This window comes from Streptoverticillium olivoreticuli subsp. olivoreticuli (assembly GCF_003391135.1).
GTDB lineage: Bacteria > Actinomycetota > Actinomycetes > Streptomycetales > Streptomycetaceae > Streptomyces > Streptomyces blastmyceticus.
This window is the reverse complement of the sequence record NZ_CP031455.1, coordinates 3171920-3229590: the sequence shown is the minus strand read 5'-3', so window position 1 is coordinate 3229590 and position 57671 is coordinate 3171920. Positions and strand designations below refer to the sequence as shown.

General features: G+C 72.7%; 49 protein-coding genes, 1 pseudogene and 1 riboswitch (2 of these 51 running past the window's edge). Of the genes and pseudogenes, 34 read left to right on the top strand and 16 right to left on the bottom strand.

Annotated elements, in window-relative coordinates:
* Positions 1 to 660, bottom strand: partial view of a glycine oxidase ThiO gene (thiO, locus tag DXZ73_RS13665; protein ID WP_116211268.1) — the 5' portion only. The gene continues 519 nt to the left of window position 1, outside the view; 660 of the gene's 1179 nt are visible here — the first part of the coding sequence; its start codon is at positions 658 to 660; its stop codon lies beyond the left edge, outside the window.
* A riboswitch (TPP riboswitch) is annotated at positions 658 to 770 on the bottom strand. It overlaps the preceding gene by 3 nt.
* Before the next feature lie 153 nt (positions 771 to 923).
* On the opposite strand from thiO, the gene DXZ73_RS13660 reads away from it, so the two are divergent.
* From DXZ73_RS13660 to DXZ73_RS13640, 5 genes are all read left to right on the top strand, one after another.
* The gene (locus tag DXZ73_RS13660; protein WP_425315832.1) at positions 924 to 2159 is read left to right on the top strand and encodes an NAD(P)/FAD-dependent oxidoreductase; all 1236 of its coding nucleotides are present in this window, start codon (positions 924 to 926) and stop codon (positions 2157 to 2159) included.
* A gap of 121 nt (positions 2160 to 2280) precedes the next feature.
* A complete protein-coding gene (locus DXZ73_RS13655; protein WP_116211267.1) occupies positions 2281 to 2646 on the top strand; it encodes an Rv2175c family DNA-binding protein in 366 nt (121 codons plus the stop codon).
* 96 nt (positions 2647 to 2742) lie between these two features.
* Positions 2743 to 3396, top strand: a complete 654-nt coding sequence (thiE, locus tag DXZ73_RS13650; protein ID WP_116211266.1) for a thiamine phosphate synthase — start codon at positions 2743 to 2745, stop codon at positions 3394 to 3396.
* 183 nt (positions 3397 to 3579) lie between these two features.
* The gene (metF, locus tag DXZ73_RS13645; protein ID WP_116211265.1) at positions 3580 to 4497 is read left to right on the top strand and encodes a methylenetetrahydrofolate reductase [NAD(P)H]; all 918 of its coding nucleotides are present in this window, start codon (positions 3580 to 3582) and stop codon (positions 4495 to 4497) included.
* Between the two features lie 40 nt (positions 4498 to 4537).
* Positions 4538 to 5395 (top strand): hypothetical protein, encoded by an 858-nt coding sequence (locus DXZ73_RS13640; RefSeq protein WP_116211264.1) that lies wholly within the window; start codon positions 4538 to 4540, stop codon positions 5393 to 5395.
* 258 nt (positions 5396 to 5653) lie between these two features.
* Here the strand turns inward: DXZ73_RS13640 and DXZ73_RS13635 are convergent, their stop codons facing one another.
* The 3 genes from DXZ73_RS13635 to DXZ73_RS13625 form a co-directional block, all read right to left on the bottom strand.
* Positions 5654 to 7186 carry a phytoene desaturase family protein gene (locus tag DXZ73_RS13635; protein ID WP_116211263.1) on the bottom strand — a complete coding sequence of 511 codons (1533 nt, stop codon included), beginning with the start codon at positions 7184 to 7186 and terminating at the stop codon, positions 5654 to 5656.
* A 31-nt stretch (positions 7187 to 7217) separates the two neighbouring features.
* On the bottom strand, positions 7218 to 7856 hold the full coding sequence (locus DXZ73_RS13630) for a DUF4126 domain-containing protein (protein WP_116211262.1): 639 nt from the start codon (positions 7854 to 7856) through the stop codon (positions 7218 to 7220).
* 335 nt (positions 7857 to 8191) lie between these two features.
* Positions 8192 to 8833, bottom strand: coding sequence for a TetR/AcrR family transcriptional regulator (locus DXZ73_RS13625; RefSeq protein WP_116211261.1), 642 nt, complete (start codon positions 8831 to 8833; stop codon positions 8192 to 8194).
* 284 nt (positions 8834 to 9117) lie between these two features.
* Here DXZ73_RS13625 and DXZ73_RS13620 point away from each other — a divergent pair, with 284 nt between their 5' ends.
* Positions 9118 to 9882, top strand: coding sequence for a methyltransferase (locus DXZ73_RS13620; protein WP_116211260.1), 765 nt, complete (start codon positions 9118 to 9120; stop codon positions 9880 to 9882).
* Between the two features lie 238 nt (positions 9883 to 10120).
* Positions 10121 to 10528 (top strand): DUF3040 domain-containing protein, encoded by a 408-nt coding sequence (locus DXZ73_RS13615; RefSeq protein WP_116211259.1) that lies wholly within the window; start codon positions 10121 to 10123, stop codon positions 10526 to 10528.
* A gap of 159 nt (positions 10529 to 10687) precedes the next feature.
* Here the strand turns inward: DXZ73_RS13615 and DXZ73_RS13610 are convergent, their stop codons facing one another.
* From DXZ73_RS13610 to DXZ73_RS13595, 4 genes and pseudogenes are all read right to left on the bottom strand, one after another.
* Positions 10688 to 13165, bottom strand: coding sequence for a transglutaminase TgpA family protein (locus DXZ73_RS13610; RefSeq protein WP_116215600.1), 2478 nt, complete (start codon positions 13163 to 13165; stop codon positions 10688 to 10690).
* A 353-nt stretch (positions 13166 to 13518) separates the two neighbouring features.
* Positions 13519 to 14856: pseudogene (locus DXZ73_RS13605) on the bottom strand (DUF58 domain-containing protein); the annotation flags it as partial.
* On the bottom strand, positions 14856 to 15878 hold the full coding sequence (locus DXZ73_RS13600) for an AAA family ATPase (RefSeq protein ID WP_116211257.1): 1023 nt from the start codon (positions 15876 to 15878) through the stop codon (positions 14856 to 14858). The gene DXZ73_RS13600 and the pseudogene DXZ73_RS13605, both read right to left, overlap by 1 nt.
* Before the next feature lie 151 nt (positions 15879 to 16029).
* Positions 16030 to 16590, bottom strand: coding sequence for a beta-class carbonic anhydrase (locus DXZ73_RS13595; RefSeq protein WP_116211256.1), 561 nt, complete (start codon positions 16588 to 16590; stop codon positions 16030 to 16032).
* Between the two features lie 432 nt (positions 16591 to 17022).
* Between DXZ73_RS13595 and rsmH the strand changes: the two genes are divergently transcribed.
* The 16 genes from rsmH to DXZ73_RS13515 all read left to right on the top strand — a co-directional run bounded on the left by rsmH (position 17023) and on the right by DXZ73_RS13515 (position 35056).
* Positions 17023 to 17982: a 16S rRNA (cytosine(1402)-N(4))-methyltransferase RsmH gene (gene rsmH, locus DXZ73_RS13590; RefSeq protein ID WP_116211255.1), complete on the top strand. Its 960-nt coding sequence runs from the start codon at positions 17023 to 17025 to the stop codon at positions 17980 to 17982.
* The gene (locus DXZ73_RS13585) at positions 17979 to 18557 is read left to right on the top strand and encodes a septum formation initiator family protein (protein ID WP_116211254.1); all 579 of its coding nucleotides are present in this window, start codon (positions 17979 to 17981) and stop codon (positions 18555 to 18557) included. Before rsmH ends, DXZ73_RS13585 begins: the two co-directional genes overlap by 4 nt.
* A gap of 78 nt (positions 18558 to 18635) precedes the next feature.
* On the top strand, positions 18636 to 20564 hold the full coding sequence (locus tag DXZ73_RS13580; RefSeq protein WP_116211253.1) for a peptidoglycan D,D-transpeptidase FtsI family protein: 1929 nt from the start codon (positions 18636 to 18638) through the stop codon (positions 20562 to 20564).
* Between the two features lie 13 nt (positions 20565 to 20577).
* A complete protein-coding gene (locus DXZ73_RS13575; protein ID WP_116211252.1) occupies positions 20578 to 22278 on the top strand; it encodes a UDP-N-acetylmuramoyl-L-alanyl-D-glutamate--2,6-diaminopimelate ligase in 1701 nt (566 codons plus the stop codon).
* 65 nt (positions 22279 to 22343) lie between these two features.
* Entirely contained in the window at positions 22344 to 23765 is a 1422-nt protein-coding gene (locus tag DXZ73_RS13570; protein ID WP_116211251.1) for a UDP-N-acetylmuramoyl-tripeptide--D-alanyl-D-alanine ligase, read from the top strand.
* Positions 23765 to 24829: a phospho-N-acetylmuramoyl-pentapeptide-transferase gene (gene mraY / locus DXZ73_RS13565; RefSeq protein ID WP_116211250.1), complete on the top strand. Its 1065-nt coding sequence runs from the start codon at positions 23765 to 23767 to the stop codon at positions 24827 to 24829. Before DXZ73_RS13570 ends, mraY begins: the two co-directional genes overlap by 1 nt.
* The gene (gene murD, locus DXZ73_RS13560) at positions 24829 to 26274 is read left to right on the top strand and encodes a UDP-N-acetylmuramoyl-L-alanine--D-glutamate ligase (RefSeq protein WP_240351730.1); all 1446 of its coding nucleotides are present in this window, start codon (positions 24829 to 24831) and stop codon (positions 26272 to 26274) included. Before mraY ends, murD begins: the two co-directional genes overlap by 1 nt.
* Before the next feature lie 99 nt (positions 26275 to 26373).
* Positions 26374 to 27768, top strand: a complete 1395-nt coding sequence (gene ftsW, locus DXZ73_RS13555) for a putative lipid II flippase FtsW (protein ID WP_116211248.1) — start codon at positions 26374 to 26376, stop codon at positions 27766 to 27768.
* A gap of 6 nt (positions 27769 to 27774) precedes the next feature.
* Positions 27775 to 28869, top strand: a complete 1095-nt coding sequence (gene murG / locus DXZ73_RS13550) for an undecaprenyldiphospho-muramoylpentapeptide beta-N-acetylglucosaminyltransferase (RefSeq protein WP_116211247.1) — start codon at positions 27775 to 27777, stop codon at positions 28867 to 28869.
* A gap of 29 nt (positions 28870 to 28898) precedes the next feature.
* Positions 28899 to 29723 (top strand): cell division protein FtsQ/DivIB, encoded by an 825-nt coding sequence (locus tag DXZ73_RS13545; RefSeq protein ID WP_116211246.1) that lies wholly within the window; start codon positions 28899 to 28901, stop codon positions 29721 to 29723.
* 240 nt (positions 29724 to 29963) lie between these two features.
* A complete protein-coding gene (gene ftsZ, locus DXZ73_RS13540) occupies positions 29964 to 31202 on the top strand; it encodes a cell division protein FtsZ (RefSeq protein ID WP_116211245.1) in 1239 nt (412 codons plus the stop codon).
* A gap of 23 nt (positions 31203 to 31225) precedes the next feature.
* A complete protein-coding gene (pgeF, locus tag DXZ73_RS13535) occupies positions 31226 to 31990 on the top strand; it encodes a peptidoglycan editing factor PgeF (RefSeq protein ID WP_425315831.1) in 765 nt (254 codons plus the stop codon).
* The gene (locus DXZ73_RS13530; RefSeq protein WP_116211243.1) at positions 31987 to 32706 is read left to right on the top strand and encodes a YggS family pyridoxal phosphate-dependent enzyme; all 720 of its coding nucleotides are present in this window, start codon (positions 31987 to 31989) and stop codon (positions 32704 to 32706) included. Before pgeF ends, DXZ73_RS13530 begins: the two co-directional genes overlap by 4 nt.
* Before the next feature lie 122 nt (positions 32707 to 32828).
* Entirely contained in the window at positions 32829 to 33431 is a 603-nt protein-coding gene (locus DXZ73_RS13525) for a cell division protein SepF (protein WP_087928499.1), read from the top strand.
* Positions 33432 to 33507: 76 nt separating this feature from the next.
* Positions 33508 to 33792 (top strand): YggT family protein, encoded by a 285-nt coding sequence (locus DXZ73_RS13520; protein WP_116211242.1) that lies wholly within the window; start codon positions 33508 to 33510, stop codon positions 33790 to 33792.
* A gap of 61 nt (positions 33793 to 33853) precedes the next feature.
* On the top strand, positions 33854 to 35056 hold the full coding sequence (locus DXZ73_RS13515; RefSeq protein ID WP_116211241.1) for a DivIVA domain-containing protein: 1203 nt from the start codon (positions 33854 to 33856) through the stop codon (positions 35054 to 35056).
* 157 nt (positions 35057 to 35213) lie between these two features.
* Here DXZ73_RS13515 and ileS read toward each other — a convergent pair whose 3' ends face one another.
* Positions 35214 to 38372 carry an isoleucine--tRNA ligase gene (gene ileS, locus DXZ73_RS13510; RefSeq protein WP_116211240.1) on the bottom strand — a complete coding sequence of 1053 codons (3159 nt, stop codon included), beginning with the start codon at positions 38370 to 38372 and terminating at the stop codon, positions 35214 to 35216.
* 473 nt (positions 38373 to 38845) lie between these two features.
* On the opposite strand from ileS, the gene DXZ73_RS13500 reads away from it, so the two are divergent.
* From DXZ73_RS13500 to DXZ73_RS13480, 5 genes are all read left to right on the top strand, one after another.
* On the top strand, positions 38846 to 39529 hold the full coding sequence (locus tag DXZ73_RS13500; protein ID WP_116211239.1) for a TraR/DksA family transcriptional regulator: 684 nt from the start codon (positions 38846 to 38848) through the stop codon (positions 39527 to 39529).
* A gap of 89 nt (positions 39530 to 39618) precedes the next feature.
* Complete coding sequence (gene lspA / locus DXZ73_RS13495) at positions 39619 to 40176, top strand: signal peptidase II (protein ID WP_116211238.1); 558 nt, start codon at positions 39619 to 39621, stop codon at positions 40174 to 40176.
* A 70-nt stretch (positions 40177 to 40246) separates the two neighbouring features.
* Complete coding sequence (locus DXZ73_RS13490; protein ID WP_116211237.1) at positions 40247 to 41188, top strand: RluA family pseudouridine synthase; 942 nt, start codon at positions 40247 to 40249, stop codon at positions 41186 to 41188.
* Positions 41185 to 41667, top strand: a complete 483-nt coding sequence (locus tag DXZ73_RS13485) for a GNAT family N-acetyltransferase (RefSeq protein ID WP_116211236.1) — start codon at positions 41185 to 41187, stop codon at positions 41665 to 41667. The genes DXZ73_RS13490 and DXZ73_RS13485 overlap by 4 nt, the downstream gene beginning before the upstream one ends.
* A 252-nt stretch (positions 41668 to 41919) precedes the next feature.
* Positions 41920 to 43512, top strand: a complete 1593-nt coding sequence (locus DXZ73_RS13480) for a Na+/H+ antiporter (RefSeq protein WP_116211235.1) — start codon at positions 41920 to 41922, stop codon at positions 43510 to 43512.
* A 3-nt stretch (positions 43513 to 43515) separates the two neighbouring features.
* Here the strand turns inward: DXZ73_RS13480 and DXZ73_RS13475 are convergent, their stop codons facing one another.
* Positions 43516 to 44580 carry a mechanosensitive ion channel family protein gene (locus tag DXZ73_RS13475; protein ID WP_116215599.1) on the bottom strand — a complete coding sequence of 355 codons (1065 nt, stop codon included), beginning with the start codon at positions 44578 to 44580 and terminating at the stop codon, positions 43516 to 43518.
* Positions 44581 to 44689: 109 nt separating this feature from the next.
* Here DXZ73_RS13475 and DXZ73_RS13470 point away from each other — a divergent pair, with 109 nt between their 5' ends.
* A complete protein-coding gene (locus tag DXZ73_RS13470; protein ID WP_116211234.1) occupies positions 44690 to 45280 on the top strand; it encodes a dienelactone hydrolase family protein in 591 nt (196 codons plus the stop codon).
* Positions 45281 to 45410: 130 nt separating this feature from the next.
* On the opposite strand, the gene DXZ73_RS13465 is transcribed toward DXZ73_RS13470, so the two are convergent.
* On the bottom strand, positions 45411 to 47045 hold the full coding sequence (locus DXZ73_RS13465; protein ID WP_116211233.1) for an alkaline phosphatase D family protein: 1635 nt from the start codon (positions 47043 to 47045) through the stop codon (positions 45411 to 45413).
* 137 nt (positions 47046 to 47182) lie between these two features.
* Between DXZ73_RS13465 and DXZ73_RS40585 the strand changes: the two genes are divergently transcribed.
* On the top strand, positions 47183 to 47257 hold the full coding sequence (locus DXZ73_RS40585; protein ID WP_374223834.1) for a 50S ribosomal protein bL37: 75 nt from the start codon (positions 47183 to 47185) through the stop codon (positions 47255 to 47257).
* A gap of 74 nt (positions 47258 to 47331) precedes the next feature.
* On the opposite strand, the gene DXZ73_RS13460 is transcribed toward DXZ73_RS40585, so the two are convergent.
* The 4 genes from DXZ73_RS13460 to DXZ73_RS13445 all read right to left on the bottom strand — a co-directional run bounded on the left by DXZ73_RS13460 (position 47332) and on the right by DXZ73_RS13445 (position 51367).
* Positions 47332 to 48036 carry an ABC transporter permease gene (locus DXZ73_RS13460; protein WP_162890159.1) on the bottom strand — a complete coding sequence of 235 codons (705 nt, stop codon included), beginning with the start codon at positions 48034 to 48036 and terminating at the stop codon, positions 47332 to 47334.
* Entirely contained in the window at positions 48033 to 48869 is an 837-nt protein-coding gene (locus DXZ73_RS13455) for an ABC transporter permease (protein WP_116211232.1), read from the bottom strand. The genes DXZ73_RS13460 and DXZ73_RS13455 overlap by 4 nt, the downstream gene beginning before the upstream one ends.
* A gap of 94 nt (positions 48870 to 48963) precedes the next feature.
* The gene (locus tag DXZ73_RS13450; protein ID WP_116211231.1) at positions 48964 to 49974 is read right to left on the bottom strand and encodes an ABC transporter ATP-binding protein; all 1011 of its coding nucleotides are present in this window, start codon (positions 49972 to 49974) and stop codon (positions 48964 to 48966) included.
* Positions 49975 to 50044: 70 nt separating this feature from the next.
* The gene (locus DXZ73_RS13445) at positions 50045 to 51367 is read right to left on the bottom strand and encodes an NYN domain-containing protein (protein WP_116211230.1); all 1323 of its coding nucleotides are present in this window, start codon (positions 51365 to 51367) and stop codon (positions 50045 to 50047) included.
* 253 nt (positions 51368 to 51620) lie between these two features.
* Between DXZ73_RS13445 and DXZ73_RS38080 the strand changes: the two genes are divergently transcribed.
* Positions 51621 to 51791, top strand: a complete 171-nt coding sequence (locus DXZ73_RS38080; protein ID WP_162890158.1) for a hypothetical protein — start codon at positions 51621 to 51623, stop codon at positions 51789 to 51791.
* A 143-nt stretch (positions 51792 to 51934) separates the two neighbouring features.
* On the opposite strand, the gene dnaE is transcribed toward DXZ73_RS38080, so the two are convergent.
* Entirely contained in the window at positions 51935 to 55477 is a 3543-nt protein-coding gene (gene dnaE / locus DXZ73_RS13440; protein WP_116211229.1) for a DNA polymerase III subunit alpha, read from the bottom strand.
* Between the two features lie 143 nt (positions 55478 to 55620).
* Here dnaE and DXZ73_RS13435 point away from each other — a divergent pair, with 143 nt between their 5' ends.
* The 3 genes from DXZ73_RS13435 to DXZ73_RS13425 form a co-directional block, all read left to right on the top strand.
* Positions 55621 to 56250: a hypothetical protein gene (locus tag DXZ73_RS13435; RefSeq protein ID WP_240351330.1), complete on the top strand. Its 630-nt coding sequence runs from the start codon at positions 55621 to 55623 to the stop codon at positions 56248 to 56250.
* 41 nt (positions 56251 to 56291) lie between these two features.
* Positions 56292 to 57116: a thioredoxin domain-containing protein gene (locus tag DXZ73_RS13430; RefSeq protein ID WP_116211227.1), complete on the top strand. Its 825-nt coding sequence runs from the start codon at positions 56292 to 56294 to the stop codon at positions 57114 to 57116.
* A 96-nt stretch (positions 57117 to 57212) separates the two neighbouring features.
* Positions 57213 to 57671: the 5' portion of a hypothetical protein gene (locus tag DXZ73_RS13425; protein ID WP_116215598.1), read on the top strand. The gene runs 219 nt beyond the window's last position; 459 of the gene's 678 nt are visible here — the first part of the coding sequence; the start codon lies at positions 57213 to 57215; the stop codon falls past the right edge of the window.

Below are 57671 nucleotides of genomic sequence, written 5' to 3'. Positions count from 1 at the left end.
GCCGCTGCGGCTGCCCGCGGCGAGCACGGTCCGGCCGGCGGACACGCGGGTGCCGTCGGCGAGCTCGGCGCCGGTGGCCCGGTCGCCGGAGACCAGCAGGCGTACGGCCTCCGAGCGGTGGAAGGCCACTCCCGCCCGCTCGCAGGCCGTGAGCAGGGCCAGGGCGAGCCGCCGGGGGTCGGTCTGGTGGTCGCCGTCCACCCGCACGCCCCCGCACACGCCCGGCGCGAGCATCGGCTCCAGCCGGCGGCACTCGCGCCCCGACAGCCACTGGGCGTCCAGCCCGCACCGCTGCTGCAGGGCGTGGAGCTCCCGCAGGTGGGCGCGGTCGTCGGCGTCGAGGGCGACGGCGAGGGTTCCGCAGGGGCGATAGCCGGTGTCCCGGCCGCTCGCCTCCTCCAGCTCCGCGGTGAACTGCGGATAGCGCCGCGCGGACGCCAGGTTGAGCGCGAGCAGCTCCTGCTCGCCGTAGTGCAGCTCGGTCACCGCGGCCAGCATCCCGGCCGCCACGTGGGCCGCGCCGCCGCCCGGCGCGGGATCCGCGACGACGGTGCGCAGGCCCCGCTGCGCGGCTCGCCACGCCGTGACCAGTCCGATGACACCGCCGCCGACCACGAGGACGTCGCACGTCCCCGGTGACACGGTGGAAGACGCATACATGGGCGTCCAGCCCCTCCCTTCGCCGGCATGACCCGGATCAGGTTCGTACGGTCGGAGGCCGGCCAGCCTCCCTCTCAGCCCGGTGCGTCCGGGCTCCCGCGAGTGCTTGTACAGCGGCCACCCTAGTACGCGCCGCGAACCGCCCGGAAGGCCGTACGGGGGGCGTGCGCGGCACCGGAGCGCGCCAAACACCGTGACGTTGTGTCAGAGGTCTCGCTACGCGGTGCTCCGGTCCCGACCGGCCGCCGTCCTACAGTGATCGGGTGAGCGAGCACCGGAACGAACCGCATACCGCCAGTGACCGGCGCGCCGTCATCGTCGGGGCCGGGATGGCCGGGGTGCAGACGGCAGTGGCCCTGCGCGAGCAGGGCTGGACCGGCACGATCACCCTGCTGGGCGCCGAGCCCCACCGGCCGTACGACAGGCCGCCGCTGTCCAAGGCCGTGCTGCTCGGCAAGGCCGAGGGTTCCGCCTTCGAGGTGGACTTCGCGTCGCTGGGCATAGACCTCGAACTCGGCAGGGAGGCCACCCGGCTGCGCCCCGCCGAGCACCTGCTGGACACCTCCGCGGGACCCGTCGCGTACGACGTGCTGGTCGTCGCCACCGGCGCGCAGCCCATCGAACTGCCCGGCAGCGAGGGCATGCCGGGCGTGCACCTGCTGCGCACCCTGGACGACGCGGAGCGGCTGCGCCCGGTGCTCGCCGGGCAACGCGAGGTCGTGGCCGTCGGCGCCGGGTGGATCGGCGCCGAGTTCGCGACCGCCGCGCGCGAGGCGGGCTGCCGGGTGACCGTCGTCGAGGCCGCGGACCGGCCGCTGGCGGGCGCCCTGCCCGCCGAGGTCGCCGCCCACATGGCCGACTGGTACGCCGACAGCGGCGCCCGGCTGCTCACCGGCGCGCGCGTGGCCGCCGTGGAACCCGGCGCCGTGGTGCTGGCCGACGGCACCCGGCTGCCCGCCGACGCCGTCCTCGTCGGCATCGGCGCCCGGCCCGCCACGGACTGGCTTCAGGGGTCGGGCGTCGCGCTCGCCGCGGACCGCTCCGTGGTCACCGACGACCGGCTGCGCACCTCCGTGCCCGACGTCTACGCGGTCGGCGACTGCGCGTCCTTCCCGTCCGCCCGCTACGGCGAGCGGCTCCTGGTCCACCACTGGGACAACGCCCTCCAGGGCCCGCGCACGGTCGCCGGGAACATCGTGCACGGCACGGCCGAGGGGCCGGTCTACGACCCGGTGCCGTATTTCTGGTCCGAGCAGTTCGGGAGGTTCGTGCAGTACGCGGGCCACCACGACGAGGGCGACGAGCTCATCTGGCGCGGCGACCCGACGGGCGCCGCCTGGACGGTGTGCTGGGTGCGCGGCGAGGTCCTGGTCGCCCTCCTGGCCGTCGGCCGCCCGCGCGACCTGGCCCAGGGCCGCAAGCTCATCGAGCGGGGCGCGGCCATCGACCGGGGGCGGGCGGCGAACGCGTCGGTGCAGCTGAAGGCGGCGGCGCTGTGAGAAACGGCTGACGGCGCGGGCCCTTTCCGGGCCCGCCCGGGGCCCCTCGCGACGCGCCCGCCGACATCAGGTCGGGTCAACCTGGCTACCGACTGTCAGTCCCAGATGGCAGGCTTGTCCCGTGACCGAGATTGACGCAAAGATCGATGCTCTCGTCCCCGCCTGGCTCAACCTCCCCGACATCGCCGAAATGCTCGGTGTCGAGGTGACGCGCGTCCGGCAGCTGGTCAAGGAGGGCCAGCTGATCGCGGTGCGCCGCGGCGAGAGGCGAGTGCTCCAGGTGCCCGCCGAGTTCCTCGGCGACGGCAAGGTGATCAAGGGCCTCGCAGGCACCTTGACGCTGCTGAGGGACGACGGCTTCAGCGACGAGGAAATGCTGGAGTGGCTCTTCACTCCGGACCCGACCCTGCCCGGCACCCCGGCGCAGGCCCTGCGCGAGAATCGTGGCACGGAGGTGAAGCGCCGCGCCCAGGCGCTCGCCGTCTGACCCGTCCGCAGGCGCTGTAGAAGCCGAGAGAAAACCGTCCGGTGTACGGGCCGGGGCCCCCGGCCCGTACACCGCCGACCCGGGGGGAACCACCCGATGTCCGTCACCGCGCGCGAGCGGCTCGCCGACGCCCGGCTGTATCTGTGCACCGACGCGCGCAAGCGCCAGGGCGACCTGCCGGAATTCCTGGACGCGGTCCTCGCCGCCGGGGTCGACATCGTGCAGCTGCGCGACAAGGGCATGGAGGCGGGGGAGGAGCTGGAACACCTCGCCGTTTTCGCCGACGCGGCCCGCCGCCACGGCAGGCTCCTCGCGGTCAACGACCGCGCCGACGTCGCCCACGCCATCGGCTCCCAGGTGCTGCACCTGGGCCAGGGCGACCTCCCCGTGCCCGCCGCCCGCGCCGTTCTCGGCGACGAGGTGCTGATCGGGCGCTCGACCCATGCCGAGGCGGAGGTGGACGCCGCGGTCGCCGAGCCCGGCGTGGACTACTTCTGCACCGGCCCCTGCTGGCCCACCCCGACCAAGCCGGGGCGGCACGCCCCTGGTCTGTCCCTGGTCCGCTACGCCGCCGCGCTGAATCCCGCGCGGCCCTGGTTCGCCATCGGCGGCATCGACGCGGCCAACCTGGACGAGGTGCTGGACGCCGGCGCCCGCCGGGTCGTGGTCGTCCGCGCGATCACCGAGGCGGACGACCCCGGCGACGCCGCGGCCCGGCTCGCGGAGCGCATCCGCGCGTACGGAGCGTAGTCGCCCGGCGACGCATGGACGGGGCCGGGTCCGGCCGGTCCGTCACGGATCGGTCAGGGAACGGTCGGTCAAATGTCAACGGGACATGAACGGACTGTCCAGAAAGTGGACGAGAGACCGGCGAATCGGTCATATCGCAAATGTGGGTTGGGGCTCCGCGGAACCGCTGGTTAACTTGCGGATATGGCCCTTGGCACAGCCTCCACCAGGACAGACCACGCACGCACAGTGCGTGACCTGCTCGCTTCCGGCGAGCAGTCCTATTCGTTCGAGTTCGCGGCCCCGAAGTCGGAGAAGGGCGAGCGGACCCTGTGGAACGCCATCCGGCGGATCGAGGCCGTCGGCCCCACCTTCGTCTCCGTGACCTACGGCGCGGGAGGCTCCTCCCGTGAGGGCACCGTGCGGGCGACCGAGCGCATCGCGACCGACACGACGCTGACACCTGTCGCGCACCTGACGGCCGTCAACCACTCGCTGGCGGAGCTGCGCAACGTCATCGGGCAGTACGCCGACGCGGGCATCCGCAACATGCTGGCCGTGCGCGGCGACCCGCCCGGCGACCCCATGGGCGAGTGGGTGCGCCACCCGGAGGGCGTCCGCTACGCCGCCGAACTCGTCAGGCTCATCAAGGAGTCCGGCGACTTCTGCGTCGGCGTCGCCGCCTTCCCCGAGATGCACCCGCGCTCCACCGACTGGGAAACCGACATCGGTCACTTCGTGGACAAATGCCGGGCGGGCGCCGACTTCGCGATCACCCAGATGTTCTTCTACCCGGAGGACTATCTGCGGCTGCGCGACCGGGTCGCGGCCGCGGGCTGCGCGACCCCGATCATCCCCGAGATCATGCCGGTCACCAACATCCGACAGATCGAGCGGTTCGCGCAGCTCAGCAACGCCGCGTTCCCGCCCGAACTGGCCGAGCGGATCCTCGCGGTGAAGGACGATCCGGCCGCTGTACGCTCGATCGGGATCGAGTACGCCACCGAGCTGTGCTCACGGCTGATGGCCGAGGGGATCCCGGGGCTGCACTTCATTACCCTGAACCACTCCACGGCGACGCTGGAAATCTACGAGAATCTGGGACTGCACCAGCGGTCCTGACGGCTGTTCCCCGGGCAACAGCCGCACGAGAGGGGCGTAAATGGGCTGGACGGTCCTCTACATCGCGTTCGGCGTCGTCGCGCTCTGGCTGCTGGGCGAGGTGCTGCTCCAGTACAAGGCGCGACTGCGCTGGCGGCTGCTGGCCTTCGTCGGCTTCCTCGGTGTCGTCGTGGGCGTGGTCCTCTCGTCCGTGCCGGTCATCGCGGTGGGCGCGATCGCCTTCGCGGTCGGCCAGACCTATGTGACGCTGTCGTTCCGGCGCGGGTTCTCCGCGGGCTGGGCGATCCGCCGCGACAAGGGCGGCGCCGACGCCGGCGGGAAGTCCGCGGGCGAGGAGAAGGGACGCTCCGGGCGGCGGCGCAGGACCGAGCGGTCGGCCGGGCGGAAGGCCGACCCGCTCCCCGAGCCGGCCCCCGAGACCGCCATGTTCCCGCAGATCACCGAGCACGACGCGCCGGACCTGCTCCCCAACGCGGCCCACCAGCCCGCCCCGTACGGCGACGGCTACGACGACACGGCGTATCTCCCGCCCGTGGCCGCCCCGTACGACGCCTACGGCAACCAGGCCGCCCCGCCGCAGGACGGCCAATTCGACTACGGGCAGGGGCAGTACGCCGCCTATTCCGACCCCTACATCGGCAGCCGGCCGCAGCCGCAGGAGCAGTACGACGCGTACGGGCAGCCGCAGTACGGGCCCTATCCCCAGCAGCAGTACGGGGTGGGCGCGTACTCCGCGGACGCGTACGCGCCGCAGCCGCCGCAGCCGCAGTACGACATGGACACCCCGCCGGGCGGAGTCTGGGTCCCCCAGCAGCGCGACACGGACGCGCCGCCGCCCCAGCAATACCCGAGCCAGGGCCAGGGCCCGGGCCACGACGAGCAGCACTACCGCTACTGACGCGGGGAGGGGGCTGGGCCCGGCGGGCTTTCCCCCACCCCGCCCCTTCCCGAAACCGGGGAGACCCCGGACCCCCAGCGCCCTGCGGGCGCGTCCTCAGGCGCCGGACGGGCTGGATACCCAGCCCGTCCGGCGCCTGAGGACAGCGCGCGAAGCGTGCTTCGGGGTCTGGGGGCTTGCCCCCACGCGGCGGAGCCGCAAATCGGATGCAGCCGGGAAGGGGCGGGGTGGGGAAGAAACGCCCGCCCCCACCTCCGCTCACTCCGAGCCGCGCCAGTCCGTCCCCGACACGATCAGCCCCGCCACCATCGCGCCCGACATCCCCGCGTGGGCCAGCCCCCCGCCCGGGTGGGCGAAGCCGCCGGCGAGATACAGGCCCGGCACCCGCGTCACATTCCCGGGCCGCAGGAAACGCCCGTCCGCGCCGGCCAGCACGGGCGCGGGCACGCCGCCGCCCTCGGCGCCGGTCGCCGCCTCGGCATCGGCCGGAGTACGGACCTCCCGCCACAGCACCCGCTCCCGCAGCCCCGGCAGCACCGCTTCCGCGGCGTCGGTCATCCGGTCCGCGAAGCTCGCGGCCGTCGCCTCGTCGCTCCAGTCGACCTGGCCGTGCGGGGCCACCGTGGCGGTCAGGGTGACCGCCTCGTGCCCGTCGTCGGGGCGCGTGGCCGGGTCGTCCGGCCGCAGCACGGTCACCGTCGGGCGGTAGCGCCACGGTCCGGGCCCGCGCACCCCGGCGCCCGCGCGGAAGATCTCGGCCAACTCGGCGTCGCGGTCCGGCCCGTGGACCACCGTGCGGTGGGCCGCGGCGGCGGGCCGGGCGCCCCGCAGGGCGAGGCAGACCGTGAACCTGCCGGGCGGCACCGGCCTCCCGGGGCCGTCGGCACCCCCGGCCGCGCCCGGCGCGATCGCGGCCAGCCGCCCCGGGGACACCCCGGCGACCACCATCTCCGCCTCGGCCACCGCGCCACCGGCCAGCTCCACACCGGCGGCACACCCGTCCTTCTCGAAGAGGCCCACGACCTCCTCGCCGAAGCGGAACTCGACCTTTCGGGCCACGCACCGCTCGTACAGCGCGTCGGCGAGCCCCCGTATCCCCCCGCGCACATACCAACTGCCGAAGGTCTGCTCCATGTACGGCAGCACCGTCGCGCTCGCGGGGGTGTGCCGGGGGTCCAGCCCGTACGCCAGGGCGTGGCTCTCCAGGAGCGCGACCAGCCGGGGGTCCCTCAACTCCCGCTCCGCGACGGAGGCGAGCGTGACCGGGGCGCTGCGCCGGAACAACCCGCGCCTGCGCACCGCCGGATAGGGGTCGCGCCCCAGCGGCTCACGGGCCGCGGGGTCCGCGCGCAGCGGCTCCTCCAGCAGCGGCCGCCGCGTGGCGTCCCAGACCTCGCGCGCCCGGTTGACCAGATCGCTCCAGCGCTCGCCCGCGCCCGGGCCGACCGCCTCGTCCAGCGCCCGGACCACACCGGCGCGCGAGGCGTTGGGCAGCGGGACCACCGTGCCGTCGGCGAAGACGTGGCTGCTCGCCGGGTCGACCTGCACGAGGTCGACGCACCGCTCCAGCGGCTCCTTGCCCGTCTTCACGAACAAGTCGCGGTAGACGGCGGGAAGATGCAGCAACCCCGGCCCCGTGTCGAAGGCGAAGCCGTCCCTCGTCAGCCGGCCGACGCCGCCGCCGTACGTCGCCGCCCGCTCGTACACCGCCACCCGGTGGCCCGCGACGGCCAGCCGGGCAGCAGCCGCCATCGCGCCCATCCCGGCGCCGATCACCGCAATCCGTGCCATGGGAGCGACTTTATCCGGCGGCACCGACAGCTCAGGCCGACGGCCGCCGCGCACCGTCGCGCCCGTCGGGTCCGGCAGGCCAGGCCGCGGTCTTCTCCGCGCGCCGCTGCCGCCTGCGCCGCCAGTAGCGGCGGATCCGCGTCCAGAAGAACGCCACCACGGCGATCCCCAGCCCCAGCAGCACCGCCGCGATGATCGCCGCGGCCAGCGGGTGGAACAGCGCGAAGACGACGATCCCGGCGACGCCCAGATCCTCGACCGTGCTCATCACGAAGTTGCTGGCGGGCTCGGGCGACGTATTGATCGCCGCCCTGGTGCCCGCCTTGACCAGATGGCTCACCAGAGCGGTCCCGCCGCCCACCGCGCCCGCCGCGAGGTCCGACAGCGAACCGCTCTGCCCGGCCAGCAGCGCCCCGACCACCGCGCCCGCGATCGGCCTGACGACCGTGTGCACCGCGTCCCAGGCCGAGTCCACATAAGGGATCTTGTCGGCGACCGCCTCGCAGAGGAAGAGCACACCGGCCGCGATCAGGACGTCCGGGCGCTGGAGCGCGTCCGGCACCTGGTCGGTGGCGCCGGTCGCGCCCAGCACGCCGAGCAGCAGGACCACGGCATAGGCGTTGACACCGCTCGCCCAGCCACTCGTGAAAACCAACGGAAGCACCGACACGCCCGTGATCGTATCCGGGGCGTCCGACTGCGTCCGAAAGCTCAAGGCTGAGTACGCGTACTCAGAAGAGGAGATGAGTAGCTGCGCGGATGGGGCATGCCCCGGGGGAAGGAAGAGTGGTGTCCACGGAAGGGGCGTCCGCGCCGGCACCGCCGACACGGGGCGGCGGAACGGCGCGGCGGCCCTGACGTGACCGGGGGCCGGGGGCTCCCGGACGGAGAACGGGGGCTCGGGGGAGCACGGGGGAACGCTGCTCCGGCGTCGGCCGAGGGGGATCGGCCGGCGCCGGAGCAGCGCCTTGCCCGTACGTTCCGGCGGTATGGGCCCCGCCCGGGTCAGGCGCCGCCCTGCGGCTGGCGGATGCCGCCGCCCACCCGCCCCTGCAACAGCTGCGACAGCGCCGCGTGCACCTCGTCGACCGACCGCTCCGGCTGGAACGACTGCCGGTCCAGCGCGGCCACCAGCACCATCCCGAACAACGCGGCCGCCGTCAGCGGGACATCGACCTCCGTGCTCAGTTCGCCTTCCTCCACCGCCTCCGCGAGGACGCGCTCGATCACGGCGAGCGCCCGCTGCCGCACCTGCGCCAGCGTCGGCTGCCAGGCCCGGTTGGTGCGCCACAGCTCGGCCGCGTACAGCTGGGCCAGCGCGGGATAGCGGGAGATGAAGTCCAGACCGGCGCGGACCATCGCGTCCAGCGCCTCGACCCTGCCGCCACCGCGCCCGGCCGTCGCGTCGGCGGCCTGTTGGAGAGCGTCGCTCAGCAGCTCCATGCCGTGGCGCAGCAGCTCTTCGAAGAGGACGGTCTTGCTCGCGAAGTTGTAGTAGACCGTGCCCTTCGCGACTCCGGCACGTTCGGCGATCTCGTCCACGGTGGTGGAGGAGAAGCCCTGTTCGGCGATGAGGGTGACCGCGGCTTCGAAGAGCTTTCGCCGGGTGTTCTGACGGCGCGTACTGCTGCTGTCGCTGCTGTCCATGAAGAGATTCTCCCTGCCGCCGACCTGCCGCCGTCAGGCGCCGCCGACCGCACGCCCGCCCACGGGCGTTCGCCCGGGCCGGAACCGGCCGGTCGGAGCGCCCTGTTCGGCGGTCCTCGCGGAGCACGCGGAGCCGTCGCCTCCGGGAGCCGGGGCTCGTCCGGGCGGCCGGGGGCGGGTTGGGGAGAGAACTCCTGGACAGGCCCTAGGCTGGGGGCACCGAGAACCACCGGGCCACCTTCGCCCGCCTCCTGTCCCACGTCACCGCCGAGGAGCCACCCGCCGTGTCAGACCCGCTGCGCCCCCGGGCGTCCCTCCGTACCGCCGTGGTCTGGGAGGTCCTGCGAGACGCCCTGGACCGCCGGGTCAAGGCCGCCGGGCGGGAGGGCGGAGGCGTCCTCGAGGTCCTCGACACCGGTGGCGGCTCGGGCAACTTCGCCGTGCCCGTCGCCCGGCTGGGCCACCGGGTCACCGTCGTCGACCCCAGCCCCAACGCCCTGTTCGCGCTGGAGCGCCGGGCCGCCGAGGCCGGGGTCGCCGACCGGGTGCGCGGCGTCCAGGGCGACACCCACGGCCTGTTCGACGTGGTCGGGCGCGGCGCCTACGACGCCGTCCTGTGCCACGGCGTGCTGGAGTACGTGGACGACCCCGCCGAGGGCGTCCGCAACGTCGTCGAGGCGCTCCGCCCCTCCGGCACCCTCAGCCTGCTGGCCGCGGGCCTCGGCGGCGCCGTGCTGGGCCGGGCCCTCGCCGGTCACTTCACCGAGGCCCGCCAGGTCCTGGCCGACCCCGCGGGGCAGTGGGGCGCCGGTGACCCCGTCCGCCGCCGGTTCACCGCCGAGCAGCTTTCCGAGCTGGTCACCGCGGCCGGTCTGGAGGTCGGCGCGGTGCACGGCGTGCGCGTCTTCGCCGACCTTGTGCCCGGTGTGCTGCTGGACGCCGAGCCCGGCGCCATGGACGCGCTGCTCCGGCTGGAGGCCGCCGCGGCCGAGCTGCCCGCCTTCCACTCGGTGGCCACCCAGCTGCACGTCCTGGCCGAGCGTGGCTGATCGCACGCGGTAGGTGACCGGCCACCCGATCAGCGGCTTCGCCCCGTATGATCGGGGGACACCGTCCGGCATGGCGCATCGGCGGAGAGGGAATGTACGTCCCGACACCACCGATCGCCACACTGACATCGGTGGGCGAATTGGCGCAGAGGGGCGGGTTTCATGGGGGCGATTCCCTGCCTATCCTGAAAGGGTCGCACCCCGGTCGCCCCCCGCGACCGACGAGTAGGAGGACTCCGTGCCGCTCTCGGAGCACGAGCAGCGCATGCTCGAGCAGATGGAGCGAGCGCTGTACGCCGAAGATCCCAAGTTCGCGACAGCGCTCGAGGGCAGCGGCCTGCGCACGTACACCCGGCGACGGGTATACCAGGCGGTCGCCGGGTTTCTGGTGGGCATCGCGCTCCTGATGGCCGGCGTGATGATTCCGGGACAGTACTGGATCAGTGTGGTGGGCTTCCTGGTCATGCTGGGCTGCGCGGCGCTCGCCGTCACCGGCTGGCGCAAGGCGCCCCGGCCCGGTGCGCAGCCAGGTGGTGTCGGCCCGGCGGGGGGAATGGGCGGCCGGGGTCAGGCCCGGCAGCGTCGCACCGTGATGGACCGCATCGAGCAGCGATGGCAGCGCCGTCGCGACGAGCAGGGCCACTGAGCTTTTCCGCCGCCGAAGCGGCGTGACGCGGGGCCAGGACATCCGTCCTGGCCCCTTGTCGTTGCCCGTGCGCCGATGCGGCCCGGGCCTTGAGACGCCCCCCACTTCGGGACGCCTCGTCCGGCTGCCGGCCGCCGCCCCCGCCTTCCTGACTGTCCGTCAAATCCGGTCGCGGGCCGTACGGAGCGCCCCGCCCGCGCGCCGCCAGGCCGTGCCCAGCCGTCCGGACCGCAACCGCCCGGCCGCCGCCGCGCGCCGCCGGGAGAACCCCCACAACAGCCGGGCCGCCGAACGCGGAGCGACCACGGCCCGCACCCGGGCGGACCGCCCCACCGAGGCGCGCAGGCCCGCCCGTACGCGCTCGACGTCGTCCGCCAGACCCGCGGTCGGCCGGGGCCGCTGCGCGTACAGCACCTGCTCGACCGCGGTGGCGACCCGGTGCGCGGACTCCTCGGCCGCGCCCGTCAGCCCGCCGAGCCGCACGATGCGCGCCGCCGCGCTCCGGGGCGTCCGTGAATCGTCGGGCGGGACGCCGTAATCCCAGGCGGAATCGGTCAGTTCGGCCCAGGCGGCCAGGGTGCGCTCCACGCCCGGCTCGGGTGGGGCCGCGGTTTCCCCGGCGACACTCGGCGCGCTCGCCGGGGGCGCATCCGCGTGCCGTCCGGCGCCCGCGAGCCGCCGGGCCCGCAGCCTTCGCCGCCACAGCGGCAGCAGGGGCAGCGCCAGCACGGCGAGCCCGCCCACCGCGAGGCCCGCCACCGCCCCCGGCGACAGCCCCCCGTCGTGACCCCCGCCCGCCGCGGCCGCCTCGGCTGCCGCCGGGCACTCGCCCAGCCGCCGCAACTGCGGGGTGCAGCCGCCCGGCGCGGGCGGGCGGGCCGACGGCGCGGCGCTCCGGTCGGGCAGCGGCGCGGGCACCCCCGGATCGGCGGCGGACGGCTCCTGCGCCACGGTGTAGTCGGGGGCCGTGCCCCGGCTCGGCGTCGGCTCGAACCGGGTCCAGCCGACGCCCTCGAAATACAGCTCCGGCCAGGCGTGCGCGTCCTTGGAACCGACCGACATCGAGCCGTCCGACTGCGGGGTGCCCGGGGTGAAGCCGACGGCCACCCGGGCGGGGATGCCCAGCGTCCGTGCCATGGCCGCCATGGAGAACGAGAAGTGGATGCAGAAGCCCCGCTTGGCCTCCAGGAACTTCGCGATGGCGTCGCTGCCGCCGCCCGACGCGACCTCCGTGTCGTAGGTGAAGCCGCCGTCGACCGCGAACCAGTCCTGGAGCTTCACCGCCTGCTGATACGCGTTCGCCGAACCGGCGGTCACCTTCCTGGCCGTCGCCCCCACCACCTCCGGCAGCGACCCCGGCACCTTGGTGTACTCCCGCAGCACCTCCTCGCGCGGCGCGGGCGCCCCCGCGAGCTGCGCGGCCGTCGGCTCCACGAGGAGGCTCGACACCTGATAGCGGACGCCCCGGGTGGTCTGCCCGCGGTCGCCGGCGATGGTGCGGCCCTCCGGTTCGTACCGCCACCGGCCGTCCACGCGGACCCGCTCGGAGGGGTAGGGGAGCGGCAGGTAGTTCTGCGCGTACGAACCGGCGGCGGCGATCGAGGTGTTCACCGGGTCCGTGCGCACCCCCGGGGCGAGGCCCGCGGGGGTGGGCAGCATGTCCGGGACGTCGGTGACGCGGCGCTCGGACGGCTGCCACGACGCGCCGTCGAAGCGGTCGAGCGCGACAATGCGCAGATACAGCTCCCGCGTGCTCTCCGTGGACGTGCGATAGCGCATGACCTCGCGGTTCTCCGGCTGGTTCAGGCTGTCCCGGAGCGAGACCAGCGGGCGGACGGCGTCGAAGCCCGAGCTGTCACCCCGCGCGGGACCGGCCGCCCGGTCCCGCGGCTCCAGCAGCCCGCCCTCCATCGTCGGCAGCACGGCGGGCACCGCCAGCGCGATCCCCAGCGCGAGGGCCCCGATCCTGCGGCCGGTGCGCACCGGCGCGAGGGCGGGACCCGCGCCGGAGGCCAGGAACCCCGGGGACCGCGACCGGGCGCCGCCGCCGAAGACCCGGCCCCACCGGGCGAGCCGGTCCCGGCCCTCGGCCAGGAGCAGCAGCAGATAACCGGCCGCCGCCACCAGGAACCACAGCCAGTCCCTGCCGCTCTGGGCCAGCCCCGCCGCGATGGAGTAGAGCGCGAGCAGCGGCAGCCCGGCGGGCGCCGCGCTGCGCCAGGTCACCGCGACCGCGTCCACGATCAGGCCGACCGCCAGCAGGCCCCCGACCAGCATCAGCCGGATGCCGGCCGTCGCCGGTGCCGGGATGGCATACCGCCCGACGTCGTCCGCGCCCTCCTGGAGCAACTGCCCGAACTCCCGGAAGACATCGGGGCCCGGCAGCAGCCCGCCGAGCGCCTGGGAGCGGGCGAAGACCAAGGTGAGCAGCACGAGCGTGACCAGCGCCTGCACGGCCACCGTCAGCGCCCTGGCGAGCGGCACCCGGCGGGCGAGCGCGCCCACCGCGCTCTGCACGGCGAGCAGGATCGCGGCCTGGAGTATCCACGTGGTGGTGTCGATCAACGGCAGCAGCGCGCAGGACGCGGCCAGCGTCGCCACCGCCGCGCAGACGGCGAGCCGCGCGCTCCCACTCATCCGAACCCCTTTGTCGACGGCGGCCCGGAGGGCCATGGCGGAACGGACGGCATGGGCGGCACGGTCGGCGGCCGGGGCGGCCCAAAGGGGCCGGAGCCGCCGGAGCCCGCGCCGCCTCCCGGTCGCCCGGCCGCCCGGCCGTCATCCACGTCCGTCACCCCGCCGTACGGCCCGCCCTGCGGCCGGCCGTCCGACGAGCCCGCCGCAGCGGCACCGGGCCCGCCCGCCGCGCCGGGCGCGTGACGCGCCGCCTCACCGCCCGGGAGGCCGGTGGCTCCGGCCGGACCCTCGGGCGGCCGGTTCGCCGCCCCGCCCGCCGCATGGCTCGTACGCTCCTGCGCTGCGTCACGGTCCCCCGGCGCTCCCGCCATGCGCCACAGCTCCGCCATGGATGCGCCCGGTGTGACGGCCAGGGCCGTCCAGCCCGCCTCGCGCAGCGCGCGCAGCCGCTGCTCGGCACCGTGACCGGGGCGTGGGGGGTGGTCGTCGTGCGGCCACGCGGAACGGTCCAGCACGAAGGCGACCGCCGTGCCGCTGCGCCGGCGCATCTGTCCGGCCAGCGCCGTCTGCTGCTCGTCCAGGTCGCCGAAGAACGCGACGAGCAGCCCTCCGCCGCCACCGCGCAGCGCCTCATGGGCCGGGGAGAGGCTCTCCCCGTCGGAGTGGTCCACCACGGCCAGGGTGTCGAGCAGCAGACCCACGGCCTCCGCCGGGTCGTGGGAGGAACCGGAGTGGCCGCCCATGCCGTCCGGGCCCGGCACCGAGCTCCCGGCGTCGGTGAGCAGCCGCACCGAGAAGCCGCGCTCCAGCAGGTGCGCCGCGGCGGAAGCGGCCCCGGACACGGCCCACTCGAAGGGGGAGTCGGGCCCCATGCCGTCATAGGCGACGCCCCGGGTGTCCAGCAGCACCGTGCAGTGGGCGCGTTGGGGCTGCTCCTCCCGGCGGACCATCAGCTCGCCGTAGCGCGCGGTGGAGCGCCAGTGCACCCGGCGCAGGTCGTCACCGTGGCGGTAACCACGCGGAATGATGTCGTCCGCGCCGGCCAGGGCCAGCGACCGCTGCCGTCCGTCGCCATAGCCCGTGGCCTCGCCGCCCAGCCGCACCGGCGGCAGGGGAACGACGCGCGGCACGACGGTCAGCGTGTCGAAGGCGCTGAACCCACGGGTCAGCTCGCACATCCCGAAAGGGTCTGTCAGCCGCAGTTGCAGCGGCCCGAGCGGATAGCGGCCGCGCAGTTCGGACCGGACGCGGTAGGACACCTCGCGCCGCCCGCCCGGCTCCACCCGGTCCAGCACGAAGCGGGGGCGCGGCCCCAGGACATACGGCACGCGGTCCTGGAGCATCAGCAGCCCCGTGGGCAGCCGCGAGACATTGTCGACCCGCAGGTGCACCCGTGCCTCGGACCCGGCGGGCACCCGGGACGGCGACAGCCCCCGGCTGCCGGTGACCCGGTGCCGGGTGCCGTGCAGCACGACCACGCACACCAGCGGCAGCACCGTCAGCAACAGCCCGACCCGCAGCAGATCGGACTGGCCCAGCACATAGGAGCAGCCCGTCGCCGCGATGCCCGCGGCCAGGAAGGAGCGGCCGCGGGTGGTCAGCCCGCCGAGGGAGGACCACAGCCCGCCCCCCGCCCCGTCCCCGCCGCCGGTCCGCGGGCCCGCCCCCCGGCCCGCCTCCCCCGAGGCCATCACAGCCGCCGCGCGCCCGGCTGATGACGGCCGTGCTGCTGCCCCCAGGCCTGCGCGGACAGGTCGGGCACCGGGGTGCGCTGGAGGATCTCGAAGACGACCTGCTCGGCCGTGCGCCGGTTCAGCTGGGCCTGGGCGGTGGGCAGCAGCCGGTGCGCGAGCACCGCCACGGCCAGGGCCTGCACGTCGTCGGGGAGGACGAACTCGCGGCCGGCCATGGCCGCCGCCGCCTTCGCCGCCCGCACCAGGTGCAGCGTCGCTCTCGGCGAGGCGCCGAGTCTCAGATCGGGGTGGTGCCGGGTCGCGGTGACCAGATCCACCGCGTACCGCCGCACGGGTTCGGAGACGTGCACGGTGCGGACCGCGTCGACGAGCTTGACGATGTCGTGGGCGTGCGCGACGGGCTGGAGGTCGTCGAGCGGGGGCACCACGCCGTGCGTGTCGAGCATCCGCAGCTCGGCCTCCGGGCTCGGATAGCCCATCGAGACCCGGGCCATGAAGCGGTCGCGCTGCGCCTCGGGCAGCGGATAGGTGCCCTCCATCTCGACCGGGTTCTGCGTGGCCACCACCATGAAGGGGCTGGGCAGTTCATAGGTGTGCCCGTCGACGGTGACCTGCCGCTCCTCCATCGACTCCAGCAGCGCCGACTGGGTCTTGGGGGAGGCGCGGTTGATCTCGTCGCCGATCACGATCTGCGCGAAGATCGCGCCCGGCTTGAACTCGAAGTCCCGCCGCTGCTGGTCGAAGACGCTCACGCCCGTGATGTCGGACGGGAGCAGGTCCGGCGTGAACTGGATGCGCCGCACCGAGCAGTCGATCGACCGGGCCAGCGCCTTGGCGAGCATGGTCTTGCCCACCCCCGGCACATCCTCGATCAGCAGATGCCCCTCGGCGAGCAGCACGGTCAGCGAGAGCCGTACGACCTCGGGCTTGCCCTCGATCACACCCTCGACCGCCCGGTGCACCCGCTCGGCGGTGGCGGTCAGATCGCTGAGGCTCGCTCGCTCTTCATAGGTCGTCACCCGGCCCTCCTCGGCCCGTCCCGTGGGCCGCGTCCGACCACGGACCCGGCCCACCCCGACATACGGACACCGCGCCCCGCGGTGGCGGAGGCGGCTTCCATCTACGCATTCTGGCCGCCCGGGCGGCGATCCGTCACCGCCTGTGGATAACTCAGTGCCGTGGGTCGATCTCGCGCAGCAGACCCGTCGTCACATCGAAGACGAAGCCACGCACGTCGTCGGTGTGGGGGAGGAACGGCGAGGTCCGCACCCGTTGCATGGACTGGCGGACGTCCTGATCCAGGTCCTTGAACGCCTCCACCGCCCACGCCGGACGCTGGCCGACCTCGGCCTCGATCTCGTGCCGGAAGTCCTCGGTGAGGGTCAGCAGGCCGCAGCCGGTGTGGTGGATCAGTACCACCGAGCGGGTGCCGAGCGCCCGCTGGCTGATCGTCAGAGAGCGGATGATGTCGTCGGTGACCACACCGCCGGCGTTGCGGATGGTGTGGCAGTCGCCGAGCTCCAGGCCGAGCGCGGCGTGCAGGTCGAGGCGGGCGTCCATGCAGGCGACCACGGCGACCTTGAGGACGGGACGGGCGTCCATCCCGGGATCGACGAATGCGGAGGCGTACTCGGCGTTGGCCTGAACGAGACGGTCGGTGACGGTGCCCGGTTCGAGGGCACGGGCCCCGGCGGAGCTCCGGGGCGTCGGCTGGGACGCGGATATCGACATATGAACGAAGGTAGTCGGCCGGGGGCCCGACGGCCCGTCCCGCCATGGTAAAAACGCCGCTGACATGCCCTTCTGTGAGGTAAGCCACAAGGTCGCGGTCCATGCCGCCATATGGGTGAGAGGGGCGTGGTCCATGATCGGCCGGCCCCTCCCCGCCACCCGCGCACCGCCGCCGGGACGCGCTGGCCGGTTGGTTGACCAGGGGGACGAGTGGACTAAAGTGGCGCGAAGTGGGAGGCCTGACGCTCCCCTTGGAACCGAATACCCGCAACGGCGCGACGCGTACGTACCTCTCGGCCTCCTCCCGCTCCCCGGTCGCCCGGCGCCACTTCCCCGGTGCCGGATCCGGCCGCTTCCCCTTGGGGCGGGCGGGGACCCGGCGGTGCGTACGCCCGTGCCCGCACCCGGGCCCGCCGAATCTCAGAAGGGCGCATGAGCAGCAACGCGCGACACGTCCCCGTCATGCTCCAGCGCTGCCTGGACATGCTCGCTCCCGCCCTCACCGGGCCCGGCGCCGTCGTCGTCGACTGCACCCTGGGCGCCGGCGGGCACAGCGAGGCGCTGCTCGCGCGGTTCCCCGAGGCCCGGCTCGTCGCCCTCGACCGCGACCCCACCGCCCTCGCCCTCGCCGGGGAGCGGCTGGCCCCCTACGGCGACCGCGCCACCCTGGTCCGCGCCGTCTACCACGAGCTGCCCGAGGTGCTGGAGCGGCTCGGCATCCCCAAGGTCCAGGGCGTCCTCTTCGACCTCGGCGTCTCCTCCATGCAGCTCGACGAGGCCGACCGCGGCTTCGCCTACGCGCAGGACGCGCCGCTGGACATGCGCATGGACCAGACGGCCGGCATCAGCGCCGCCGAGGTCCTCAACACCTACGCGCCCGGCGAACTGGTGCGCATCCTGCGCGCGTACGGCGAGGAGAAGCAGGCCAAGCGGATCGTCTCGGCCATCGTCCGGGAGCGCGAGAAGGAGCCGTTCAGCAACAGCGCCCGGCTCGTCGAGCTGATCCGCGACTCGCTGCCGCAGGCCGCCAAGCGCACCGGCGGCAACCCCGCCAAGCGCACCTTCCAGGCCCTGCGGATCGAGGTCAACGCCGAGCTGGCCAGCGTCGAGCAGGCCATCCCGGCCGCCGTCGCGGCCCTCGCGGTCGGCGGGCGGATCGCCGTGCTCTCCTACCAGTCGCTGGAGGACCGGATCGTCAAGCAGGTCTTCGCGGCCGGCGCCGCCAACACCGCGCCCCCCGGGCTGCCCGTGGTCCCCGAGCGCTACCAGCCCCGCCTGAAGCTGCTCACCCGCGGCGCGGAGCTGCCGACCGAGGAGGAGGTCGCCGAGAACCGGCGGGCCGCCCCCGCCCGGCTGCGGGGCGCCGAACGCATCCGGGAGGACGCCCCATGACGCCCGCCGCCCGCGGCCGGGGCACCCGGCTCGGCCGGCTGCGGGCAGCGGGCCCGGCCGGGGCGAAGCGCACCCCGTTCGTCTTCCTCGTGGTGGTGCTGCTCGGCTCCGGGCTGATCTCGCTGCTGGTCCTCAACTCCGCGCTCAACCAGGGCTCCTTCGAGCTCACCAAGCTCCAGCGCAAGACCACCGAGCTCACCGACGAGCAGCAGGCGCTCCAGCAGGAGGTCGACCGGCTCGCCGCCCCGGACGCCCTGGAGCGCCAGGCCCGCAAGCTCGGCATGATCCCCGGCGGCAGCCCCGCCTTCCTCAGCCCCGACGGCACCGTCCGCGGCTCGCCGGCCCCGGCCGGCCAGGAGGACGCCGCGAACCTCACCACCCAGCTGGCCCCCGCGTCCCGGCCCGCACCGGCCGCCGTCCCCGCCCCCGGCCTGCCGCCCGGCACCGGTGTCCCGGCCGCCCCGGCCGCCGGCCCGGACGCGCTGCCGCACGTCCCGTATCTCACCGGCACCGGGCCCCTGCTCGTGCCCCTCGCCCGTACGGCAGAGAAGACCGCTCCGACCACCGGCAGGTGACGCTGTGCCGCTTTCCTCCGGGGCCCTGCCCCCGAGCTTCCCGCACCTCCCGCGGGCCCGAGCCGCGGCCGGTGCGTCATGACCGCCCCCAAGGCCCCCAGACCGCCCCGGCAGTCCGGCGCCGCCCGCCGGAGCGTGCCCGGCCCCGCCCGGCCCGCCGCCCGCCCGCCCCGCCCCGGGGCGCAGTCCCTGCGGCTCGGCAGCCCGCGGCCCCGGCTGCGGCTGGTCGGCTTCGGGCTCACCCTCGTCCTGCTGGCCTTCACCGTGCGGCTCCTGCAGGTGCAGGCCGTCGACGCGAGCGCGTACGCGGCCCGGGCCAACGTCAACCGCTACATCCCGGTCACCCTCGCCGCCGAGCGCGGCACCATCACCGACCGCACCGGGGTGGACCTGGCCACCACCGTCGACGCGTACGACATCACCGCCGCCCCCGACCTGCTGACCCCCGAGCGGATCAAGGCCGACGGCGCCGCCCGGAAGGCCGCCGGGCTGCTCGCCCCCGTACTCGACGAGCGGCCCGCCGTCCTGGAGCAGAAGCTCACCGCCAACCCCCGCTCGAAGTACGTCGTCCTCGCCCGCCGGCAGAGCCCCCAGGTCTGGAACCGGATCAAGGAGCTGAAGAAGACCTCCGCGCAGAAGGCGGCGAAGAAGAAGGGCGCCGACGTCCTCGCGGGCATCAACCGCGAACCCCACAGCAAGCGCGTCTACCCCAACGGCGACCTCGCCGCCGGGATACTGGGCTTCGTCAACTCCGAGGGCCGGGGCGGCGGCGGTGTCGAGGCACAGCTCGACAAGGCGCTCGCGGGCCGGGACGGCAAGCTCGTCTACGCCCAGTCCGGCGGCCGCCAGGTGCCCACCGGGGACGTCAAGGAACAGCCCGCCGTGCCCGGCTCCGACATCGAGCTGACCATCGACCGGGACATCCAGTGGGCCGCCCAGAGCGCCATCACCCAGCAGGTGCAGGAGTCGCAGGCGGACCGCGGCTACGTCGTCGTCCAGGACACCCGCACCGGCGAGGTCCTGGCCATGGCCAACGCCCCCGGCTACGACCCCAACGACCTCGCCCACGCCGACAGCGGCGCCCTCGGCAACGCCGCGCTCCAGGACGCCTACGAACCGGGCAGCGTCAGCAAGGTGATGACCATGGCGGCCGTCCTGGAGGAGGACAAGGCCACCCCGGAGACCCGGGTGGAGGTCCCGAACCGGCTGCTGCGCGCCGACCGGTCCTTCGCCGACGACATCGACCACGCCACCTGGCACCTCACCCTCAACGGGGTGCTCGCCAAGTCCAGCAACATCGGCACGATCCTCGCCGCCGAGCGGCTCGGCGCCACCCGGCCGCAGGCCAACGAGGTCCTCGACTCCTACCTGCGGAAGTTCGGCATCGGGGCGCCCACCGGCCTCGGCTTCCCCGGCGAGACCTCCGGAATCCTGGCGAAGCCGGGCAAGTGGAGCGAATCCCAGCAGTACACGATCCCCTTCGGCCAGGGCCTGTCCCTGAACGCCGTGCAGGCCGCCTCCGTCTACTCCACGATCGCGGGCGGCGGGCAGCGCATCCAGCCCACCCTCGTCCGCGGCACCAAGGGCCCCGACGGCCGCTTCGCCCCCGCCCCGGCCCCGCAGCGGACCCGCGTCGTCAGCGAGAAGACCGCCCGGGAGCTCGCCACCATGCTGGAGTCCGTCGTCGACGACCGGGAGGGCACCGGAACCAAGGCGAAGATCCCCGGCTACCGCGTCGCGGGCAAGACCGGCACCTCCAACCGGGTGGACCCGCACACCGGCCGCTACCACGGCTACACCGCCTCCTTCGCCGGCTTCGCCCCCGCCGACCAGCCCCGGATCACCGTCTACTGCGCCATCCAGAACCCCACCAAGGGCAGTTACTTCGGCGGCCAGATCTGCGGCCCCGTCTTCAAGCAGGTCATGGAGTTCGCGCTCAAGACCCTCCAGGTACCGCCGTCCGGCACCGAGCCCCCGCGGCTGCCGGTGAGCTACGACGGCCAGTGACCCGGAGCAGGCCGTGACGACGATCACTCCGGATCCCGGGAACCGCGGCGCGGTGCGCCCCTCGCTTCGCGACGGAGCGGGTGCGCCCGGTACGCTCACCGCCGTGCCCCACGCTGATCAGTCCCACACCAGCCCCAAGGACGCCCCCGCCGTACAGCCCGTACAGCCGGGAGCGCCCCGCCCCACCCAGGTCCGCCCCGTGCCCCTCGCGGAGCTGGCCGGTCAGCTGGGCATCCCCGCTCCCGCAGTCCAGGGCGAAGCCGTCACCGGCATCACCCACGACTCGCGGGCCGTGCGGCCGGGCGACGTCTACGCCGCCCTGCCCGGCGCCCGCTTCCACGGCGCGGACTTCGCCGCCCAGGCCGCCGGCCTCGGCGCCGCCGCGGTGCTGACCGACCCGGCGGGCGCAGGGCGCGCCGCCGCCACCGGCCTGCCCGTCCTCACCGTGGACGACCCGCGCGGCCGGATGGGTGAGCTCGCCGCCACGATCTACGGACAGCCGGGCCACGACCTGCTCCAGATCGGGATCACCGGCACCTCGGGCAAGACCACCACCGCGTACCTCATCGAAGGCGGGCTCAAGGCCCTCGGCGGCCTCACCGGCCTCATCGGCACGGTGGAGTCGCGCATCGGTGACGAGCGCATCAAGTCCGAGCGCACCACGCCCGAGGCCACCGACCTCCAGGCGCTCTTCGCGGTGATGCGCGAGCGCGGCGTCCGCTCGGTCGCCATGGAGGTCTCCAGCCACGCACTGCGGCTCGGCCGGGTCGACGGCTGCGTCTTCGACGTCGCGGTCTTCAACAACCTCAGCCCGGAGCACATGGAGTTCCACTCCGGCATGGAGGACTACTTCCAGGCCAAGGCGGAGCTCTTCACCAAGGCCCGCAGCCGCGCCGGCGTCGTCAACCTCGACGACGAGTACGGCCGCAGGCTCGCCGACGGCGTCTCCGAGGTGCCCGTCGTCACCTTCTCCGCCGAGGGCCACCCCGACGCCGACTGGCGCGCGGCGGATGTCGAGATCGGCCCGTTCGACTCGGTCTTCACCGTCCTCGGGCCGAACGGCGAGTCCGTACGGGCCCGGTCCCCGCTGGCCGGCCCGTTCAACGTCGCCAACGCCCTCGCGGCCGTCACCGCCCTCGTCGCCGCCGGGGTCGACCCGCAGGCCGCCGCCGACGGCGTCGCCGCCGTCCCCGGCGTCCCCGGCCGCCTGGAGCGCGTCGACGCGGGCCAGCCCTACCTCGCCGTCGTCGACTACGCGCACAAGACGGACGCCGTCGAATCGGTTCTCCGCGCCCTGCGCAAGGTCGGCACCGGCCGCGTCCACGCCGTACTCGGCTGCGGCGGCGACCGCGACACCACCAAGCGCGCCCCCATGGGCGCCGCGCTGGCCCGGCTCGCCGACACCGCCGTGCTGACCTCCGACAACCCCCGCTCCGAGGATCCCCTCGCGATCCTCGCCACCATGCTCGCGGGCGCCGCCGAGGTGCCCGCCCACGAGCGCGGCACGGTCCTCCTCGCGGAGGAGCGGGCCGACGCCATCGCCGCCGCGGTCGCCCGGGCCGAACCCGGCGACACCGTCGTCGTCCTCGGCAAGGGCCACGAACAGGGCCAGGACATCGCCGGAGTCGTCCGTCCCTTCGACGACCGCCTGGTGCTGCGCGAGGCCATCGAGCGCCGCGCCGCGGCCCACACGCACCGGAACGACCAGGGATGACAGACCGCCATGCGCGCACAACCCTCCCCCCGGCAGCACTCCCGAACGGACGGAGGTAATTCCCAGTGATCGCTCTGTCCCTCGCCGAGATCGCCGCCATTGTCGGCGGGCAGCAGCACGACATACCGGACCCGGGCCGCACGGCCGACGGCCCGGTCGTGATCGACTCCCGTGAGGTACGGCCCGGCAGCCTCTTCGCCGCCCTGCCCGGGGACAACGTCGACGGCCACGACTACGCCGAGCGCGCCGTCGCCGCGGGCGCCGTGGCCGTGCTGGCCGCCCGGCCCGTCGGCGTCCCCGCCATCGTCGTCGACGACGTGGTGACCGCCCTGGGCACGCTCGCGCGCGCCGTCGTCGAGCGGCTCGACGCCACCGTCGTCGCGCTCACCGGCTCCGCGGGCAAGACCAGCACCAAGGACCTCATCGCACAGCTCCTGGAGCGCCTCGGCCCCACCGTCGGCCCGCCCGGCAACTTCAACAACGAGATCGGCCTGCCGCTCACCGCGCTGCGCGCGGACGAGGACACCCGCCACCTCGTCCTGGAGATGGGCGCCCGCGGCATCGGCCACATCCGCTACCTCGCCGAGCTCACCCCACCGCGCATCGGACTCGTCCTCAACGTCGGCACCGCCCACATCGGCGAGTTCGGCGGCCGCGAGCAGATCGCCCGGGCCAAGGGCGAGCTGGTCGAGGTGCTGCCGACGGCCGAGGAGGGCGGCGTCGCCGTCCTCAACGCCGACGACCCGCTGGTCCGCGCCATGAGCAGCCGTACCAAGGCCCGCATCGTCCTCTTCGGCGAGGCCGCCGACGCGGACATCCGCGCCGAGGACGTCCGCCTCACCGCGACCGGACAGCCCGCCTTCACGCTTCACACACCCACCGGGTGCGGGGACGTGACCATGCGGCTGTACGGTGAGCACCACGTGTCGAACGCGCTCGCCGCCGCCGCCGTCGCCCATGAGCTGGGCATGCCCGCACAGGAGATCGCCACCGCGCTCTCCGGGGCGGGCCAGCTCTCCCGCTGGCGGATGGAGGTCACCGAGCGTGCGGACGGCGTGACGATCGTCAACGACGCCTACAACGCGAACCCCGAATCCATGCGAGCCGCGCTGCGCGCGCTGGCCGCCATGGGACAGGCCGCCACGGCGAAGGGGGGCCGCACGTGGGCCGTGCTCGGTCAGATGGCCGAGCTCGGTGACGACGCGCTCGCCGAGCACGACGCGGTCGGACGGCTCGCCGTCCGGCTCAACGTCAGCAAGCTCGTGGCAGTCGGGGGCAGGGAAGCGGCCTGGCTGCAGATGGGCGCCTATAACGAGGGTTCGTGGGGTGAGGAGTCGGTGCACGTGTCCGACGTGCAGGCGGCGGTCGACCTGTTGCGCAGCGAGCTGCGCCCGGGTGACGTCGTGCTGTTGAAGGCGTCCAGGTCGGCCGGTCTCGAGCGGGTCGCCCAAGCGCTGCTCGCGGGCGAGGGCGAGGGTGCCCGCTGATGAACCAGATCCTCTTCGCGGGTGTCATCGGTCTCGTCCTGACCCTGGTCGGCACCCCGCTGCTGATCAAGTTCCTGGCCCGCAAGGGCTACGGCCAGTTCATCCGTGACGACGGCCCGCGCGGCCACGCCGGGAAGAAGGGCACGCCCACCATGGGTGGCATCGCCTTCATCCTGGCCACGCTCATCGCGTACGCCGTCACCAAGGTCATCACCAGCAAGGAGCCGACGACGTCGGGCCTGCTGGTGCTGTTCCTGACGGCGGGCATGGGCCTCGTCGGCTTCCTCGACGACTACATCAAGATCGTCAAGCAGCGGAGCCTGGGCCTGCGCGCCAAGGCCAAGATGGCCGGACAGCTGATCGTCGGCATCGCCTTCGCCGTGCTGGCGCTCCAGTTCGCGGACACCCGCGGCCAGACCCCGGCCTCCACCCGGCTCTCCTTCACCCAGGACTTCGGCTGGTCGGTCGGCCCGGTCATCTTCGTCGTCTGGGCGCTGTTCATGATCCTCGCGATGTCGAACGGCGTGAACCTCACCGACGGCCTCGACGGCCTCGCCACCGGCGCGTCCGTGATGGTCTTCGGCGCCTACGTCTTCATCGGCACCTGGCAGCACGGCCAGTCCTGCGGCAACCCGCTGACCGCCGGCGCCGCCTGCTACGAGGTGCGCGACCCGCTCGACCTCGCCGTGGTCGCCTCGGCCCTGATGGGCTCCTGCTTCGGCTTCCTGTGGTGGAACACCTCGCCCGCCAAGATCTTCATGGGCGACACCGGCTCGCTCGCCCTCGGCGGCGCGCTGGCGGGACTGGCCATCTGCTCCCGCACCGAGCTGCTGCTGGCCCTCCTCGGCGGCCTGTTCGTCCTGATCACCATGTCCGTGGTCATCCAGGTCGGCTCCTTCCGGATGACCGGGAAGCGCGTCTTCCGGATGGCCCCGCTCCAGCACCACTTCGAACTCAAGGGGTGGAGCGAGGTCCTTGTGGTGGTCCGGTTCTGGATCATCCAGGGCCTGTGCGTCGCCGTCGGTCTCGGAATCTTCTACGCCGGATGGTTGGCCATCAAGTGATCCCCGCCCCGAACAGCACGGCCTGGACCGGCAAGCACATCACCGTCGCCGGCCTCGGCGTGAGCGGCGTCAGCGCCGCCCGCGCCCTGGCCGGTCTCGGCGCCCTGGTGACCGTCGTGGACGGCGGCGACAGCGAGGCGCTGCGCGAGCGCGCCGCCGCCCTCCGGGCGGAGGGCGTCACCGTCCGTCTCGGTGACGCCACCACCCTGCCCGAGGGCACCGGACTGGTCGTCACCTCGCCGGGCTGGAAGCCCGACAGCCCGCTCTTCACGGCCGCGGCCGGGGCGGGCGTCGACGTGGTCGGCGACGTCGAGATCGCCTGGCGGCTGCGCGGCGAGGGCGCCGCGCCGTGGCTCGCCGTCACGGGCACCAACGGCAAGACCACGACCGTCCAGATGCTCGCCGCCATCCTGGAGGCCGCCGGACTGCGCACCGCCGCCGTCGGCAACATCGGCACGCCGATCATCGACGTCGTGCTCTCCGACGAGCCCTACGACGTCCTCGCCGTCGAGCTCTCCAGCTACCAGCTGCACTGGGCGCCCTCCGTGCGCGCCCACTCCGCGGCCGTCCTCAACCTCGCGCCCGACCACCTCGACTGGCACGGCTCCATGCAGGCGTACGCCGCCGACAAGGGCCACATCTACGAGGGCAACCAGGTCGCCTGCGTCTACAACGCCTCCGACGCCCGTACCGAGCACCTGGTGCGCGAGGCGGACGTCGAGGAGGGCTGCCGCGCGATCGGCTTCACCCTCGGCCCGCCCGGCCTGTCCATGCTCGGCGTCGTCGACGGCATCCTCGTCGACCGGGCCTTCGTCGCGGACCGGCAGAAGAACGCCCAGGAGCTCGCCGAGGTCTCCGACATCAAGCCGGCGGCCCCGCACAACATCGCCAACGCCCTCGCGGCCGCCGCCCTCGCCCGCGCCTTCGGCGTCCAGCCCGCGGCCGTACGGGACGGGCTGCGCGCCTTCCGGCCGGACGCCCACCGCATCGCCCACGTCGCGGACGTCGACGGCGTCGCCTACGTGGACGACTCCAAGGCCACCAACACCCACGCCGCCCAGGCGTCCCTGGCGGCCTACGACTCGATCGTGTGGATCGCGGGCGGCCTCGCCAAGGGCGCCACCTTCGACGACCTCGTGGCCAGGTCCGCGAAGCGGCTGCGCGGAGTCGTCCTCATCGGCGCCGACCGGGCGCTGATCGCCCAAGCGCTGGCGCGACACGCCCCGGATGTCCCGGTGGTCGACCTCGACCGGACCGACACTGGGGCGATGGCCGCGGCGGTGCAGGAGGCCGCGCGGCTCGCCGGCCCGGGGGACACCGTACTCATGGCCCCGGCCTGCGCCTCGATGGATATGTTCGTCAACTACAACAAGCGCGGCGAGGCATTCGCCGAGGCGGTCCGGGCCCTGGCCGGCTCGGAGCCGGGCCGCGGCACGGACGAGTAGCCGCACGGTCCCCAAGGTCCTCGGTGATCTCCCGGAAATCACCGGAGACTCCGGCGGCGTGACCGGGCGGCGCGGGAGACCAGCGAAGGGGACACCCGGATGCACGCGGATCACATCGCGCGGCCGCCCGGCGCGTGGACGGCGCTGCGCGGCCCCGTCGCGCGCTCCCGGCCCGCGGGGACGGCCCGCCCCCGCCCCGCTGCGGGCCGTGGGCGCACGGGCGGCCCCGGCGGGCCCCGGCGGCCGCGCGGCACCCTGCTGGGCGGCCTGCGGACCCTCCACGGCCGCGCCAGGCGCGCCTGGGACCGCCCCCTGACGGCGTACTACCTCGTCCTGGGCGGCTCCCTGCTGATCATCGTCCTCGGCCTGGTGATGGTCTACTCCGCCTCCCAGATCAAGGCGCTGCAGAACGGCCTGCCCCCCAGCTTCTTCTTCCGCAAGCAGCTGCTGGCCGCCGCCATCGGCGCCGTGCTGCTGCTCGCGGCCGCGCGGATGCCCGTGCGGCTGCTGCGGGCCTTCGCCTATCCCGCGCTCGCCGGGTCGCTCTTCCTGCTCTGCCTGGTGCAGGTGCCCGGCATCGGGGAGACCATCAACGGCAACACCAACTGGATCGCCCTGGGCGGCCCCTTCCAGATGCAGCCCAGCGAGTTCGCCAAGCTGGCGCTGGTGCTGTGGGGCGCCGACCTGCTCGCCCGCAAACAGGCCAAGAAGCTGCTCACCCAGTGGAAGCACCTGCTCGTGCCCCTGGTGCCCGTCACCTTCGTGCTGCTCGGGCTCATCATGCTGGGCGGTGACATGGGGACCACCGTCGTCCTCACCGCGGTGCTGCTGGGGCTGCTGTGGATCGCGGGAGCCCCCACCCGGCTCTTCTCCGGGGTGTTCGGCGTCACCGCCCTGCTCGCGGTGCTGTTCATCAAGACCAGTGCCAACCGGATGTCCCGCCTCGCCTGCATCGGTGCCACCGACCCCGGCACCAATGACCAGTGCTGGCAGGCGGTGCACGGAATCTACGCGCTGGCCAACGGAGGCTGGTTCGGTGCCGGCCTCGGTGCGAGTGTGGAGAAATGGGGCGAACTCCCAGAACCCCACACCGACTTCATCTTCGCCATCACCGGCGAGGAGCTCGGTCTGGCGGGGACGCTGTCCGTACTCGCCCTCTTCGCGGCTCTAGGCTATGCGGGTATCCGCGTGGCCGGACGCACGGAGGACCCCTTCGTGAGGTACGCCGCGGGAGGTGTGACCACCTGGATCATGGCTCAGGCCGTGGTCAACATCGGTGCGGTGCTCGGCCTGCTGCCGATCGCCGGTGTCCCCCTGCCGCTGTTCTCCTACGGAGGGTCCGCCCTGCTGCCGACCATGTTCGCCATCGGACTGCTGATCGCCTTCGCGCGCGACGAACCCGGTGCGCGGGCGGCGCTGGCCATGCGGCAGCCTGGGGTGAGATGGAAGACGATGAGACGGCGCGTCAAGAAGCGACCGTCCGGAGAGCGGTGAATTTCGGTGCATGTCGTACTCGCCGGCGGGGGGACCGCCGGCCACATCGAGCCCGCGCTCGCCCTCGCGGACGCCCTGCGCAGGCAGGACCCGACCGTGGGGATCACGGCGCTCGGCACGGAGCGGGGCCTGGAGACCCGGCTCGTGCCCGAGCGGGGCTATGAGCTGGGCCTGATCCCCGCCGTCCCCCTGCCGCGCAAGCCCACACCAGAGCTGATCACCGTCCCCGGGCGGCTGCGCGGCACGATCAAGGCCGCCGAGCAGATCCTCGAGCGCACCAAGGCGGACTGCGTGGTCGGCTTCGGCGGCTATGTGGCGCTGCCCGGCTACCTGGCCGCCAAGCGGCTCGGCGTGCCGATCATCGTGCACGAGGCCAACGCGCGCCCCGGCCTCGCCAACAAGATCGGCTCGCGCTACGCCGCCGGGGTCGCGGTGTCCACGCCGGACAGCAAGCTGCGCAACGCCCGCTATGTGGGCATCCCGCTGCGCCGCACCATCGCCACCCTCGACCGCGGCGCCGCCCGGCCGGAGGCGCGGGCCTACTTCGGGCTCGACCCCAGCCTGCCGACCCTGCTGGTCTCCGGCGGTTCGCAGGGTGCCCGCAGGCTCAACGAGGTCGTCCAGGCCGTCGCCCCGGCGCTCCAGCGCTCCGGCATCCAGATCCTGCACGCGGTCGGTCCGAAGAACGACCTGCCGCATGTGGACAACATGCCCGGTATGCCGCCCTATGTCCCGGTACCGTACGTGGACCGGATGGATCTCGCGTACGCCGCGGCCGACATGATGCTCTGCCGCGCGGGTGCGATGACCGTCGCCGAGCTGTCCGCCGTCGGGCTCCCGGCCGCCTACGTCCCGCTGCCCATCGGCAACGGCGAACAGCGGCTCAACGCCCAGCCGGTGGTCAAGGCGGGCGGCGGCCTGCTGGTCGACGACGCCGAGCTGAGCCCCGAATGGGTGCAGAGCCAGGTACTCCCGGTGCTCGCCGACCCGCACCGGCTGTACGAGATGTCCCGCGCCGCCTCCGAGTTCGGGCGGCGCGACGCCGACGAGCTGCTCGTCGGCATGGTCTATGAGGCGATTGCCGCACGCAGGGCGGGCTGAGGGCCCGCGGGAGCAGGAGGCTGGGGAGCGTGGCCGGACCGACGACCGCTCAGCGCGGTGGCTCGAAGAGCAAGAACGCGAAGAGCGGGAAATCGGTGCGGTCCGGCCCCTCCCGGCCCGCCGCCGGGCGCGCCCCGCGCCGCTCCCGGCCCACGCGCCGCCGCCGGATCGTCTTCTGGGTGGTCGTCACCACGCTCGCCGGCTCAGCCGTCGGCTGGGCGTTCTACGGCTCCAGCTGGCTGCGCGCCACGCAGGTGGACGTCAGCGGCGCGCGCGTGCTGACCCCCGAAGAGGTACGGGCGGCGGCCGCCACCCCCCTCGGCGAGCCCCTCGTCTCGGTGGACACCGACGCCATCGCGGACCGGCTGCGCAAGGCGCTGCCGAGGATCGACACGGTCTCCGTCGAACGGTCCTGGCCGCACACGATCGACCTGAAAGTGGTCGAGCGACAGCCCAGGGCGATCGTCGAAAAGGGCGGAAAGTTCATCGAAATCGACGGTACGGGCGTGCGGTTCGCCACAGTCGACCGCGCCCCGCAGAGCGTGCCACGGCTGTCCGTGGAGGCCGCCGACTCGCCGAGCCTGCGCCGCTTCGGCACCGGGCGCCTGGAGCGGGAGGGCGTACGGGTGGCCGAGTCGCTGCCCGACGGGGTGCGCGCGGACACCCGCGTCATCCACGTACGCTCGTACGACTCCATCACCCTCGATCTGACGGGTGGTCGGACGGTGGTCTGGGGGAGCGGCGAGCGGGGCGACGCGAAAGCCCGTACGCTCACGGCATTGCTGAAAGCGGCGCGGGGTGCCGGTCGCTTCGATGTGAGCGCCCCCAGCGCTCCGGCGGTGTCGGGGAGTTGACGGGCCGAAGGGTCGGACAGCACCCTGACTGGCTACGGCTATGGGTGATCACATAGGGTGAAAAGAAAAACGGGAGGTTCGGCGTGTTCGTTGAACACGCGCCACTTGTCGACTTAGTGTCCTGTTCGGAGAACCCCGGCGAACAGCGGCACCGGTAACCCTAAACTTCACGTTGAGGGTTCGGGTCGGCATGAGAACCGTCCCCCAGGCATACGTAACTCGAGGCGAGAGGCCTTCGACGTGGCAGCACCGCAGAACTACCTCGCAGTCATCAAGGTCGTCGGTATCGGCGGCGGTGGCGTGAACGCCATCAACCGGATGATCGAGGTCGGTCTCAAGGGCGTCGAGTTCATCGCGATCAATACCGATGCGCAGGCCCTGCTGATGAGCGACGCCGACGTCAAGCTGGACGTCGGCCGTGAGCTCACCCGCGGCCTCGGCGCCGGCGCCAACCCCGATGTCGGCCGCAAGGCGGCCGAAGACCACCGCGAGGAGATCGAGGAGGTCCTCAAGGGGGCCGACATGGTCTTCGTGACCGCGGGCGAGGGCGGCGGCACCGGCACCGGTGGCGCCCCCGTCGTCGCCAACATCGCCCGCTCGCTGGGCGCCCTGACGATCGGTGTGGTCACCCGGCCGTTCACCTTCGAGGGCCGCCGCCGGGCGAACCAGGCGGAGGACGGCATCGCGGGTCTGCGCGACGAGGTCGACACCCTCATCGTGATCCCCAACGACCGACTCCTGTCCATCTCGGACCGTCAGGTGAGCGTGCTCGACGCGTTCAAGTCCGCGGACCAGGTGCTGCTGTCGGGTGTCCAGGGCATCACCGACCTCATCACCACCCCCGGCCTGATCAACCTCGACTTCGCCGACGTCAAGTCCGTGATGTCCGAGGCCGGATCGGCGCTCATGGGGATCGGCTCCGCCCGCGGCGACGACCGCGCGGTGGCCGCCGCGGAGATGGCGATCTCCTCGCCGCTCCTGGAGGCGTCCATCGACGGCGCCCGTGGTGTGCTGCTCTCCATCTCCGGCGGCTCCGACCTCGGTCTCTTCGAGATCAACGAGGCGGCGCAGCTGGTCAGCGAGGCGGCCCACCCCGAGGCCAACATCATCTTCGGCGCCGTCATCGACGACGCCCTCGGTGACGAGGTCCGGGTCACGGTCATCGCGGCCGGCTTCGACGGCGGGCAGCCGCCGGCCAAGGGCAGCCGCGACAAGGTGCTCGGCTCCTCCTACGGCAACGGCCGTGAGGAGAGCACCGCGTCGGCCGCGGCCCCGCGCCAGTCCCCTCAGGCCGAGCCGGTCCGCTCCTCCTTCGGCGGTCTCGGCAGCGTGACCCCGCGCACCGAGGAGCCCTCGGGCACCGAGTCGCCGGTCGGCGAGGTCCCCCCGCCGCCGGTGTCCTCCCCGCAGGTCCCGCCGGCCCGGCCCTACCAGGACTCGACCGCCGAGGAACTCGACGTCCCGGACTTCCTCAAGTAGGACCCGCGACCGAGCGGCCCAAAGTGATAGGGCATCAACACGCAGTGACATCCGAACAGCACGCGAGCGGCGCGCACTTCGCCTTCACCGACAGGTGGGGCGGGGTGAGCGCCGCTCCGTATGACGAGCTCAACCTGGGCGGCGCGGTCGGTGACGACCCCGCCGCCGTGCGCGCCAACCGGGAGCGGACCGCGAAGTCGCTCGGCCTCGACCCGGCGGCGGTCGTCTGGATGAACCAGGTGCACGGCCGGGACGTGGCCGTGGTCGACGGACCGTGGGGTGCCGGCGGCACCGAGGAGATTCCCGCGGTCGACGGAGTGGTGACGGCCCGTCGCGGCCTGGCACTCGCGGTGCTCACCGCGGACTGCACCCCGGTCCTGCTCGCCGACCCGGTCGCCGGGATCACGGGCGCGGCCCACGCCGGCCGCCCGGGACTGGTCGCCGGAGTCGTCCCCGCCACCGTCGAGGCGATGATCGCGCTGGGTGCCGACCCCGCCCGGATCATCGCCCACACCGGCCCCTCGGTCTGCGGCTTCTGCTACGAGGTGCCCGAGGCGATGCGCGCCGAGGTCACCGCGGCCGTGGCCGAGGCCTGGGCCACCACCCGCAAGGGCACCCCGGCGGTGGACGTCGCCGCGGGGGTTTGTGCACAACTGCACCGACTTGGTGTGAATATCAGCGGACAATCTCACATTTGTACGCTGGAGTCGGCAGACCACTTCTCGTACCGACGCGAGCACGTCACCGGGCGGCTCGCGAGCTATGTCTGGTTGGACGCTGAGCTGTGACGGACCGCAGAACGGAACTGGCCGCCAATCTGGCGCGCGTGGAGGAACGTATCTCCGCAGCGTGCGCCGCGGCCGGACGCGAGCGCGAAGAAGTGACCCTCGTCGTGGTCACCAAGACCTACCCCGCGAGCGATGTGCGCCTTCTCTCGGAACTGGGGGTCCGGCACGTCGCGGAGAACCGCGACCAGGACGCCGCCCCCAAGGCCGCCGAGTGCGCGGATCTGCCACTGACCTGGCACTTCGTCGGACAATTGCAGACGAACAAGGTCCGTTCGGTGGTGAGTTATGCCGATGTGGTGCACTCTGTCGACCGAATCAGACTGGTCACCGCCCTCTCCGCCGTGGCCGTTCGAGCCGGACGCGAGCTGGACTGCCTGATCCAGGTGGCTCTTGACGCGGAGTCGGGAGAGCGGGGCGACCGGGGTGGTGTCGCGCCGGACGGGGTCGCCGTCCTCGCGGACGCGATCGCCGCCGCCGAAGGGCTGCGTCCCGCCGGTCTGATGACGGTCGCTCCGCTCGCCGGCCCTTACGCGGGACGGCCCCGGGCGGCATTCGACCGGCTGATGGAAATCTCAACGGGCCTGCGCGCGGCCCATCCTGCTGCGAACATGGTGTCAGCAGGGATGAGCGCGGACCTGGATGACGCCGTGGCAGCCGGGGCGACACATGTACGTGTCGGATCGGCGGTACTCGGAGTCCGACCCGGGCTCGGGTAACGTCGCCAAGAAGTCGGACCACAGCAGAAAATATGGTCAATCCCACCAAAAGGTGGGCAGACCAAGTGGATCCAAGGCGCCGTTGACGGAGCCGATCCACCACAGAGCGGAGGACGCAGAGAATGGCCGGCGCGATGCGCAAGATGGCGGTCTACCTCGGCCTCGTGGAGGACGATGGGTACGACGGCCCGGGGTTCGACCCCGATGACGAGTTCGAGCCCGAGCCGGAGCCCGACCGACGCAGGCAGCAGCATCAGTCCCAACAGACGCAACCGGACGAACCGGTTCGAGTCGCCCAGCCGCCGGCACAGCGCGAACCCGCTCCGCTCGTAGCGGAAACGGGACGACCCGCCCGAATCGCCCCCGTGGCGTCCATCACACCCGAACGCCACTCTCTGGAGAAGAACGCACCGGTGATCATGCCCAAGGTTGTGTCCGAGCGGGAGCCCTACCGCATCACGACATTGCACCCCCGGACCTACAACGAGGCCCGTACCATCGGGGAACACTTCCGCGAGGGCACCCCCGTGATCATGAATCTCACGGAGATGGACGACACGGACGCGAAGCGACTTGTCGACTTCGCCGCCGGTCTGGTCTTCGGACTCCACGGCAGCATCGAGCGGGTGACGCAGAAGGTGTTCCTGCTGTCTCCTGCTAACGTCGATGTCACGGCGGAGGACAAGGCCCGCATCGCAGAGGGTGGGTTCTTCAATCAGAGCTGAGACGCAAAACCGGTCAATGCCGGATGAATGACGGCCCGACAGGCCGGGTACGAGCAAGGGGAGAGGGAAGCGCGAGATGGGCATCGCACTACAGGTGATCTACATCGCGTTGTACTGCTTCCTGTTCGTGCTGATCTTCCGGCTGGTGATGGATTACGTCTTCCAGTTCGCACGCTCATGGCAACCCGGTAAGGCGATGGTGGTCGTCCTTGAGGCCACCTACACTGTCACCGATCCGCCACTCAAGCTTCTGCGGCGGGTCATCCCGCCGCTGCGTCTCGGGGGCGTGGCGCTCGACCTGTCCTTCTTCGTACTGATGATCATCGTCTACATCCTGATCACCGTCGTGAGCCGGCTGTGAACGCGGCTGTGAACGATACGGTCTTGCCGATTGCCGACGACTACGTTGAGGTGAAGAAGAGATGCCGTTGACCCCCGAGGATGTGCGGAACAAGCAGTTCACGACCGTCCGTCTCCGAGAAGGCTATGACGAGGACGAGGTCGATGCCTTTCTAGACGAGGTCGAGGCCGAACTGACCCGACTGCTCCGGGAGAACGAGGACCTGCGCGCGAAGCTGGCCGCCGCCACGCGTGCCGCCGCGCAGAACCAGCAGCAGGGAATGCGCAAGCCCGAGCCGCAGGACCAGCGGCCCGGCGCTCCGGTGCCCGCTGCCATATCCGGACCGCAGCCGGTGCCGCAGCAACAGCAGATGGGCGGCCCGCCGCAGCTGCCGGGCGGTGCCCCGCAGCTTCCGGCAGGCCCCGGCGGTCACGGCCACGGTCCCCAGGGCCCGCACGGTCCCGGCCCGATGGGACAGAACGGTCCGATGGGTGGCCCGATGGGCGGCCCCATGGGACAGAACGGCCCGATGGGCCAGAACGGCATGGGTCAGAACGGAATGGGGCAGAACGGCCCCATGGGTCAGAACGCCATGGGCCAGAACGGCCCGATGGGCGGCCCCGGCCCGCAGCTGCCCCAGCCGGGTCAGGGACCGGGCGGTGACAGCGCCGCTCGTGTGCTGTCGCTCGCTCAGCAGACCGCCGACCAGGCGATCGCGGAGGCCCGTTCCGAGGCCAACAAGATCGTCGGCGAGGCGCGCAGCAGGGCCGAGGGTCTGGAGCGGGACGCCCGCGCCAAGGCCGACGCCCTGGAGCGGGACGCGCAGGAGAAGCACCGTGTCGCGATGGGCTCCCTGGAGTCCGCCCGCGCCACGCTGGAGCGCAAGGTCGAGGACCTGCGCGGCTTCGAGCGCGAGTACCGCACGCGTCTGAAGTCCTACCTGGAGAGCCAGCTGCGTCAGCTGGAGAACCAGGCGGACGACTCGCTGGCCCCGCCGCGCAACCCCAACACCCCGTCGCTGCCCGCGGCCCCGTCGATGAGCGGGTCCATGGCCTCGGCAGGTGCGGGCATGGGTGGCCACAGCATGGGCGGCAACCCGTCCATGGGCGGTAACACCTCCATGGGTGGCAACACCTCGATGGGTGCTCCGTCGTACGGCGGCCAGCAGCAGATGTCCCCGGCGATGACCCAGCCGATGGCACCGGTCCGGCCCCAGGGCCAGCAGCCGATGCAGCAGGCGCCGTCGCCGATGCGCGGCTTCCTGATCGACGAGGACGACAACTAAGCCGCGGCGCCGCCGTCGGCAATCAGCGGGCCGGGCCCGGGACATCTGTCCCGGGCCCGGCCCGTTTCCCGTATGTCCCCCACAGGGTGGAACGCACAGCGAAGAGCCGGCCGTCCGGGAGCACGCAGCTCCCGGACGACCGGCTCTTGTGGGTTCGTTACGCCTTGCGGAGGCGGAACGTCAGACCGAGGCCCTCGTCCTCGAACGACTCGCCGTAGGAGTCGTCGGCCCCGCCGGATACGCCGTGCTCGTTCAAGAAGGCCGTGGCGAGCACCTCGTCCGCGATGAGCCCGGAGTGCTCGACCAGCGCGGTGGTGGTCTCCTCGTCCGAGGAGACCCAGCGCAGGGCGATCCGGTCGGCGACGTCGAGGCCGCTGTTCTTGCGGGCCTCCTGGATCAGCCGGATCGCGTCACGGGCCAGGCCCGCGCGGCGCAGCTCCGGGGTGATCTCCAGGTCGAGGGCCACCGTCGCGCCCGAGTCGGAGGCCACCGACCAGCCCTCGCGCGGGGTTTCGGTGATGATGACCTCGTCGGGGGAGAGCGTCACGGTCTCGCCGTCCACGGCCACGGACGCGGTGCCCGCGCGCAGGGCCAGCGACAGCGCCGCGGCGTCCGCCTCGGCGACGGCCTTGGCCACGGCCTGGACGCCCTTGCCGAACCGGCGGCCGAGCGCCCGGAAGTTGGCCTTCGCGGTGGTGTCGACCAGCGAGCCCCCCACCTCCGAGAGGGAGGCGAGCGAGGAGACGTTCAGCTCCTCGGTGATCTGGGCGCGCAGCTCCGGGCCCAGGGCCTCGAAGCCGGCGGCCGCGACCAGCGCGCGGGACAGCGGCTGCCGGGTCTTGACGCCGGACTCCGCGCGGGTGGCGCGGCCCAGCTCGACCAGGCGCCGCACGAGCAGCATCTGCTGGGACAGCTCGGGGTCGATCAGGGCGGTGTCGGCCTGCGGCCAGGTCGCCAGGTGCACCGACTCGGGGGCCTCCGGGTCCACCGGGACCACGAGATCCTGCCATACGCGCTCGGTGATGAACGGCACCAGGGGCGCCATCAGCCGGGTGACCGTCTCGACGACCTCGTGCAGGGTGCGCAGCGCGGCCGCGTCACCCTGCCAGAACCGGCGGCGGCAGCGCCGCACGTACCAGTTCGACAGGTCGTCCACGAAGGAGGACAGCAGCTTGCCCGCGCGCTGGGTGTCGTAGGACTCCAGGGCCTGGGTGACCTGGTCGGTCAGCGCGTTGAGCTCGCTGAGCAGCCAGCGGTCGATCAGCGGGCGGTCGGCCGGGGCCGGGTCGGACGCGGAGGGCGCCCAGCCGGACGTCCGGGCGTAGAGCGCCTGGAAGGCGACCGTGTTCCAGTAGGTGAGGAGCGTCTTGCGGACGACCTCCTGGATCGTGCCGTGCCCGACGCGGCGCGCGGCCCACGGGGAGCCGCCGGCGGCCATGAACCAGCGGACGGCGTCGGCGCCGTGCTGGTCCATCAGCGGGATCGGCTGGAGGATGTTGCCCAGGTGCTTGGACATCTTCCGGCCGTCCTCGGCGAGGATGTGGCCGAGGCAGACCACGTTCTCGTACGACGACTTGTCGAAGACGAGGGTGCCCACGGCCATCAGGGTGTAGAACCAGCCGCGGGTCTGGTCGATGGCCTCCGAGATGAACTGCGCCGGGTAGCGCTTCTCGAAGAGCTCCTTGTTCTTGTACGGGTAGCCCCACTGCGCGAAGGGCATGGAACCCGAGTCGTACCAGGCGTCGATGACCTCCGGCACGCGGACGGCGGTGTGCGAGCAGCCGTCGGCGGTGCAGGTGAAGGTGACGTCGTCGATGTACGGGCGGTGCGGGTCCAGCGCGCTCTGGTCGCTGCCGGTCAGCTCGGTCAGCTCGGCCAGCGAGCCGACGCAGGTGAGGTGGTCGTCCTCGCAGCGCCAGATCGGCAGCGGGGTGCCCCAGTAGCGGTTGCGGGAGAGCGCCCAGTCGATGTTGTTGTTCAGCCAGTCGCCGAAGCGGCCGTGCTTGACCGACTCCGGGAACCAGTTGGTCTTCTCGTTCTCCTGGAGCAGCCGGTCCTTGACGGCCGTGGTGCGGATGTACCAGGAGGGCTGCGCGTAGTAGAGCAGCGCGGTGTGGCAGCGCCAGCAGTGCGGGTAGCTGTGCTCGTACGCCACGTGCTTGAAGAGCAGGCCGCGCGCGGACAGGTCCTCGACCAGCGCCTCGTCGGCCTTCTTGAAGAACTGGCCGCCGACGAGGGCGAGGCCCTCCTCGAAGGTGCCGTCCGGGCGGACGGGGTTGACGACCGGCAGGCCGTAGCCGCGGCAGGTGCGGAGGTCGTCCTCACCGAAGGCGGGGGCCTGGTGGACCAGGCCGGTGCCGTCCTCCGTCGTCACGTACTCGGCGTTGACGACGAAGTTGGCGCCCTCCAGCTCGACCAGGTCGAACGGGCGGCGGTAGGTCCAGCGCTCCATCTCGCGGCCGGTGAAGGACTCACCGGTGGCCGTCCAGCCCTCGCCCAGGGCCTTCTCCAGCAGCGGCTCGGCGACGACGAGCTTCTCCGTGCCGTCCGTCGCGACGACGTAGCGGACGTCGGGGTGCGCGGCGACGGCGGTGTTGGAGACCAGGGTCCAGGGGGTGGTCGTCCAGATGACCAGCGCGGCCTCGCCCGCGAGCGGGCCCGAGGTCAGCGGCAGGCGGACGTAGACGGAGGGGTCGACGACCGTCTCGTAGCCCTGCGCGAGCTCGTGGTCCGACAGGCCGGTGCCGCAGCGGGGGCACCAGGGGGCGACGCGGTGGTCCTGGACCAGCAGGCCCTTGTTGAAGATCTCCTTCAGTGACCACCACACGGACTGGACGTACTCCGGGTCCATCGTGCGGTACGCGTCGTCGAGGTCGACCCAATAGCCCATGCGGGTGGTGAGCTCGGCGAAGGCGTCCGTGTGCCGGGTCACCGACTCGCGGCACTTGGCGTTGAACTCCGCGATGCCGTACTTCTCGATGTCCTGCTTGCCGTTGAAGCCCAGCTCCTTCTCGACCGCGAGCTCGACCGGCAGGCCGTGGCAGTCCCAGCCGGCCTTGCGGCCGACGTGGTAGCCCTGCATCGTGCGGAAGCGGGGGAAGACGTCCTTGAAGACGCGGGCCTCGATGTGGTGGGCACCGGGCATGCCGTTGGCGGTCGGGGGGCCCTCGTAGAACACCCACTCGGGGCGGCCCTCGGACTCTTCGAGGCTACGGGCGAAAACCTTGCTCTCGCGCCAGAAATCGAGCACGGCGTGCTCGAGCGCGGGCAGGTCCACCTGAGCGGGTACCTGGTGGTACTGCGGCTGCGGACTCATCGGGTGCTTCCTCCGGCGGGACGTCATTGCGCTGTCCGTCGGAGGGACGAGAGCCGTTGCACGGTGCTCCCGCGGTACCACCCTCCTTGGCCGCGGGCTCGCGCCCGTGGCCCCCTCATTGGGCCGCGATGCCGGTTCTACTGACCTGCCGGGCGGACCCGGGGCGTTCTTCCGGCGGCTCAGGGCTGATCTTCACACCGCGCACGCCCCCGGGCTCCCACCGTCCCCGAGTCGCTCCTGGCTGCGTGCGGCGCTACTCGTCCCTTCCACGCCTCTCGCTGCGCCCAGTGTACGGGCCCGCGACGACAACGGCCCACCGGATATCGGCGGGGGCCGTGCGGGCGCTGATTACAGGGCCGGGGGCGGGGCACAACGGTGGAGACCGGCGTGCCCCGTTGCCGCGTGCCCGATGGAGACTTATCGTTCCGGCACGATTCGCGCGCTAGATCATAAAATGTGAAGGGGTCGCGGCCATGGTGGCGAAGAAGACCGCTCCAGCGAAGAAGGCCGCCCCGGCGAAGGCGGCGGGGACCGCGCCCGCGGAGAAGGCCGCGCCGGCCGGGAAGACGGCATCGGCGAAGAAGACGGCGCCCAGGAAGACCACGGCGAAGAAGGCCGTGGTGGCGAAGAAGGCCGCGCCCGCGAAGGCGGTGGCCAAGAAGACGGCACCCGCCAAGAAGGCCACCGCTCCGGCGGCGGCCGCAGCCGCCAAGAAGACCGCCAAGGCCGCGCCCGCGCGGAAACCCGCCGCGCCGCCCGCCCCCGGAGAGCTCGCCGTACGGCCCGGGGAGGAGCCCTGGTCGCCCGCGGAGGTCGCGGAGGCGCGCTCGGAGCTGCAGAGCGAGGTGCTGCGGCTGCGGGCCGAGATCGCCGCCTCCGAGGAGGCGATCAGCGGGCTGATGCGCGACTCGGGCGACGGCGCCGGCGACGACCAGGCGGACACCGGCACCAAGAACATCACCCGTGAGCACGAGCTGGCCCTGGCCGCCAACGCCCAGGAGATGCTGCTGCAGACCGAGCACGCCCTGGAGCGGCTCGACGCCGGTACGTACGGGCTCTGCGACAACTGCGGCAAGCCCATCGGCAAGGCCCGCATGCAGGCGTTTCCCCGGGCCACCCTGTGTGTGGAGTGCAAGCAGCGCCAGGAACGCCGCTGACCCGCGCCCGCGCGCGTGCCGTACCCTCGTCCTCAGTCAGGGTGGCCCTGACAACCCCATCGAGCGCGGGACGACGTCGAAGGACTCACGTGACAGAGGCGGAACAGACCACCGGCACGCCCGGAAGCGGGGCGGCGGCCGACGCGCCCGGCGGAGTCAAGGGCGGGCGGCGCATCGGGGCCCTCCTCGTGGTGGCCGCCTTCGCCTACCTCCTCGATCTGGGCAGCAAGCTGCTCGTGGTCGCCAAGCTGGAGCACCACGACGCGATCGAGGTCTTCGGCACCTGGCTGCAGTTCGAGGTGATCCGCAACCGCGGCGCGGCCTTCGGCATCGGTGAGGCCATGACGATCGTCTTCACGGTCATCGCGTCCGCCGTGATCGTGGTCATCGCCCGGATCGCCCGCAAGCTCTACAGCCTGCCCTGGGCGATCGCGCTCGGCCTGCTGCTCGGCGGCGCGCTCGGCAACCTCACCGACCGGCTCTTCCGCTCGCCCGGCGGCTTCGAGGGCGGCGTGGTGGACTTCATCGCCCCCGCGCACTTCGCGGTCTTCAACCTCGCGGACTCCGCGATCGTCTGCGGCGGCTTCCTGATCGTGATCCTCTCCTTCCGCGGCCTGGACCCGGACGGCACGGTCCACAACGACTGAGGGCGCTCCGCCGGGGTCCGCACGGACGCTGCCGTGCGGGCCTGTCGGACCCGTCCGTCATACTCGACGGGTGAGCACCATTCCCGAGATCCGCGCCCTGCCCGTACCCGATGGCCTCGAAGGCGAGCGCGTCGACGCCGCCATCGCCCGTATGTTCGGCTTCTCCCGCACCAAGGCGGCCGAGCTGGCGGCCGCGGGCAAGGTCCAGCTCGACGGGGCCGAGGCCGGGAAGTCCGACCGGGTGACCGGCGGGGCCTGGCTGGAGGTCGAGATGCCGGCCGCCCCCGCGCCCGTGCAGATCGTCGCCGAGCCCGTCGAGGGCATGGAGATCATCCATGACGACGACGACATCGTGGTGATCGTCAAGCCCGTCGGCGTGGCCGCGCACCCCAGCCCCGGCTGGACCGGCCCCACCGTCATCGGCGGCCTCGCCGCCGCGGGCTACCGCATCTCCACCTCGGGCGCGGCCGAGCGCCAGGGCATCGTGCACCGCCTGGACGTCGGCACCTCCGGCCTGATGGTCGTCGCCAAGTCCGAGCGCGCCTACACCCTGCTCAAGCAGCAGTTCCGCGAGCGCACGGTCGACAAGCGCTACCACACGCTGGTCCAGGGCCACCCGGACCCGATGAGCGGCACCATCGACGCCCCCATCGGCCGCCACCCCAACCACGACTACAAGTGGGCGGTCACCGCCGACGGCAAGCCGTCCGTGACGCACTACGACCTCATCGAGGCGTTCCGCGCCGCCAGCCTCCTCGACGTCAAGCTCGAGACCGGGCGCACGCACCAGATCCGCGTGCACATGGCCGCGCACCGGCACCCCTGCGTGGGCGACCTCACCTACGGCGCCGACCCGACGCTCGCCAAGCGGCTCAAGCTCACCCGCCAGTGGCTGCACGCCGTCCGGCTGGGCTTCGAGCACCCCGAGGACGGGCGCTGGGTGGAGTTCGAGAGCGAGTATCCGGAGGACCTGCGGCACGCCCTGGAGATCATCCGGGCCGAGAGCTCATGAGCGCGGCGGCGCCCGTGACCGTCCGCGTCGTCGCCCCCGACGACCTGGGCGGCTGCCACGCGGTGCGCCGTGAGGTCTTCGTGGCCGAGCAGGGCGTCCCGGAGGCCGAGGAGATGGACGCGTACGACGCGCACGCCGTCCACTTCCTGGCCTCCGGCCCGGCCGGGCCCGTCGGCACGGTCCGCTTCCTGCACGGCGCGCCCGCCCGGAAGAAGTACGGCCACGCGGGTGTGACCGACGACGCCACGGCCGTCCTCGGCCGGCTCGCGGTCGGCCGTGCGGCGCGCGGCACGGGGCTGGGGGCGATCCTCGTCCGGGCCGTGGAGGAGGAGGCCCGGCAGCTGGGGCTGACCCGGGTGTATCTGGAGGCGCAGACGCATGCGCTCGGCTTCTACGAGCGGCTGGGGTATGCGGCGCACGGCCCGGAGTTCGACGAGGGCAGCGGGATTCCGCACCGGGCGATGACGAAGGCGCTCTGACAGCACGGTGACCGGGGCGCCTGCGGCGGGCTTGTTCCCCAGCCCCGCCCCGAAGCACGCTTCGCGCACTGTCCTCAAATGCCGGACGGGCTGAATTCAGCCCGTCCGGCATTTGAGGACGCGGCCGCAGGCCGCTCCCGCCGCTGGGGGCACCTCCCAGCGGTAGCTGGGGGAGGCAACGGTGCCGCACCACGCCCCGCATGACACGCTTGGCTTGATCGAAGTGTCGGCTCGCCCGCCCGGAGGGCAACCGTGGATCAGCTCGCCCTGCTGTTCGTCCTGCTCATCGGCGCCGTCGTCATGGTGCCGTTCGCGGATCGGCTGGGGCTGCCGTCGCCGGTGCTGATGACGCTGGGCGGAATCGTCCTCGCCCTGCTGCCCTTCGTCCCCAATGTGGACGTACCGCCGGAATTTATTCTTCCGCTGTTGCTGCCGCCCCTGCTCTACGCCTCGGTGCAGCGCACCTCCTGGCGTCAGTTCACCGCCAACCTGCGGCCGATCCTGCTGCTCGCGGTCGCGCTCGTCTTCGTGACCACCGCGGCCGTCGCCGTCGTGGCCAACGCCGTCGTGCCCGGCATCTCCGTGGCCGCGGCCGTCGCGCTCGGCGCGCTCGTCGCCCCGCCCGACCCGGTCGCCGCCACCGCCGTCGCGGGCTCGCTCGGGCTGCCGCGCCGCCTGGTGTCGATCCTGGAGGGCGAGGGCCTCTTCAACGACGTCACCGCCATCGTGCTCTACCACGTGGCCATCGCCGCGGCCGTGAGCGGCAGCTTCTCCCTGCCGAAGGCCTTCGGGGAACTGGTGCTGTCCGCCGTGGTGGCCGTGGCCGTCGGGCTCGCGCTCGGCTGGGCCGCCAAGCGGCTGATGGACATCCTCGGCGACGCCACGCTCCAGATCGGCCTGACGCTGCTGGTCCCCTTCGTCTCGTACGTCCTGGCGGAGGAGTTCATGGGCTCCGGGGTGCTCGCGGTGCTCACCACCGCGCTCTTCCTCGCGGAGTACGCCATGGACGCCGACGACGTCCTCGGGCGGCTCGCCGGGCACACCTTCTGGGAGGTCGTCGACACCCTCGTCACCGGCGTCGCCTTCGGCCTCATCGGCCTCGAACTCCACCATGTCTTCGGCACCGGCGGCGGCCGCTGGGGCGAGATGCTGACGATCAGCGCCGCCGTCATCGGGGTCGTCGTGGGCGTCCGGCTGCTGTGGCTGCTGCCCGCCGCCTGGCTGGCGAAGAAGCTGCACAGCCGCCGGGACATCGACGAGGACATCCCCTTGAGCTGGCGCGAGACCGTGATCATGTGGTGGTCGGGGATGCGCGGGGTCGCGTCCGTCGCCCTGGCCCTCGCGATCCCCCTCCACATGGACGACGGTTCGCCCTTCCCCGCCCGCGACGAGATCCTCTTCATCGCCTTCGCCGTCATCATGGCCACCCTCGTCGTCCAGGGCCTGACCCTGCCCCGCCTGGTCCGGATCCTCGGCGTGCAGTCCGACGCCGACGCCGAGCGGGAATTCGCCCGCCGGCTCGCCATCCGCGCCGCCAAGGCCGCCAAACTCCGGCTCCTGGAGATCGAGCAGGACGAGGAGCTCCCCGACGACCTCGTGGAGCAGCTCAAGCGGCGCGCGTACGACGTCGGTGCCCGCATCAGCCCCGACATGCTGGACGAGGAACGGCGCGAGGCCCACGCCCAGCGCGTCGAACGGATCCGCACCGTCCAGCGCATCCAGAGCGAGATGCTCTCCGCGGCCCGCCACGAGGTGCTCGGCGCCCGCAGCGAACCCGGCGCCGACCCCGAGGTGGTCGACCGGGTGCTGCGCCACCTGGACGTACGGAGCCTGCGCGGCGGCTGACGGTCAGGACGCCCCGGGGCCCTCCGGCGCGTCCGTCACGCCCGGCGCGGGCGCGGTGTTCACCCGCGGCAGCGCGTACGGGTGCTCCCGCCGCAGCCACGCGATCAGCTGCTCCCGCACCACACAGCGCAGGGCCCATATGTCGTCGGCGTCCTTCGCGGTCACCAGCGCCCGCACCTGGATCGTGGTCGGCGTGGTGTCGGTGACCACCAGGCTCCAGTTCCGCTCGTCCCACTCCAGGGACGCCTTGAGCACCTGGTGCAGATGCTCGCGCATGAGGTCGATGGGGGCCGAGTGGTCGAGGTGGAGGAAGACCGTGCCGGTCATCCGGGGGTTGTTGCGCGACCAGTTCTCGAACGGCCTGCCCGTGAAGTACGACACCGGCATCGTGATGCGCCGCTCGTCCCAGGTGGTCACCACCAGATAGGTGAGCGTGATCTCCTCGACCTTGCCCCACTCGCCGCCGACCACGACCGTGTCGCCGATGCGCACCACGTCGCCGAAGGCGATCTGGAGCCCCGCGAAGAGATTCCCCAGCGTCGACTGGGCGGCCACACCGGCGACGATGCCGATCAGACCGGCCGAGGCCAGCATCGAGGTCCCCACCGTCTTCATGTCGGGGAAGGTCAGCAGCATCGCCGCCACCGCCACCACACAGACGGCCGCGGTGACGATCCGCTGGATCAGCGTCACCTGCGTACGCACCCTGCGCACCCGGGCCGGGTCGGGCGCCCCGGCGGCGTAGCGCGCGTACATGGCCTCGACGACGGCCACCGCCAGCCGCACCACCAGCCAGGCGCACGCCCCGATCAGCACCAGGCTCAGCACCTGGCCGACCGCCTTCCGATGCCACTCCGTGAGACCGGCCGCGGGGTAACTGGCACGCAGCAGGGCCGCGCACAGCACCAGCCGGAACGGGAACCGGGCGCGGCGCAGCAGGCCCCACAGCGGGGTGTCGGGTCTGCGGGCGTCGATCCGGCGCAGCACCTGGTCCGCGATCCACCCCACGATCACGGTGACGACCAGTGCACCGCCGATGACGGACAGCGGACGCAGTACGCCCTCCATGGACACCTCAGCTCCTTCCGGCCGGGCCGTGGCTCACCGGTGGGCGCTTCCCTCCGACCGCAACTGGCACGATGGGGGCACGCGATCCACCTGTAAGGAAGTGACTCCAGTGGCGTCCTCTACCACGATTGTCCTTTTTCATTCGGCCTACGGCCTCCGGCCCGCCGTGCACGCCGCCGCGGAGCGACTGCGCGCCGCCGGGCACGAAGTGCACGTACCGGACCTCTACGACGGCCGGACGGCGGACACCGTCGAGGAGGGCATGGCGATCAAGGACGAGATCGGCAAGGAGGAGCTGCTGAAGCGCGCCATCACGGCGGCGGCGCCCCTGTCGGACCGCGGACTGGTCTACGCCGGGTTCTCGCTCGGCGGGTCGATCGCGCAGAACCTGGCCCTGGGCGACGAGAAGGCGCGGGGGCTGCTGCTCCTGCACGGCACGTCCGATCTCGCCGAGGACGCGTCCGTGGACGAGCTGCCCGTGCAGCTGCATGTGGCGGACCCGGATCCGTTCGAGCCGCATGACTGGCTGAACGCGTGGTACCTGCGGATGCGGCGGGCCGGGGCGGAGGTGGAGGTCCACCGCTATGCGGGGGCGGGGCATCTCTTCACGGATCCGGAGCTTGCGGACTACGACGCGGAGGCTGCGGATTCCGCTTGGCGGGTGGCGCTGGGGTTCCTGGCGGAGGTCGCGGAGGGTTAGGCGGCGGGCCGCTTGTTCTCAGACACCGGACGGGCTGATTTCGCTGGCTACGGTCCGCGAAAACCAGCCCGTCCGGCGATTGAGGACGCGGCCGCAGGCCGCTCCCGCCGCAGGCGGCAGCGGACCCGCGTCAGCGCACCGGCGCCTTCACCCGCTCCACCCGCTGGGTTCCCGACAGGGTCCGGTACGAGCGGGCCCAGGACGCCGTCGTGTCCCGCTTCCGTTTGTCGGACAGGACGTAGTAGTCCATCTGTGCCCGCTCGGCGGTGACGTCGAGGACGCCGTAGCCGTGCGAGTCCATGTCCACCCACTTCACATGCCGGTTGGCGGCCTTGATCGCTCCGGCCGCGGGCAGCGAGACCGTGTGCGGCAGCACGTGCAGGGTCTCGTCGAGGTTGTCGGCGGTCACCGAGGTCACCACGAACTCGGTGGCGACGGAGGCGGAGAGGGGATAGGTGGCGGCCTGCTTCGGCACGTCGTTGGCCCATGCCATGTGGATGTCGCCGGTCAGGAAGACGGTGTTGCGGACGGCGTGGCCGGAGAGGTGGTCCAGGAGCTCGCGCCGGTCGTGCGTATAGCCGTCCCACTGGTCGGTGTTGACGGCGATGCCGCCCGTCGGCAGGCCCAGCAGCCTGGCGATCGGCTCCAGGAGGTGCGCGGGCAGGGCGCCGAAGGCGACGGGGGCCATCATCACGGGGTTGCCGACGAGGCGCCACGTGGTGTCGGAGGAGGCCAGCCCCGCCTTGAGCCAGTCGAGCTGGGCGCGGCCGGTGAGCGTGCGCTCCGGGTCGTCGACCTTGCCGCTGCCCGCCTTGACCTGCTGCGAGCGGAAGGACCTCAGGTCCAGCAGGTGCAGATCGGCGAGCTTGCCGAAGCGCAGCTTCCGGTAGGTGGTGCCCTCGACCGAGGGGCGTACGGGCATCCACTCGAAGTACGCCTGCTTCGCCGCGGCCATCCGCTCCGACCAGTCGCCCTCCGCGCCCGGCGTGTGGTTCTCGGCGCCGCCCGACCAGGCGTCGTTCGCGAACTCGTGGTCGTCCCAGATGGCGACGATCGGGTGCGCGTGGTGCAGCGCCTGGAGGTCGGCGTCGGTCTTGTAATGGCCGTGCCGGGTGCGGTAGTCGGCGAGCGTGACGATCTCGTGGGCCGGCTCGTGCGGGCGCACGACGTACTTCGCGGCCGGGTACTCGCCGGACTTGTACTCGTAGATGTAGTCGCCGAGGTGCAGCACCGCGTCCAGGTCGCGGCGCGCGGCGAGGTGGCGGTACGCGGCGAACCAGCCCGACTCCCAGTTGGCGCAGGAGACCACGCCGAAGCGGATGCCCTCGGTGGCGGCGTCGCGCGCGGGCGCCGTGCGCGTACGGGCGGCGGGGGAGCGCACCTCGCCCACGCCGAAGCGGAACCAGTAGGTGGTGGCCGGACGCAGGCCGCGCACATCGGCCTTGACGGTGTGGTCGCCCGCGGCCGTGGCCGTGGCGGTGCCCCGGGCGACGACCCGGCCGAACGACGCGTCCTCGGCGACCTCCCAGCCGACCTCGACGGCGGGCCCGCGCCCGGAGCCGGGGACGGCGTCCGGGGTGGGGGTGACGCGCGTCCACAGCAGGATGCCGTCGGGGAGCGGGTCGCCCGAGGCGACACCGTGCAGGAACGCGGGGCCGCCGGCCGCGGCGTGGGCCGAGGGGCCCGTGGCGAAGGGGAGCAGCGCGGCGGAGGCGGCGACGGCCGTGACGGCGGTGCGGCGCGATATCCGGTCGTTTTCGATCACGGGCGATCACCTTACCTCCGGGTAAGGCGCAGGACGTACGAAAGCTGACAGTTCGTCCGGGCTCTGGACTGTTGGCCGTGGTTCCGCTACGACCGAGGTGCGGGCCGCCGTACGCGCGCCCCGCGCCGGGAGGGACCATGTCGAAGCGCACCCGCAAGCGCCGCTGGCGCCTGAAGAAGAACAAGGCCAACCACGGCCGACGGCCCGCTTAACCGGGGGCCGCGCCGGACGGGCCGCACGGACGACGACCGGGCCCGTCCGGCACTCGGAAGCGGGCTGCCCTACGTCAGTGCGGGTCGACGGCCGGACCGGCGCCCGGACCGGCGCTCGGCCAGTGCGGCTCCGGCTCCTCGTCACGCGGCCCGAACGCCGCCGTCAGACACAGGTGCACGGCCATCGCCGCCAGCGGCCACGCGAGCAGGACGCCCTTGGCACCCAGCTTGAGCGGGGCGTCGAAGACGACGCCCTTGCCCACGGCCTTCGCGGTCGCGACGACGTCGGAGGACGGGCCGAGCCAGACACCCAGCCGCCAGCCGATCAGCGAGGCGAGGAGGGAGCCGACCGCCAGCCCGGCGACCAGCGGGATGCCGCCGCGGCGGCGGAACCAGAACACCACCGCCGAGCTCAGCACGCCGAAGCCCAGCGCCAGCAGCGCGAACGTGCCGTCCGCGCCGATCGCCTGCTCGCCCTCGGAGTTCTTCAGATAGACGGCCTTGCCGTCCGAGATCAGCGGGACGCGCGGCGCGAGCCACACCCACAGCAGCCCCAGCAGCACCCCGGCCACCGCCACCACCGCGGCGACGACCGCGGCCTGCCGCAGCTCGGCGCGCAGCCCCGGATCCCGCTCGCCGGCGGGCGGCTCCGGGTCGAAGGGCCCGTGCACGGGCTCGTGCGGCGGCGGGTCGTGCGGCGTCAGCGGTGCGGTCACCCCGCCATCGTGCCAGGTGGACGGCGTGCCGTCGGCGGCAGGACGCTCGCTGCGGCGCGTCATCGGACGGCCGCCCGGCGGTACGCCCAGGTCGCGGCCGCCAGCGACACCACACCCACGGCCGCGCACACGCCCAGATCCGCGGCGATCAGCAGCCAGTCGGGCCGCGCGTCGAAGCTCCGGGCCAGCGCCTCCACACCGTAGGTGGACGGCAGCAGATCACGCGCGTAGGCGATCAGGGCGGGCATCCGGGCCGCGGGCAGCACACCCAGCAGCAGCGCCGCGGACATGCCCAACTGGCCGCACAGCGTCGCCAGTTCCTGCCGGGGCGCGAGCAGCCCCAGCGCCGCGCCCAGCCCGGCGAGCGCCGCCCCGGCCAGCGGGACGACCGCCGCGAGGACCCACAGGTGCCCCAGCGGCAGCTTGAACAGCACGCTGCCCACCACCGCCGTCACGGCCGTGCCGGGCACGGTGAACGACGCGTACGCCGCCGCCGCACCCAGCACCACGGCCGCGGGCGGCACCGGCAGCGTCGCGTAGTGGTCGAGACCGCCGCTCGCGCGCAGCTGACCGAAGTACTGGGCGAGGAGGTTCAGCGCGACGAACGCGACGACCAGCACGCTGGACCCGGCCACGACGGACCGCGCCTCGTCACCGCCGTCGACGACACCGCGCATCAGGATCATGATCCCGACGGACTGGAACGTCGCCACGAACAGCAGCGGTATCCGCGCCACCCGGGCCCGCGACAGCTGCGCGCGGTAGACCGCGGCCAGCGACGGCAGCAGCCGCGCCCTCGGCGCGAGCGGAGCGGCCGCCCCGCCGTCCGGCCGCGGGCGCGCCCGCCCTTCGGCCCGGGTCTGCCCGGGTGCCGCTTCTGCGGATACAGCAGTCACGCCGCGATGCTCCTCTTCGGTACGGACCGGCGCCCGGCCGTAACGGTCGCGGGCGGCGCGCCCACCGCCCCGCCCGGCCCTGTGGTGCGGGCGCTCACCCCTTGACCAGCCCTTCCGCACGGCCGCCCAGAGCCAGATAGACATCCTCCAGGCTCGGGGTGGCGAGGGTGAAGTCGTCGAGCGCGGCGAAGGCGGGACCGCCGGTGACGGCGGCGACGGCCGCCCGCGCCTCGGCGGGGCCGAGCCGCAGCGACCAGCGGCGGCCCGTCTCGGTCGCCGCGCTGCGCAGCGCGGCGACCTCGGGGACGTGCAGCGGGGGCTCGGAGCGCCACACCAGCTCGACGCGCACCTCGTCGCCGACCAGCTCCTTGAGCCCGGCGGGGGTGTCGCACGCGATGATCCGGCCCCGCTCCAGCACCGCGACCCGGTCCAGGACCGTCTCGGCCTCGATGACGTTGTGGGTGACGAGCAGGACGGTCGCGCCGCGCTCGGCGCGGCGGCGGTCGACGGCGGCCCACACCGCGCGGCGCGCCACGGGGTCCATGCCGGTGGTGGGCTCGTCCAGGACGAGGACCGGCCGGTCGCCGACCAGCACCGCGGCGAAGCAGGCCAGTCGGCGCTGCCCGCCGGAAAGCTTCTTGAGCGGCCGCCCGGCGATCGGGCCCAGGCCGAGCTCCTCGATGACCGAGTCGCGCTCGGCGCGGGCCGCGCGCAGGCCGAGACCGCGCAGCCGGCCGGTGGTCTCGGCGGCGAGGGCGACGGTCAGCTCGTCCAGGGCCGTCGACTCCTGGCCGAGGTAGCCGACGAGGCGCGAGGCGCGCTCGGGGTGGCGGACCAGGTCGTGGCCGAGGAGGTCGACGCTGCCCTCGTCGGGGCGGAGCAGCCCGGTGAGCTGGCGCACGAGCGTGGACTTCCCGGCGCCGTTGGGGCCGAGCAGCCCGAAGATCTCGCCGCGCCGGACATCGAGGTCGATGCCGTCGCTGGCCCGTACGGCGGCCGTTCCGGGCGCTCCGCGTCGGCCGCGCGCGGCGGGGTAGGTCTTGACCAGGCCGCGCACGGTGCATACCGCGCTGCCCGTCGCCGCCTGTTGTGCACCCGTCCTCACGAGCTATGAGGGTACGCGGTTGGCCGTGCGCCCTCGCGCTCGGGGCCGCGCGGCACGGCGCCCGGCGGTGTCAGTCCCCGGCGGGCGCGTGCTCCGCGGCGGTCCGGGCGTCGATCTCGCGCCAGAAACCGGCCCTGATCGCATAGCGGTCGTGCTCGTCGATCTGGTCGTCCTTGTGCGCCAGCAGCCCGAACCGCGCCGCGTAGCGCAGCAGCTCGCCGTCGATGCGGTGCGGGATCCGCGGGTACTCGGTGGACAGGTGCTGGAGGTGCACGGAGTCGGTGAGCCGCTCCGTCCAGCGGCGGGCGAAGACCTGGCCCACCTCGAAGGGGTCGCCGCCGACGGTGGTGATGTCCTCCTCGCGGTCGGCCCACCGCTGCTCGGCGCTGGTGAGCTGGGCGAGCATCGGCAGCGAGGCGGTTTCGGGCGGTTCGCCGATCCCCGCGCCCGCGCCGCGGTCGACCCAGCCCTTGTCGGAGGACCAGCGCAGGGTGGCGCTGGGCGCGAGGGCGGACGCGCCCTGGCCCGGCTGGCCCGGGGCGGCGGGCTGGCCGGAGGCGGGGCCCTGGGACTGCCCGGCGAGGCCGCGGGCCAGGCCCGCGAGGTCCTTCGGGGTGGGCACGCCGCGCGCCGCGGGGGTCTCGCCGTTCTCCTGCCCGCGCTCGGTGGTGCAAGGCGCGGCCGGGGCGGCGGGCCGGGTGCCGTTGCGCTCGGCGGGACGGGCGTCCGCGGGGTGGGGCGCGGCCGCGGCCGCGGCGGCCGCCGCGGTCTCGGGCAGCGGGGCGGAGAGGATCGCGGCGATCTCGGGGCGGGGCGCGGGGGAGGGCGCGCAGGCGCCGGTGAGCTCCTTGGCGCGGACGGCCCGGGTGATCCACGTACGGTCCAGGACGCGCCGCTCGTCGGCCTCGGCGACGAGGTCCTCGGACTGGTTGTAGTCGCCGTCGGCGGCCTGGACGGCCCAGAGGTGGACGGCGACGCCGTGCTCCTTGGCGGACATCAGGCCCGGCAGGAGGTCGCCGTCACCGGTCACGAGCACGATGTCCGAGCACGCGCGGTTGCGGGCGAGCTCGGTGAGCTCGGCGTGCATCGCGGCGTCGACGCCCTTCTGCGCCCAGCGGCCGTCGCTGCGGGTGAGGGCGCCCAGCCGGACCGTGACCCGGGGCATGACGCGCAGCCTGCGGTGCTCGGGCTGCGGCACGCGGTCGGGGGCGCCGTCGAACCAGTAGATCCGCAGCAGGGGCTGTTCCGTCTCGGCCTCGGCGCGTTCTCGGAGCCCCTGGATGAGGGTCGCGTGGTCCACGGTGATGCGGGACCGGGCGGGCTCCCCCGCCAGCAGGCTCGCGGCGGCGCCCAGCAGATAACCGGCGTCCACCAGGACGACGCAGCGGTCCACGTTCCACCCTCTTTCAGTACGTCCAGAAGTGCGGTCGCCCCCCGGCACTGCCGTGCCCCGGTTTTCCTTGGCTTTCCTGGAGTCTGCCCGACCGTGCGGGGGTTATCAGTCCGAACTGGATCTTCGGCGTGGCGGATACGGGCTGACCACGATAAGTGCACCTATCACGCACGGTAATTACCCGAAATGCACGCTTCGCCAGTGCGTGCGAGGGTGACGGCAGGGGGTCGCACGGAAGTGGAGGCACTTCAGCATGGCCAAGAACAAGAACCGGAAGCAGCCGCAGCAGTCGAGCGCGGCCGAGCGCGGGCAGCAGCAGGCCAAGAGCTCCTCGCTCGAGTCCCAGAGCGAGCAGCGGCAGTCCCAGGTCACCCCGGGCGACATGGCCCGCAAGGGCAAGCAGAAGCGCTTCGGCCACAACTGACCGGCGCCCCGGCGGCACCCGACCGACAACGGACGGCGCCCACCGGCGCCTTGATGCAGCGAGGGGCGCGCCCGGGTGATCCGGGCGCGCCCCTCGTGCGCGATCGCGGGCCCCGCGGGCCCTCGGCGGTCTCCCGCCGGTGCTCAGCCGGCCAGGCAGGACGGGCCGAGCAGCACCTTGAGGTCGCCGAAGAGCGCCGGGTCGGGGGTGACCCGGTGCCGGTCCAGGCGCAGCACGGTGGTCTTCCGCGGCCCCTGGAGCTTGATCCGCACCTCGGTGGAGCCACGGTGGTGGGTGAGCACCTGGCCCAGCTTCTCCACCATGGGCGGGGTGACCTTCACGGTGGGGATGGTGATGATCACGGGGGCGTTGGTGCCCGCGTTGGAGAGGTCGGGGACCATCAGCTCCATGGCGACCAGGCGCGGGATGTCCTCGCGCTTGTCCAGGCGGCCCTTGACGAAGACGACGGCGTCCTCGACGAGCTGGGTGGAGACCAGCTGATAGGTGGCCGGGAAGAACATGCAGTCGATGGAACCGGCCAGATCCTCGACGGTGGCGATGGCCCAGGCGTTGCCCTGCTTGGTCATCTTGCGCTGGAGGCCCGAGATGATGCCGCCGATGGTGACGATCGCGCCGTCCGCGTGCTCACCGCCGGTCAGCTGGGAGATGGCGGCGTCGGCCTTGTCGTTGAGGACGTGCTCGATGCCGAAGAGCGGGTGGTCGGAGACGTAGAGGCCGAGCATCTCGCGCTCCTGCGCGAGCAGATAGGCCTTCTCCCACTCGACGTCGGAGAACTCCACGTCCAGGCCGAAGCCGGGCCCGTCGTCGGCGGTCTCGTCGCCCATCCCGCCGAAGAGGTCGAACTGCCCCTCCGCCTCCTTGCGCTTGACCGCCACCACGTTGTCGATCATCGGTTCGTAGTGCGCGGTGAGGCCCTTGCGGGTGTGCCCCATCTCGTCGAAGGCACCGGCCTTGATCAGCGATTCGACGGTGCGCTTGTTGCAGACGACGGCCTCGACCTTGTCGAGGAAGTCCGGGAAGGAGCTGTACTTCCCCTTGGACTTGCGGCAGCGGATGATCGAGTCCACCACGTTCTGCCCGACGTTGCGGACGGCGGTGAGGCCGAAGAGGATCACGTCGTCGCCCTGGGCCGCGAAGTTGGCCTCGGACTCGTTGACGTTCGGCGGGAGCACCTTGATGCCCATGCGCCGGCACTCGTTGAGGTAGATCGCCGACTTGTCCTTGTCGTCGCGCACGGAGGTGAGCAGCGCCGACATGTACTCGGCCGGGTAGTTGGCCTTGAGGTAGGCGGTCCAGTAGGTGACCAGGCCGTACGCGGAGGAGTGGGCCTTGTTGAAGGCGTAGCCGGCGAAGGGCACCAGGACGTCCCACAGGGCCTGGATGGCCTGCTCGGAGAAGCCCTTCTTCTGCGCGCCCTCCTTGAAGAAGACGAAGTTCTTCGCCAGCTCGTCGGGCTTCTTCTTGCCCATCACGCGGCGGAGGATGTCGGCCTCGCCGAGGGAGTACCCGGCGATGATCTGAGCGGCCTTCTGCACCTGCTCCTGGTAGACGATCAGACCGTAGGTGACGCCGAGGACCTCCTTGAGGGGATCCTCAAGCTCCGGGTGGATCGGCGTGATCTCCTGCTGGCCGTTCTTGCGCAGCGCGTAGTTGGTGTGCGAGTTCATGCCCATCGGGCCCGGCCGGTACAGGGCCGAGACGGCGGAAATGTCCTCGAAGTTGTCGGGCTTCATCAGGCGCAGCAGCGAGCGCATGGGCCCGCCGTCGAACTGGAAGACACCGAGCGTGTCACCGCGGCAGAGCAGTTCGTACGTCGTGGGGTCGTCCAGCGGGATCTTCAGCAGGTCCAGCTCGACGCCCTTGTTGGCCTTCACCATCTTGACGGCGTCGTCCATGATCGTGAGGTTGCGCAGGCCCAGGAAGTCCATCTTCAGCAGGCCGAGCGACTCACAGCTCGGGTAGTCCCACTGTGTGATGGTGACGCCGTCGGAGGCCCGGACCCAGACCGGGACGTGGTCGGTGATCGTCTCGCTGGACATGATCACGCCGGCCGCGTGCACACCCATCTGCCGGACGAGGCCCTCGACGCCGCGGGCGGTGTCGATGACCTTCTTCACATCCGGCTCGTTCTCGTACATCCCGCGGATCTCGCCGGCCTCGCCGTAGCGCGGGTGGGCGGGGTCGAGGATGCCGGAGAGCGGGATGCCCTTGCCGAGGACGTCGGCGGGCATCGCCTTGGTGAGGCGGTCGCCCATCGCGTACGGATAGCCCAGCACGCGGGCCGAGTCCTTGATGGCGTTCTTGGCCTTGATGGTGCCGTAGGTGCCGATCATGGCGACCTTGTCGGCGCCGTACTTCTCGGTCACATAGCGGATCACCTCGGCGCGCCTGCGCTCGTCGAAGTCGATGTCGACATCGGGCATGGAGATGCGCTCGGGGTTGAGGAACCGCTCGAAGATCAGGCCGTGCTCGATCGGGTCGAGGTCGGTGATGCCCATGGCGTAGGCGACGATCGAACCGGCCGCGGAGCCTCGGCCGGGGCCGACCGCGATGCCGTTGTTCTTCGCCCACATGATGAAGTCGGCGACCACGAGGAAGTAGCCCGGGAACCCCATCTTGATGATGATGTCCATCTCGTACTCGACCTGCTTGAGGCGGTCGTCCGGGATGCCGTCGGGGTAGCGGCGGGCCATGCCGCGCATGGTCTCCTCGCGGAACCAGGTGACCTCGGTGAAGCCCTCCGGCACGTCGAACTTCGGCATCAGGTTCCGCTCCTGGAACCAGCCCTCGGTGTCGATCTGCTGGGCGACGAGGAGGGTGTTGGCACAGCCCTCCTGCCAGGCGTCGGAGGAGTCGATGGCGTACATCTCCTCCGTCGACTTCAGGTAGTAGCCGGTGCCGTCGAAGCGGAAGCGGTCCGGGTCGGAGAGGTTCTTGCCGGTCTGGATGCACAGCAGCGCGTCGTGGGCGGTCGCCTCGTGCGCATAGGTGTAGTGCGAGTCATTGGTGACCAGCGGCGGGATGCCGAGCTTCTTGCCGATCTCCAGCAGGCCGTCGCGGACCCGGCGCTCGATCTCGATGCCGTGGTCCATCAGCTCCAGGAAGTACTTCCCCTCGCCGAAGATGTCCTTGTAGTCGCTCGCGGCCTGCACGGCCTCGTCGAACTGGCCGAGCCGCAGCCGGGTCTGCACCTCGCCGGACGGGCAGCCGGTGGAGGCGATCAGGCCCTCCGACCACTGGGAGATCGTCTCCTTGTCCATGCGGGGCCACTTGGTCAGCCAGCCCTCGGCATAGGCGTCGGAGGACAGCCGGAAGAGGTTGTGCAGACCGGTCTTGTTCGCCGCCCAGATCGTCTTATGTGTATAACCACCCGAACCGGACACATCGTCGCGCTTCTGGTGCGGCTGGCCCCACTGGATGCGCCGCTTGTTGCGCCGGGACTCGGGCGCGACATACGCCTCGATGCCGATGATCGGGGTGACGCCCGCCTTCTTGGCCTGATGGAAGAAGTCGTACGCGCCGTGGAGGTTGCCGTGGTCGGACATCGCGATATGGGTCATGCCCATCTCGTTGCACGCGTTGAACATGTCCTTGAGCCGCGCGGCACCGTCCAGCAGGGAGTACTGCGTGTGTACGTGCAGGTGCGTGAAGGGCGGCTTGGTCACGGTGGAAGACCTCCGGCGAACGGTCGGCGACAGCGGGGAGACAGCATTGAAGGTTACCGGCCCCCACTGACAGACGAGGGCGCGCTGCGACCTCCCGGGGCTTTAGTCGGCGTTTACCGGGGCCCATGACAGACTCGTCCCTCATGGACATTTCGGCGGCAGGACCGAGGACGGCGCGGGCGGTGGCCTTCACCGCGCTGTGCGTCCTGCTGTCCGCCGCCTCCCACGTGCTGCTGTCCGGCGTGGCCCTGCCCCTGCCGGTCGTCGCCGTGACCTCCGCGGCCGTCTTCGCGCTCGCCTACGCCCTGGCGGGCCGCGAGCGCCGCTTCGCGCACATCGCCGCCCTGCTCGTCCCGCTGGAGCTGGCCGCCGACGCCGTCTTCACCACCGGGCAGCGCACCTGCTTCGGCATGGACGGCCACCCCGTCCCCGGGGCGCTCACCGCGCTCTGCGGCGGGGGCTCCCTCGACGGCCCCTTCGCGCCGGTCACCGGACCGGACACCGCCTCCTGGCTGCTCCTCGCCGCGCACGTCACGGTGGGCCTGCTGGCCGCCGCCTGGCTGCGCCGCGGCGAGGCCGCGTTCGGCAGGCTGCTGGCCGCGGCCGCGGCGGCCGCCTTCCGGCCCCTGCGGCCGGCCGCCGCCTCCCCGGCCGTACGGCCTGGGAGCGCGCGCGTACGGCCCGCGCGCCACGCGCGCGTGCCCGCCACCCCGCCCGCGCTGACGCACTCCGTCGTCCGCCGTGGCCCACCGCGCAGGCCCGCCCTCGCCTGAGCAGTCACGGACCACAGCAGCACACACGGAGAAGTCACCCCATGAGCAAGCGCAACAGCCACGAGAACAAGCAGGCCGCCCGCGAGCGGCTGCGCGCCGAGCGGGAGCGCCAGGCCAAGAAGGACAGGACGCGCCGCCAGCTCGTCGTCGGCGGGTCGGTCGTCGCGATCCTCGCGGTCGCCGCGGGCATCGGCGTGGCCGTCACCCAGATGGGCAAGGGCGGCTCGGACTCCGCCTGGACGGCCGCGGCGAAGAAGGACCTCGTCAAGCCCGCCAACACCGCGGGCGACAAGGGCACCGAGATCGTCATCGGCGACAAGAAGGCCAAGCACACCCTGGACCTCTTCCAGGACATGCGCTGCCCGATCTGCTCGGTCTTCGAGCAGAACGTCGGCGGCACGATCGACAAGGACGTCAAGGACGGCAAGTACAAGGTCTCGTACCACGTCGCCACCTTCCTCGACCGCAACTTCGGCGGCGTCGGCTCCAAGAACGCCCTCAGCGCGCTCGGTGCCGCCCTGAACGTCAGCCCCGAGGCCTTCAGCGCCTACAACAAGGCCCTCTACGCCAAGGACAACCACCCGCAGGAGACGAAGGACGACTACGCCAAGGACGACGTCCTGCTGAAGATCGCGGACGGGATCCCGGCGCTCAAGGGCAACGCCGAGTTCCGCAAGAACGTCGAGGACGGCACCTTCGACAAGTGGGCCCTGGAGGTGTCCGACGCCTTCGACACCAACAAGGACGTCACCGGCACCCCGACGGTCAAGCTCGACGGCAAGAAGCTGACCGCGCCGGACGGCAAGAACGCGCCGATCACCCCGGACCAGTACAACAAGGCCGTCGACGGACAGCTCAAGTCCTGACCTCTTCGTCCCCATCCGCACCGGGCGTCCCGTCCCCGCCACCGATGCCGAATCTTGACACGACACTTATCCGAGAGCGTGGCAAACTTCGGCCTCATGGAGGGGACGGGAGTTCGACTGAGGGCGTTGCGTGCGACGCTCTTCACGGCGCTCTGCGTCACGCTCTCCGCCGCCTCCCACGTCCTGCTCTCCCGGACGCCGCTGCCCGTCTCCACCGTCGCCGTGCTGTCCGCCGCGTTCTTCGTGATCGCCTACGCACTGGCCGGCCGTGAGCGGAGCTACGGACGGATCGCCTCCCTCCTCATCCCGCTGGAGCTGACGGCGGACACCGTCTTCACCACCGGCCAGCACGCCTGTTACGGGCGGGCCGGCGGCCCGATAGCCGGACCGCTGCACTCGATCGGCGTCGACCTGGTCTGCCGCGGCGGCGGCTTCGGCACCCCGCTGGCCCGCATGGCCGCCCAGGGCGGCACCGCCCCCGCCGCGGACTCCGCCGCCCTGCCCTGGCTGCTCCTCGCCTGCCACATCACGGTGGGCCTGCTGGCCGCCGCCTGG

Bases quoted from the DNA above. Each gene is read 5' to 3' on its own strand.
- thiE (WP_116211266.1), top strand. From the start codon at position 2,743: ATGTCCGTCACCGCGCGCGAGCGGCTCGCCGACGCCCGGCTGTATCTG.
- metF (WP_116211265.1), top strand. From the start codon at position 3,580: ATGGCCCTTGGCACAGCCTCCACCAGGACAGACCACGCACGCACAGTG.
- DXZ73_RS13640 (WP_116211264.1), top strand. From the start codon at position 4,538: ATGGGCTGGACGGTCCTCTACATCGCGTTCGGCGTCGTCGCGCTCTGG.
- DXZ73_RS13635 (WP_116211263.1), bottom strand. From the start codon at position 7,186: ATGGCACGGATTGCGGTGATCGGCGCCGGGATGGGCGCGATGGCGGCT.
- DXZ73_RS13625 (WP_116211261.1), bottom strand. From the start codon at position 8,833: ATGGACAGCAGCGACAGCAGCAGTACGCGCCGTCAGAACACCCGGCGA.
- DXZ73_RS13610 (WP_116215600.1), bottom strand. From the start codon at position 13,165: ATGAGTGGGAGCGCGCGGCTCGCCGTCTGCGCGGCGGTGGCGACGCTG.
- DXZ73_RS13595 (WP_116211256.1), bottom strand. From the start codon at position 16,590: ATGTCGATATCCGCGTCCCAGCCGACGCCCCGGAGCTCCGCCGGGGCC.
- rsmH (WP_116211255.1), top strand. From the start codon at position 17,023: ATGAGCAGCAACGCGCGACACGTCCCCGTCATGCTCCAGCGCTGCCTG.
- DXZ73_RS13585 (WP_116211254.1), top strand. From the start codon at position 17,979: ATGACGCCCGCCGCCCGCGGCCGGGGCACCCGGCTCGGCCGGCTGCGG.
- DXZ73_RS13580 (WP_116211253.1), top strand. From the start codon at position 18,636: ATGACCGCCCCCAAGGCCCCCAGACCGCCCCGGCAGTCCGGCGCCGCC.
- mraY (WP_116211250.1), top strand. From the start codon at position 23,765: ATGAACCAGATCCTCTTCGCGGGTGTCATCGGTCTCGTCCTGACCCTG.
- ftsW (WP_116211248.1), top strand. From the start codon at position 26,374: ATGCACGCGGATCACATCGCGCGGCCGCCCGGCGCGTGGACGGCGCTG.
- DXZ73_RS13525 (WP_087928499.1), top strand. From the start codon at position 32,829: ATGGCCGGCGCGATGCGCAAGATGGCGGTCTACCTCGGCCTCGTGGAG.
- DXZ73_RS13520 (WP_116211242.1), top strand. From the start codon at position 33,508: ATGGGCATCGCACTACAGGTGATCTACATCGCGTTGTACTGCTTCCTG.
- DXZ73_RS13515 (WP_116211241.1), top strand. From the start codon at position 33,854: ATGCCGTTGACCCCCGAGGATGTGCGGAACAAGCAGTTCACGACCGTC.
- ileS (WP_116211240.1), bottom strand. From the start codon at position 38,372: ATGAGTCCGCAGCCGCAGTACCACCAGGTACCCGCTCAGGTGGACCTG.
- DXZ73_RS13500 (WP_116211239.1), top strand. From the start codon at position 38,846: ATGGTGGCGAAGAAGACCGCTCCAGCGAAGAAGGCCGCCCCGGCGAAG.
- DXZ73_RS13485 (WP_116211236.1), top strand. From the start codon at position 41,185: ATGAGCGCGGCGGCGCCCGTGACCGTCCGCGTCGTCGCCCCCGACGAC.
- DXZ73_RS13475 (WP_116215599.1), bottom strand. From the start codon at position 44,580: ATGGAGGGCGTACTGCGTCCGCTGTCCGTCATCGGCGGTGCACTGGTC.
- DXZ73_RS13460 (WP_162890159.1), bottom strand. From the start codon at position 48,036: ATGACGCGCCGCAGCGAGCGTCCTGCCGCCGACGGCACGCCGTCCACC.
- DXZ73_RS38080 (WP_162890158.1), top strand. From the start codon at position 51,621: ATGGCCAAGAACAAGAACCGGAAGCAGCCGCAGCAGTCGAGCGCGGCC.
- DXZ73_RS13435 (WP_240351330.1), top strand. From the start codon at position 55,621: ATGGACATTTCGGCGGCAGGACCGAGGACGGCGCGGGCGGTGGCCTTC.
- DXZ73_RS13430 (WP_116211227.1), top strand. From the start codon at position 56,292: ATGAGCAAGCGCAACAGCCACGAGAACAAGCAGGCCGCCCGCGAGCGG.